This window comes from Streptococcus orisratti DSM 15617 (genome assembly GCF_000380105.1).
Taxonomy (GTDB): domain Bacteria; phylum Bacillota; class Bacilli; order Lactobacillales; family Streptococcaceae; genus Streptococcus; species Streptococcus orisratti.
The window spans coordinates 1-57671 of record NZ_KB904504.1 but is presented as its reverse complement, the minus strand read 5'-3'; the positions used below and the strand labels follow the sequence as shown (position 1 = coordinate 57671).

Here is a 57671-nt window from a genome sequence, read left to right as displayed (position 1 = left end):
ACGTCTGTTAACGTATGGGTATATGTCTCGGTTGCTCCTGAAATTTGTGTCCCTACACGACTATAATTATTAGCAGCCGCTGTCAAAAAAAGAATGATAGAGAAAAATATAGAAACTACAGCCAGTGAAAATCGACTATTTAATATCTTCTGCAATAGTGTTTTCATTTTTCTCTCCTCCCTAAAAATCTATGATACCAAGCGGTCTTGCTTACTTTTTCTGAAGCAAAATGTCTACTCAAAAATACCTTAAGATTCTCTTTAGACAAATCATGGATAAACTCACCTTTGTAAGTAATCGAAATAGCACCTGTCTCCTCAGAAACAACAATGGTCAAGGCATCTGAATTTTCCGACAGCCCTATAGCTGCACGGTGTCTCGTTCCAAATTCTTTTGAAATCGCTTTGGACTCCGACAAGGGCAAGTATGAGCAGGCTGTTGCAATTTTATTTCCCTGAATGATGACTGCTCCATCATGCAATGGGGTATTAGGAATGAAAATATTGATTAGCAATTGGCTAGATACATCTGCATCTAATTTTATTCCCGTTGAAATGTATTCCTGTAACGTTTGAGTCTGCTCAATGGCAATAAGGGCACCAATCTTTCTTGGACTCATATAAGCCACTGAATTGACCAAAGCTTGAACTAATTTTTCCTCATCACTCATGTGCTGTGTTTGGAGAAAAACTTGAGTTGTTCGTCCAAATTTTTCTAAACCAGTTCGAATTTCTGGTGCAAAAATAACGACACCAGCAATAACCCCATAGGTGATAACCTGATTCATGAGGTAAGTTATTGTAGTAAAACCAATCAACTCTGCCACAAATCGTAGAAGAATAAAAAGGATAACTCCCTGAATAAGGGACATAATCTTAGTCCCCGCGAGAGCCTTTATTAATCTATAAATCAAATAGGCAACAATCAAAATATCCAGAATGTGCACAACAATCATCCAAGGATTTTCAACCAAACTTGCCCAAAAATTAGCATCAATTGCCATTAAATTTCGCATACTGTTTCATCTCTTTCAAATACAAACTATAACTATTATATCACGTTTGAAAAATATTTTCTGTATCAAGAAAAGAAGTTTTTATGATACAATAGCATCATGAAAGTTAAGACATTTTTGGGACTCGCTGCAGGCAAGTCTGCACATTTTATTTTAAGGCGATTAGGACGTGGTTCCACCTACCCAGGTAGCCTTGCACTCAAGTTTGATAAAGATATCTTAGATACCATTGCTAAAGATTATGAAATCGTCGTAGTGACTGGAACAAACGGTAAAACCTTGACTACCGCTTTAACGGTTGGTATTCTCAAGGAAACCTTTGGCGAAGTGGTGACGAATCCAAGTGGTGCCAATATGATTACCGGAATTGTATCAACCTTTTTGACAGCTAAAAAAGCCAAATCCGGCAAGAAAATTGCCGTTTTGGAAATTGATGAAGCTTCTTTACCTAAAATCACTAAGTACATTACGCCAAGTCTCTTTGTTTTCACCAATATTTTTCGTGATCAAATGGATCGTTACGGTGAGATTTATACCACTTACCAGATGATCTTGGATGGTGCTGCTAATGCACCTCAAGCTACTATCCTCGCAAACGGTGACAGTCCGCTTTTCCACTCTAAGGAAGTTGTCAACCCCATCAAATATTACGGGTTTGATACCGAAAAACAGAAACCACACTTAGCACACTACAATACTGAAGGAATCTTGTGTCCAAACTGTCAAAACATCCTCAAGTACCAACTTAATACCTACGCCAACCTTGGTGATTATATCTGTGAAGATTGTGGCTTCCATCGTCCCGATTTGGACTACAAACTGACAGAGCTGACCAAGATTTCCAACACTTCTTCCGAGTTTATCATTGATGGTCAAGCGTATAAGATTAACGTTGGGGGCCTATACAATATCTACAATGCTCTAGCAGCCGTGTCTGTTGCTGAATTTTTCGGAGTTACTCCCGAACAAATCAAGGCTGGTTTTGATAAAAGTCGTGCTGTCTTTGGTCGTCAAGAGACCTTCCAGATTGGCAATAAATCCTGCACCCTCGTTTTGATTAAAAATCCTGTTGGTGCTAGTCAAGCCTTAGATATGATACGCCTAGCTCCATATCCTTTTACCTTGTCTGTCTTGCTTAATGCTAATTACGCTGATGGCATTGATACAAGCTGGATCTGGGACGCTAATTTTGAAAGCATTTTAGAGATGAATATCCCGCAGATTTTTGCTGGTGGTGTCCGATATTCTGAAATCGCTCGCAGACTACGCGTGACTGGTTATGAAGAAACAAAAATTACCGAGGCTCCGCTCTTGACCGATATTATGGAATTAATTGAAAAACAAGATTGTGAGCACGCCTATATTTTAGCGACCTACACCGCTATGCTCGAATTTCGTGAGATTCTAGCTAGCCGTCACGCTGTTGGAAAGGAGATGATCTAATGACTTACACTTCACTCAAATCTCCCGACACAAAAACTTACACCTACGAACTAAAAGTGGCCCATCTCTATGGTAACCTAATGAACACGTATGGTGATAATGGCAACGTACTGATGATGAAATATGTAGGTGAAAAATTGGGGGCTCGTATGATTTTTGATATTGTGTCTATTGGCGATACCTTTGACCCTAACGACTATCAGCTAGTTTTCTTCGGTGGCGGTCAAGATTATGAGCAGTCTATCGTAGCCCAAGATCTCCCTTCCAAGCGTTCTGCCATTGATCGCTATATCCAAAATGATGGAGTGCTACTTGCTATCTGTGGAGGCTTCCAATTATTGGGACAATACTATGTTCAGGCAAATGGTGAACGTATTGAAGGCATTGGTGTCATGGGACACTACACGTTAAATCAAGAAAATAATCGTTTTATCGGTGACATCAAAATTCACAACGAGGAGTTTGATGAGACCTACTATGGATTTGAAAATCATCAAGGTCGCACTTTCTTGTCTGAAGATGAAAAACCACTTGGTAAGTGTCTTTATGGCAATGGTAATAACAAAGAAGATGGCACTGAAGGCGTTCACTATAAAAATGTTTTTGGTTCCTACTTCCACGGACCTATCCTCTCTCGCAATGCTAACCTAGCCTACCGTTTGGTGACTACAGCACTGCGCAATAAGTACGGTAAAAATCTTGATTTACCTGCCTATCAAGATATTTTAGCCAAGGAAGTCCCTGAAGAATATGGAGATGTAAAAAGCAAGGCAGAATTCGAAAAATGATGTTCAGAAAAAAAGCCCAGAAACTACCTGTTTTCTGAGCTTTTTCATTTATTTTTTACACCACCAAAATCAGACTATCTTCAACAATTTGAGGAGGGGCTGGTGATAAAGTAACCGTCATTCTTATTAATACTCTTCGAAAATCAAAATTATCCGTTGTCAACTTGCCTTGATGAACTCAAGTTCTATCGTCGGCTTCGTTTCCTAGGCTACTTTTGATTTTCATTGAGTATAACCATGCACCAATTGATTTCTACTATCTTTGATTTTTAGGTAATAGGTTGTAACACCTCATTGGATCCTTAAAATCATCGCAATGCGTCAATAATTGTTTTTTGAAAACTATGACTGTCTTTAAGGCGACCATATAAGATGTAATCAACCTTTTTCAAATCTTCAATACGCCTACAATTAAGGGCACACATGATAAGGCGTAAGTCATCCTTCCAGCTATTGACAATCTCAATGGCTTTTTCGAGTGGGTAGTGTTCAACCAGTTCCAAGGCTGTGCGCGATATACCGACAGCCTTGGCTCCTAAAACTAACGCCTTAATCATATCCAGGGGATGACGGACACCTCCAGAAGCTAAAATCTCTACCTTATCCATCAGAGGTTGGGCATTGAGAAGCACTTGTACCGTGGTCTGTCCCCAGTCGTTAAGATAAGAGCGATTACAGCCACGTTGATTTTCGATATAGGCAAAACTAGTCCCTCCGCGTCCCGAGATATCAAAAGTTTTTATCCCCAAATTGGCTGCTTGCTCAATAGTTTTGACATCCATACCAAACCCAACCTCTTTTAAAATGACTGGGATAGAAATTTGATTCGCATAATCTGCAAGGTTTTTTTTCCAACTTCGGAATTCCCGTTCACCTTCAGGCATCAGGAGTTCCTGCATCAGATTGATATGAAGCTGTAAAAAGATAGGAGACATCTCCTCTACCGTTCTCAGACCAGCCTGAATTGGCTTATCAATTCCGATATTGGTCGCCAATTGCAAGTTTGGGTAATCTTTGCGATGAGGGTATGTCGTATTTTCCTGTTTTTTTAGTGCGGCACTGTAAGACCCCGTCACCATGACGAGCCCCGTTGCTTGAGCAAGCTGGGCTAGCTTTTGATTGACCGCACCGCCTTTTTCCGATCCGCCTGTCATAGCGTTAATGTAAAAAGGAAAGTCAAAATCTCGACCAGCGAAATGGGTCGTCAAATCAATCTCTGCCAAGTCGTAATCTGGTAAAGAGTGCTGGATAAGCTCTATATCATCAAAACTATTATATGGCGCTTGGTATTTGAGCGCGTACTTGATGTGGTCATCTTTTCGGTTGGTCATTTAGGTACCTCAATCCAAAAGCGTTTCGTTCGGCTGCCATCCTCAGAGTTATGATAGGTATTTTCGTAAATACCACCGTTAGCTAAAATTGTCTTTTCAGAACCGATATTTGTCTCATCGCAAGTCAGAAGAACCCTGTCAATGCCTAGTTTACCAGCTTCTATCAAAGCTAAACGCAGTTGCTCTTTAGCATACCCCTTTCGACGCTCATGAGGGTGAATAGAGTAGCCAATGTGACCCATGGTATTGAAAACATGTGGTAAAGTCAGATTGTGCCTAATATTACAGATGCCTACCATTTTATTATCCGACTCACGGATACAGAGAAAAGCACTTGAAGGCAAACGATTTTCAGGAATATCAATTCCTTTACGAAACTTCTCAACATGCCTCAACCAATCTTTTAGACTATCAAAATTGATAAGCCCTGCATTTCCATGCATATGCTCGCCCGACTTCTCAAATGCTGCTTTATAGACTGCAATTTCTGACAGATAGGCTTCCGATGGCTGAACTAAAATTAATGTACTCATAATGTCTCCTTATGTAATAGTTCAATTCCTGCATGTTCCCACGCCTCAATCAGCTTTTGACTATCCTTACCATCAAAGGATAGGGCTATACCGCAGTCTCCACCGCCAGAGCCAGAAGACTTAGCAACGATATCCAGACCTTGGCTAGCTAACTTGAGGTTTAGCAAGGTTTGATTGTAAATAGCAGGATTTAGCTTAAGCAACAAATCAGAAATTCGTTCAATATGTTTCTTAATGGATATTTTATCTCCCGCTTCTAACGCCAATTTTAAGGACAGCACACTAGCTTGTGTGTTTTTCAAAAAATCCGCAGTGATGGAGGACTTTACACGGTCAATCATGTCTTTTGAGATAGAAGGCTGCTTGGTCCATCCTACCAAAAAGTCACAGGCAATCGCTGGTTTCACTACTTCAATCTGATAACCCCAATCTTTTGCCAACACCGTCTGTATCTCTTCGTTAACAATCCAGTCACGCACCTGCTGTCTGTCAAAGGACGTAAAGGCCACAAAGTCATCATAGGCAATGCAGGCAATATCTCCCATAGAACCATTATCTCCACGCTTGATAAGGGTGTAGGAGGCTAATTTAAACAAAGTGTCAGCTGACAAATCAAGGGCATAAAAAGCTGATAAGGCTTTCAAGGTCAGCACAGTTACGCTACCGCTGGAGCCAATGCCAAACTTTTTCCCATCTCTTTCCATTTTCCCAGTGATGGTGAGGGAAAAAGGTCGCAGCTCTGCTATGGTCACTCCTAAATAAGCCGCCAAGCTAGTCACCGTCTCTTGAATGAGGGCATAATTATGGTCTGGCGTCATGTCTGCCACATAATCAAACATGTCAGAGGATAGTGAAATGGTGCCTGCCGTTACTATTTCTGCTGTCATCTGAATAGGAATATTCTTGAGCAAGGCCGTCTGCCCTGGTGTTAGCACAGCATATTCCCCAGCAATATACAGCTTCCCACTAGTCTGCACTTTAATAGTCATCGGGTAATTCCTTTGTTCGTGAGGCGATAACGCGGTAACCTTCTTGTTCAAAAAGCTGGCTCAGACGCTCCAAGTCTTCTTCTCGACAAAGAACTTTAACATTTGGACCTGCATCCATAGTGAAATAGCAAAGTTCTCCTTTTTGTCGAAGTTCTCTTACAAACGCCATCGCTTTGTAAGAGTCATCGGTCAAGTATGAGAACCCTGGCTGTGCCGCCTTAGTAGTTGCGTGCATGGCAAGAGCGTTACTCTCGGTCAATTGACCAACCTTTTCAAAATCATTTTCTTTGAGATAAGCCAACATAGCGCTATAATCTCTTTCAGATTGAGCAATCCACTCTTTAAAATTTGTCGAGGTTTCGGTACAGAGCTTCATTCCATCACGACTAGAAATTGGTTTTTTACGATCATTCAAGACCAACATGAGCATAGCAAGCTTCAACTTCGTTTCAACCTTGTACACTTCCCCGCTGTCTTTGTCCCAAGCTGCAACGGGTCCAAAAAAAGAGCGCGACGAAGAACCAGAAGCAAATTTGGCTTTTTGTGCCAGTTCCGACTGACTCAATCCTGTTTCAAAAAGTAGATTACAAGCTTTGACAAGGGCTGACAGACCACTAGAGCTAGAAGACAGCCCTGCAGCTGTTGGCATGGTATTCGTTGTTTCTATTTTGACATAGTGAAACTTGTTTGAACGATAATCATCCACAATAGCTGAGACTTTAGCATGCTCTTTGGCGTCTTGCAAGACACCATTGATGTAAAATTCATCATGCTTTGCAGTTTCAGGTAAAAAACTAACTGTGGTTGTGGTAAACATATTTTCTAAGGTCAAAGAAATGCTGCTAGTCGCAGGAATCATTTTAATAGGATCAGCCTTACCCCAATATTTGATAATTGCAATGTTTGCATAAGATTTAACGCTTACAGTTTTTGAATCCACGTGTTAACTGCTCCTTCCTTTCTTAGTCTATCAGTGATTTTGTGAGCTTGATTTTCCGTTTCTGCCAGAGCAATCATGCAGCCCCCTAGTCCACCACCACTCATCTTGGCACCTAAGGCTCCTTCTTCAAGGGCACTGGTTACTAAGTGATCAGATTTTTCAAGGCTGACACCAATTTTTTGCAAAAATGCATGCGCAGCTGTCATTGACTGTCCAAGTCCCTGACAATCTTTAGCGATAATCTGCTGTTCCGCTTGTTCGGTCAACAGCCCCAATTGGGAGAGGAATGGAAGATTGTCGATTTCTGATGCAGCTACTTTATCCACTGCCTCTCTTGTATTGCCATGAACTCCTGTATCTGCAATCACCAAATACGCATTCAAATTCAAATCAATTGCTTCAAACCCGACGTTACGAATGAACTTGATTGCTTCGTCACTCAAACACGTTTTGGCATCCAAACCACTCGGATTAGTATGGGCAATGATTTCTGCTTGGTTAACTAATACTTCTAGCAACTCATCAGAAACACTTTGCTGAAAATAATCAAATACCGCTCGAATAGCAGCAATCGAAACTGCTGCAGAAGAGCCCATGCCACGTTTTTGAGGAACTTCTGACCTGATATCATAGGAAATAGCAACTTGAGTCTTGCCCAAATAGTCCAAAGCGGCATAAATAGCAGTGGACAGGGTGTCGTCAAAATCAAAAATAATGCTATGATCTGATGGGTAAATGTAACACTCCACCTCAATTGTTTTCAAGGGAATTGCAATAGCTGGATAGCCATACACTACCGAATGTTCTCCCATCAGAATAATTTTACTGTGCGCCTTACCAACGCCGATTTTCTTTGTCATATCTTATCTCTTAATTACTTTTAGTCCTCATACTATTCTACCATCAACACGTAAAAAAAGCGACTTTCATATGAAAAATCACTTCATTGCACGAAGAAAATATCCCTCACCAAACAATATTAATAATCAAATGTTACCATCTTCCCCACACATAAGATCACTAGCAAACCATCTTGAGTCAGTGACTCAATTTTTCAAATCCAAATTTGGGGTGTCTTGGATAAAACTGGTCAACCAAAACACTTTGATAATCCTCTAGAATAGTCCTCATTTTATTAGAAACAGCTGATGTTCTAGCCAATTGACTTAAAGTCACCTCTGTAACCTCTCTAACTCTCAAACATAGAGAACAATTATAGCAAGATTAACCCCAAAAACAGCCCCAAATGGGCTGTGATGATGTGTTAAACTGAGAAATCTGCAAATTTCAATAACTAATAAATAGACAACTGTTACTTTATCGGCACCGGTGGAATGAGACATTCAAGAGTCATTATCAAATAATCGGATCCATACTTAATTCTGGTATGATTCGTGTCAAAAACTGTTTTGTTCTTTCTTCTTTTGGGCGCGTAAAAAAGGTTTTTGGCTCGCCTTCTTCAATGATATGTCCACCTTCCATAAAGATAACATGATTTGCTACATCACGCGCAAAGCTCATCTCGTGTGTGACAACCACCATGGTCACGCCCTCTCGTGCTAATTCTTTCATGACAGATAACACATCTCCAATCAATTCTGGATCAAGAGCAGAGGTCGGCTCGTCAAAAAGGATAACATCTGGCTTAACTGCGATAGCACGGGCAATTCCAATCCTTTGCTGCTGACCTCCAGAAAGTTGACTTGGATAAGCATCTCTTTTATCAGATAAACCCACTTTTTCTAAGGCTTTTTCTGCAATCACCAAGGCCTCTGCCTTTGGAATTTTTCTCGCAATAACAAGTCCTTCCAAAATATTTTCTAGGGCTGTTTTATTGGCAAAAAGATTATAATTCTGGAAAACAAAAGCTGTTTTCTGACGAATTTCCAGAACATCCTTACGGCTGATTTTAGACAAGTCATAAGACTTTTCATCCAATATCAGTTGTCCCAAATCTGCTTTTTCCAAATAATTGAGAGAACGTAAAAATGTTGTCTTACCTGAGCCAGAGGGACCAAGGATAACCACAACATCTCCCTGATTGACCTTCAAACTAACACCATCCAAAACTTTTTTATCGCCAAACGATTTTTCAATATTTTTTACTTCTAACATATTAACTCCTATGCAAATTTTACACGCTTTTCAAGACTTCTAAATATATACTGGATAATACCACAAATTAAAATATAGATGATAAAGATAACAAAGTAAGACTCAAAATACTGATAACCGTAGGCAGCCTCCACTTTAGCGATTGCCGTAATATCTTTAACTGTCATCACAAAAACCAAAGATGTTCCCTTAACCAGATTGATTACCAAGTTACAAAGATTGGGGAGAGCTGAGCGCAATGCCTGTGGAAAAATAATCCTAAGATAGGCCTGCGTATTGCTTAATCCGATAGCCTGCGCCGCTTCCAATTGTCCCTTGTCTACGGTTAAAATAGCAGAACGAATAATCTCAGAGAGACTTCCTGTTGTCATCAAACTAAAAATGATAAAGGCATAAAAGATTGGATTGATCTCGAAAACATTGATACCAGTCCCTTTTAATAAGCTATTTAAAACACTCGGAAAAAGGCTATAAAAAAATAAAATCAATAAAATAGGTGGTGTTGATCGGATAAAAGCTAAATAAATTATTGAAAATCCTGTAACCCCCTTTACCTTGTACAACCGTCCCAAAGCTAGAAAAAGTGCCGGAAAGAAACTTAGCAAAATAGCAACAATCATTATACCCAATGTTACTGGAACACCTGATAAAGCCTTAATGAGAGTAGAAATAATAAAATTAAAATTCATAAGTTCCTCCTACCGTTTTCCTGCATCTAAAGACTTTTCAAGAAGCTGACTTCCAACTGACAGTAACAAAGCAAGCCCCCAATAAATAACAGCAACAGCTGTATAAGTTTCTAAAGAATAGTTTCCAAGATTTCGTCCAATTAAAAGATTTCCAGCACCCATCACATCGGCTAACCCAATAGTATAAGCCAAGGCCGTATCTTTCAACAAATTCAAAATGGCGTTACTAATATTAGGCAAGGCTATGCGAAAAGCTTGAGGGAAAAGTATTCTCCAAAAAGTTTGTAGTTCTGTTAATCCAATACTTAATCCTGCTTCCATCTGACCTACTGGGACAGCTTCATAGGCGGATTTGAAAACCTCTGAAATGCTGGCTGCAAATAATAATGTCATAGCTGTTACTACAAAAATCGTCCGTGACCAACCATTAACATCTAAACCAAGCCACCATTCTAAAAATTCTGGCAATCCATAAAAAATCATAAAAAGAAGTACAATCGGAGGTGTACATCTCAAAACAAAGACATATCCCCTTGATAAGGATGCTAACACCTCATCACCATAAAGCTGTCCCCAAGCCAAGAGAGCTCCAAGTAGACTTCCTAGACCAGTCGTTAGCAATAGTATCCACAGCGTTAATGGTAGAGCAGATAGAATATCTGGAAGAAATTTAAAAACATAAGATAGGTCATAAGAAACCATGAACACCTCCAAAGTATTAATCAAAAAGGAAAGAACTCCTCAGGATTCAGAGTCTTCCCTTCAGCTCTTTACATTTAATCCGTTACATATGAGAAAACATCTTCTCCAAAATACTTCTTAGAAAGTTTAGAAATTGTTCCATCGTCTTGAAGTTCTTGGATTGCTTTGTCATAGGCTTTCGCAAAATCCTCGTTGGTAGCATTTTTATGAATAAGTGGATAAGTTTCGATTCCTTTATAAGGGAACCAAGTCAACTTTTCAGCGTATTGATGATAGGCGCCATCCTCCTTGGTTACTGCATTTTCAAAAGATAATTTGATATCAAAGTAGGCATCGTAACGTCCCTCCAATACCCAAGCATAAGCATCTGCCACATTGAAACTTTCCGCTTCAGTTAGAGCGATTGGGTTTGAGGCTTTCTTATTATACTCTTGAATAACATTGTATTGAGCATTTTGGGGAGAAATAGGCACTAATTTCCCGCCAGCTGCTGCAAAAGAAGCAATATCTTTAAATTTGCTTGCATCATCTTTACGAATGGTAAAGCCAATGATGCTTGCCCCAATAGCATTTTTAGGAATGATAAATTTTTCTGCACGCTCAGCAGTGTACCATGCTCCTTTTGTTCCAATGTCATACTTACCCGATTCAAGTCCAATCAACAAGTCTTCATCGCTGGTTCCAGTATATTCAAATTGGTACTTATCTAATTTTTTATCAATAGCTTTCAAAACAGCAACTTCAAAGCCATCACTTTCACCTTTTTCATTGACAAAATCATAAGGAGCATAACTTTGTGTGTGTGCAACCTTTAGCGTAATGACCTTATCGGAACTGCCTGATGCTGAATTAGTATCACTGTCTGACTTACCTGTTAGTTGTCGTCCAATGACAGTTGCTGCAACAACCGCGACGAGTACTCCACTAGCAATAATCCATTTTTTCTTACTCATAATATTTCCCCCTGCTTCCTATGCTTGAGCTACTGCTTCACGTACCCATTCAATACGCTCTGAACTGATATCGCTTGGAATAGTACAATCTGCGCCAATGATAATCCCTCGTTTGCCATTGTCGGTAATTAAACGCTTCGCTTCTGCTTGAACTTCTTCTTTACTTCCAGTATAAAGTAAACTATGTTCAGTATTTTCAAATCCACCTAAAACAGTCTTTCCACCAAATAACTTTTGACCTTCTTTTAGTGAAATCCCCTCAGGTTCGACGGCCCAATTGACAACTTGTACAGGGTAATTTTTAAAGACAGTAACATCGTTACTTGCCCCTTTGTAGCCACAAATGTGAAGAATGGTTTGCCCCTGAACTCTATTGGCTGCTTCCAAGACGATTAAATCGCTCTCTGAAACATAATCAATATAATCTTGACGTTCAATCCCTCTGGCTTGGATATTTTGGGCACTATAATAAATACCGTCTGCACCTGCTTCTGTAATGACTTTCTTTACAAGTTGCGCAATATCATAAGCAATGACATCCAAAACGTGTTTTAAAGTCTCTGGATCTTCTCGTAGAAATTCTGCAACACGTTCGTCTCCATAAGCAACTTTATTTGAGATTTGCCATTTTAAATGTGTCAATGGAGCAAAAATATTATAAACTGAAACGATATCTTCTCTAAAATTAGCACGAACTTGCTTGACCAGCTCAACTTGTTGGTCAAACCAAGGGTGATCTTCACCGATTGACTGGATGCCTGCCAAATCTTTAATAGAACTAATACCTTCTTTGATCAATGGATTTGGATAAGCAAAAAAACCATCACTCATGATTTTGACAAAATCAGGTTTAACATCATCAACAAATTTCTTATGACCTGCAACATTTTTAGCGAAAATTTCTGGATTATTAAATCCTCTCAACAATTCATCTTCTTCCGCAAAATGGTACCAAAAACCAACAGGCACTCGATCAACCTCTTCACCTCGAAAGGCTTTTAAAACTAATTCCCTTTTTGTTGTCATCGTAATACTTCCTTTCATTTTTTAACTTGCTCCCATCTTACCACCCCTTTCACTCCTTGCATAATCTTTATTTTTTATGTTTAGCCATAAGAAAAATTTATAATCAGTAAATGTTATTGCCGGCTATAAGTATTTGTTATGGTGAAACTAGACTCTCGTTCACGAAAATATTTAGGTTATCAGATAGCCTTTGAGATATTAATGGTTTCAATAAAAGTTGCATCTATTCTTGCAATTTATCAATAAAAAAACCAGCACAAGGCCGGTACAATAAGAAAAATGATATGTTGTTCTGAATTATTTTATCGGCAGTTAACATTTTTGCCCTAAAGCTTTCTTCACCTTAATAAAAAGAAACTTTTGAAACAGTTGATGCGTTCTAAATCATCTCTTGATATAGTTTTGTCATGACAATTAGGAAAAATGGCGGAAAAAATAGACTCTTGACTTATAAGGACTAAAACCATACAAATTAGAAAAAAAGCAACTAAAAAAATGATTAATTTCATCTTCATTTCATATCTCACTACTAACTTCAGTTTAAAGTAAACTGCTTTCAAGATAATTATCATTAAATAATATTTGAGTTTCTTGCTTTACTTTTTTCAGATAATCAATAACACCGTCATCATAAGGTTTAGGGATAACACACGCAGGAGCTAGAATCAGCCCTTTCCCTTGTGTCCCAAAGATAGTCCGATAAATCTGATGATGCAATTCATTGAAATTTGACGCGGTGACATCCCATCTATTAATTCCACCCATGATTACTTTTTGAGAATAAATCTGCCCTTCTCTTGGAGTTGGATAGCTTTCACCTATATGCCAATTAATTGCCTGAACAGGATAATCTTTGACAACATCAAACATAATTTTATTTCCATGTAAGTGAACAGTATTAAACCAAGCATTTTGAGCTTTTTCTAAAACCTTCAAATCATAAGGGCGACCGTATTCAAGATATTGCTGTGCAGATAGCCTCTCAAAGGTACTGACTTGACTGGCAAAATAGATACCATCTGCACCAATTGATATTGCTTCTGCTACAAATTCTGCAGTAATTTTTGAAATCTTCTCTAGTGCAGACTTGAACAATTGACCACCTTTTTCTTCCTCTGTAATGCTTTCCAAAATTTTTCCTCCACTGATTTTATCAGCAATCGTCAACGGACTAAAAACCGTTATTACGACAGGAACCTCTCCCTGCACTCTTTCTAAAAGCAGCCGTAAATAAGTTAATTCACGCTGCAAAGCTGGAGCATCTTGGAGATTTAGCGTCTTTAATTTTTTCCAATCAGTGTAACTTTCAATTGGGGTGGAGATGATTTCAGCAACTCCTCCACTTTCAATTTTAGAATAATCAATCTTACAACCATAGTCCTCAGTTGCATACATACCATTGTTCATAGTCTTAATAAAATCTAGGTCAAATCTTTTATAGAACTGATAGGTTTCTTCAGCTATTAATTCTGGAATTCGATCAATATCTGGAAAATGTGTCCAAAAAGAAAATGGAATATCCTCTGTTAATTCACCATTTAAAACTTTTTTAATTTTTTCGATTTTACTCATATCTTCACCTATACTCGCTTAATTTTAATCCTATTGAAAATAACCTTAGTAAACCTTCAATACTCAAACAAATAAACCAATAGATCAATCCAGCCACAACAAATGATAATACATAATTTGATGTTAAAGCCGCCACATAGCGAGCACTCGCCATAATATCAACGACTCCAACTAAAAAAGCAACCGACAATGTCCTAACAATCTTTAGAAATGAATTTAACAAAATCGGTATTGCTGTTGGAATCAATTGCGGTATCACAATCCTCCTGAAAACTTGCCCCAGTGTTAAACCAATTGATAATCCGGCTTCTAACTGTGCTTTATCAAAAGATTGATAAATCCCCCTCAAGTTTTCTGATTCAATTGCAATCTGATATGAACTATAACAGACCAATACAATTACGAATGCGGGAATATCTGGATTTAAAACTTCTTTTCCAGACAGTTTATAGAACCCCTCAACAATTTGGGGTAGCATAGCCTGTGCAATCAATAAATGTACAACAATAGGAACGCCTCGGATATACGAAATGTAAAGATCAATTATCGTATTAAGAAATACAAATTTTTTATTCTTTACAACTGCTAAAACACTTCCCCCTAAAACACCAATAATAAGTATAAGTATTGCTAGAAAAAGTGTGTAGGGAACAACAACAATTATCTTTCTAAATATGTCAATATACCCTGCCATAATCAACCTCAACTCGCTAAGAAACGTCTCGAAGATTGTTCAAGAGATTTAAACAACTGCCCAACCCCCCAAGAAAAAAACCAGTAAATGAGAGCAACAATAAAATAAACTTCCAGCTGGTAAATACCATAAGAATTAGCCACAAATATTTCAGCTTGCCCCATAATATCTGCAAGCCCAATTAAAAATAATAAAGAGGTGTATTTAAATAGATCAATTGAAGCATTTCCTAAACTTGGCAACATGATTGGATACATCTGTGGCACAATAATCCTTTTAATAATCTGCCCTGTTGTCATTCCAATGCTCTTACCTGCTTCAAATTGTTCTATAGGAATCGCTTCATAAGCCGGCCTTATAATTTCAGAAACCGTCACACCTTGATAAATGCTCAAAGCGATGACTGAGAATGCAAATTTACTCCAATGATTGATGTCAATTCCAAAACGTAATAACAGCAAAGGTAAGCCATAATATACAATGAAAATATGAATGAGACCTGGAACACTTTTGGCAAAGGAAATAAAAACAAAAATAAGTTGCGATAAAAGAGGTATCCTACACTCACGTATCACGACAAGTATGACCGCAAGAACTTGAGAGACCAATGCTGATAAAAGAAAAACAGAGATAACTAAGGGAATTTTTGATAAAAGACTCGGTAAGATTTCTAACATATAATCAATACTCATATTCCCTCCATTAACGATTATTCTTCTGTTATTTTATATTTGAACATATCTTCTCCAAACCACTTTTTAGACAATTTGGACAAGGTTCCTTGAGCCTTTAATTTGTTGACAGCTTTATCAAAAGCCTCTTTAAACTTTTGCTCTTTCTTTGAAATAATAAAATAAGTTGCGTTTACTTGAACAGGTTCATCAGCAGTAACGACATCTAAATTTAATTGCTTAATAATTTTGTCCGCTCCAAAATTTGAAGGCATTACAACTGCATCATATTTGCCATCTGCAAGATTTTGATAACGTTGTGCAAGTTCCCCACTCTCTCCAAGTGGAATAGTAATCTGATTATCTTGATGCTTGTTATTGTAAGTTGTTAGTAGGTTATAAATTCCTCCGTTAGCTGTCACTGGACTTAATTTTTTACCAACAAGATCATCTAAGGTTTGAATATCTTTGTCATCACTGCGTTTGTAAATTTCAATCGTACTAACTCCTGTATTCTCACTTGGAAAAAGATATTTCTTTTCGCGCTCTGCCGTTTTAAAAAGACCGCCACCAACTAAATCATATTTTCCACTTTCAATACCAACCTCAGCCGCCTCAGCAGATACTGCCTCAATTTCGATATGATAACCTTTGATTACTGAGTTGATTTTTTTAATGACATCTACCTCGTAACCCACTAATTTCCCATTTTTGTTATTATAACTCAGCGGTTGAGTATTTTGTTCCAAAGCTACCGTCAAGGTTTTGCTGTCCGCATCAACCTTGGTTGTCAACAACAATCCGAGTGCTGTAAGAATTAGTAAGTTAAAATATTTTTTCATCTTCAATCCCCCTTCATTTTTTAACTTGCTCCTATCTTACCATCCCTTTCACTCCTTGCATAATCTCTATTTTTTATGTCTAGTGATAAGAAAAATTTATAATTAACAAAACTTATCATCCGTTATAAATAAAAGTTATCACCTCTTAGTTTTTTTGTATCAGGATTTTGCTGATTTTTCAGAAACGTTTCTGTTATAATGGCTACAAGTATCTTTGGGGAGGGTCTCTTATGAATTTACAACAGTGTCGTTATGTTGAGGTGGTTGCTAGAGCAGGGTCTTTTAGTCAGGCTGCTAAAGAGCTCTACGTCACCCAACCTAATTTATCCAGTTCTATCAAAGATTTGGAAAATGAACTCGGAGTTCAACTTTTTACACGTTCCAATATGGGAACTAGATTAACTGAAGATGGGCATGATTTTCTCAAATATGCAAAACGAATTATCGGTGAGTTGAATTTACTTGAACAGCGCTATCACAGCACTTTTAAGAAAAGTTTTACAGTAGCCTCCCATCACTACGATTTTCTTTCGATTCCTTTGGCAAAAATGGCTGAGCAATTTGGAGAAGACTATCAGGAATTTCAATTAATTGAGACAACGACTAAACGCATTCTTGAAAACGTGGCAAATTTTGAGGCGGACTTAGGCATTATTTACTTGAATGATGATAATAAACATATTTTAGAACGCTCTCTTACTAACCACGACTTGGAATTCACATCTCTTGGTGATTTTCCAACTCGCATTTTTCTGCGTCGCCAGCATCCTCTGGCTAAAAATAGTGAAATCTCCGAAGCTGACTTAGAAGGTTACCAGCAGGTTCGGTTTCGTCAAGAAAAATCTGGTCTCAACTTTGATGAAGATCCTTTGGAAGTTCACCAAGGTCAGCGTATCCTTTATAGTAATGACCGTGGTACTGTCATGAATTTACTTTGCGCTAGCGACGCCTACGCTTCTGGTTTAGGCATCGTTGATAGTTTCATCAAAGAACAGATAGTTCTCATTCCGCTAAAAGACAGTCCTAGCCACACACTTGGCTACGTGACCAATAAAAAGAAAAAAATATCAGATATCAGCTCAGCTTTTATCCAAGAAATCAAAAAAAGCCTTGGTTCACACACTAGGACTTAACTCTTTTATGGTAAAATGAGGTATGGAGGTATTCCTATGGAATTCAAAACGTTAAATAATGGGGTTCAAATTCCCCGACTTGGCTTTGGTGTCTGGCAAATGTTCAATTTGGTTGAGTGTCAGAAAGCCGTTGAACAGGCTTTGCAAGTTGGCTACCGCCTTATTGATACCGCAGCACTTTACCAAAATGAAGAGGCCGTTGGTCAAGCTGTCAAGACCTCTGGTCTGGCGCGTGAGGACGTTTTCCTGACTAGCAAAGCATGGATCAGTCAGTTGGGTTATGAAGAAACTAAAAAGGCCTTCCATGAAAGCCTAAATAAGTTGAAAACTGATTATTTGGATCTTTACCTCATTCATCAGCCCTTTGGTGATCTATACGGGGCTTGGCGAGCAATGACTGAACTTTACAAAGAAGGTTATGTTCGAGCGATTGGAGTATCAAACTTCTCTACAGGACATTTGACAGATTTTGCCCTTCAAACTGAGGTTGTCCCCGCCCTGAATCAGATTGAACTTCATCCTTACAAGCAGCATCCTCTCATTCAAGCAGCCAATGCTCAATTTGGTGTGGCAACTCAAGCATGGAGCCCTTTCAACAGGGGCAACGATGGCATTTTCAAAGATGCCACACTTGAACATATCGCCGAAAAACATGGCAAGTCCATCGCTCAAGTCATTTTACGTTGGCAAATTCAAAGCGACATCTTGACTATCCCAAAATCCATACATCTAGATCGAATGATTGAAAATTTTGACATTTTTGACTTTCAACTAACTGATCACGACATAGCTCAGATACAAGCACTAGACCGTTTCCCAAAAAATTACGGTCCAGACGAAAGCCCAGACCGCATAAAGCACCTTTTGGAGTACCGCTTATAAACGTAAAAGCTGATTACAGTAACAAATAAAATTCAAAAAAACACGTCTGAGATAAACAATAATACTTCCGACAACACAAATCAGCCATATAAGGGATAGCAATCCACTAACGAAGTTCAAGAAAAAAAGGAATGACTAAAAAGGATTTCATGCTGTTCTAAAGCATTTTTCACGTATCTTTTTAACTACGCGGTCAGCGTCTATACAGACGTTGGCTGCTATTTCATTATGTGACTTTTATACTCATTTAAAATCAAAAATAACGGCTGCCCATTCTCGGTGTACAATTGATTTTAGTTGAGAAGTAGACAAGCTTTGAATAACTTCCTGAAGTTTATCAATGACCTCATTTAATGTTCTAAATATCTTATTCTTAAACCCGCGTTTACGAATCTCAGCCCAGACTTGCTCAATGGGGTTCATTTCAGGTGTATAAGGTGGAATGAAGGTAAACTCTATATTCTCAGGAATAGTCAATGTCTGAGATTTATGCCAGACGGCATTATCCATGACTAAAATGATGTCGTCATCTGGGTAAGTGGCTGATAGCTGGCCTAGAAACTCATTCATCCAGTCGCTATTACACCCGCCTGCTATGATGAAAATGAGTCGCCTGTATGAGCATCTACAGCTCCATAACAATAGCGATATTCTCGAATATGATGCCGAGCATTGCTTTTTTCTTTAAGGGCCTGTTTTAATTCCTCGATTTGGGAGGACGTAAGTTCTTTTGTCATAAAACTATTATATCGCTATTTATGATTTTTGTTAAGTATAATATATTATTTTCAGCCTTCAAAAGTTTTTCAAACTATTGGAGGTTTCTTTCTTAGTTTGTGAAAAGAATTATTTTTATAATCAATGAATACTAAACTAAACAACACCCGTGCAGTAGAATTAAAAGTTAGCAAAATATGAGTTTGATTTTTGAAAAATATCAATTTTCAACCACCACAGTGGAATATAGGGGCATAAAAAGTAATGAAGAAATTTCCTGTCGGAGATTTCTTCATTACTAATCTTAGAACCTGTATTCACAGTTCAGCACTTCCATCTAAGTTAGTTTTTCAGCTAATCATTATTAGTTTTTTTTCAAAATACAGTCAGTATTCTCTCTAAAAACTGCCTTGATTACCGAAAACTATCTCTTATCTAAAAGCACTTTACTTGTGAAAACAGGTTCTTAGTACGTTTGTCAACTATTGCAGTTGATGAATAATTAAAGTGAACTAAGCAACTAAAACTGATATACACTCTAAATAATCAAGAAATTACTTATCTTCTAATTGAGCTAACTAGCATCTTCATATCTTAATCATTCTATTTTAGAAAATGTATATGCTTAAAGAAAATCTTTAGCAAATAATGGCATGATAACCCTAATCAGGGTAAATATACACCACTACTCCTCCCCAATTATAAGAAGTAGGATTAAACCATCCACGATAATTATCTATTCGCCTATTACCAGAGTAGTTAGCTTCCTTGACTTGAATACGAGTTTTTGATTCAACTTTAATAACATAGGCAACATGTCCATAACCCTTACCATCATTGGGCCAGACAGCTATAGAACCTACTATAGGGGAAGCTCCTATGCGAAATCCACGTGATCTCGCATTTACGGCCCAGAGACGGGCATTTCCTAACTGATTTGGTATCCATGGCGCCAAAGTTTTCACACCCCAAGTACATTCTCCAATAGGATAATTATTCACTTCATTTATATAATCTGTAATTCTAGGAGTAGCTCCCTCATATTCACTTTTCTTTATAAATGATTTATCCATAGAACCCGGTGCTGAAGAATTTTTAGGTAAAATTTTAACTTCATAACCTTCTACTGCCTTAAAATACCCTTCAGTTCCAGAAGGCTGCCCATTCTTCGCCCAACCTAACCAACCTATATCAGATACATGAACCCTATAGTAAACGTCATATTTCTCTAAGAGTTTTCCAGTAAGTTGAACTTTTATTGCTTCAAGTTGTTTCACTTGTCCAGTTGTTCCACTAGTTTCTCCGTTACTCCTAAAATCTTGCCAACCATAATCTTGAACATGAGCTGAATACTGAATAGAACCAAAATCGTAGGTTGATAATTTCATTTGGATAGCCTCTATAGGTTTTGCCTGACCTACAGTGCCACTAGTTATTCCCTCGGTTACAAAATCTTTCCAACCTACATCCCTAACATGTGCATTATAATACAAATTTGGTAACACAAATCTAATGAATGATCTTGTCATTGTGCCAGGAGATGCCTCTCCCTTTGGAATAAGTCTCACTTCATATGCTTCAAGACCCTTTGCTAGCCCCTCAGTGCCAGCAGGTTCCCCATTATTTGTCCAATCCAACCAGCCTATATCAGATACATGAACTCTGTAATAAACATCGTATTTCTTTTCTAACTCTCCAGTTAAACGAATACGCATTGCTTCAATTGATTTCGCTTGTCCAGTTGTTCCGCTGACTTCTCCACCACTAACAAAATTCTGCCAACCATAGTCCGATACGTGTGTTGAGTACTCAATGTTCCCATAAACATCCATCTTATCAGACAAATTAATCATTACAGCTTCAATTGATCTCGCTTGTCCAGTTGTTCCACTGATTTCTCCACCACTAACAAAGTTCTGCCAGCCATAGTCTGATATGTGAGAAGAATAACTTAATCCCTTATTTTCTTCACTTGAAGTTATACCATACGAATCAGCACTAACATTAGTTACACTTACTATTAATGAAAGTAGCATAAGTAACAACATAATTAAATGTTTCTTCATTATTATCACCTCTTACAATAATTATCAATATCATTGAAACAATTACAAAAACACAAATGAAGAAATTAGTCTAGTTAAGCTCTAGTACAACAAAAAAATGTATTTACCTCCTTTCATCTTGTCAGTTAAAAGGTGCTTAATTCCGTATTTATCCGCCTTAATTATATCAAATTTGTATTACAAAACACAACAAACGTATGAGAGTTAATTTCTATTGTATTCCTTCTTCACGCAATTTTGACTAAAGTAAGTTATTCAATACTGTTCAAAAGTCAGACTAATACTCACTTAAAATCAAAAATAGCACTCCAAATTACTATCGGATTGCTATTTTTGATTTTAAGTGACTTTAATATTAACTTTCGAAGTCATCTAATTATAATACCGAAAAATTGTACTCAAGAGCATGCAAATATCAAAAAGCAAGGCTACGTTCAAGAGAGTCTTTGTTGATAAAAAGTCTGATATTTTTTCTAATTGCTGATTTTTACTGGTAAAGAGCAAGAAGAGAAGCGGTAAAATACCAATCAGGTAACGACTTTGAACCCCCAAAACAACCATAGAGCCCACTGGTGTCCATGTCAAGAACATAGCCAAAACTGTTGCCCCAGTAATACCTGCAATCACCAGAAAAACACCTAAATGCGTCCACCAATGAAGCTTAACTTTTGTAGCATTGTTGAGGTAAACAAAGACCGTAAAAATGGCATACAGGGTAAAAAGATTGGTTGTCCCGTAAGTCAGGCCGCCAAAGCGTAGAATGTTGTCAAGGTTAAATACATTAACTAGCATTTCTCTAAGCACCACTCGACCATATACCAGTGGAGAATGGATGAGATTATGAATCTGCTCACCAACATTAACTTGCTTAAGGAAATCTGCTAAAATTGGAATTTTCACTTGGCCATATAGTTTAAACCAAATGGCTGCAAAGCCTGTAACAATCAGAATCCCCAAAATCTTATTGACAAAAACCAGCTTTTTGTTGTTGTCAAATTTCGTGCTTGGAATAAAGAACGGTAGTATTACCAAAAGGAAATAGGTAAACTTACTAAGAACGAGCAAACCACACAACAAGTAATAACTCAATAATTTCAGTCCTGAAATCTCGTTATCCTCTGCTTGAAGCATATTCATGAAAACAGCGAGTGCTAAAATCACAAGACCAAGCGCAAAACCATCTTGGTTGTAGGAAGCAGCCAGATAAATATTCATCGGAATCAGAGAAGTCACGGCAACAACCTGCTTCAAACGCCCTGCCAGCTTAATCGCAAAGAAAATCAGTAAAGCATAAACTAGCAGGTTACAGATTCGACCAAGATAGTAGGTCGCCACAAGTGGTAAATGAAGAAGATTACCTAGACTAATACCAATAACTTGTGGCAAGTAAGATAGGCTGTAATAAGCATTTGTCATTTTAACTTCTGGATAGATAAATTCTTTTGTACTATGCTTAGTCCCCTTTAAAGTCTCGCTAATAATAGTCTGCCCTGCATGTTCATCAATGCGCTTAACATCTTCAGAAATCTTCAAATTAGCTTTCTTATTACTTAAATTGATATCCCCTTCAGAAATGTAAACTGCTCGAGCATAGTGGACACGTTCATCTGGAATATCATTAATCGGGGAAATCAGCGCTGAAATACATCCCATCAGCAAAATAATAGCAACAGTTGCATATTCTATTTTCCTTGGTAAACAAATAATCAGCAGAACTGACACAAGGAACAGGAGTCCTAAAAATTTCATAGGCAAATCCATGGCATCAGTGTAAAGAACAACAGCCATGATGATAGTTGCCAAAATAGACAAAACATATTTATAATTTGATTTCACTATTCCAAATAATGAAAAACCTGTAGTCTTAGTCATAAATCACCTTTTTCAACTTTCTTTTTTGTAAATAGATAAACAGCTATTGACAGGATTAACCAGATAAGCATGGTCAATACAAAGCTTAAGGAAGCTCCTAAAATCTGATAACTAGCTACTAAATGATTGGTCATCAAGAGCGAGGCGCAAAAGCTGCCAACGTATGGAATCAGCAGATAATTTTGACACCGCATAGCTGTCAAAATGTTATCAATAGCCGTTGAAAAGCTACCTACTGCTCCTCCTACCATGATGAGCATGAAAGCCACCCAGTAGTCACTAAGCTTGATACCGTACAAGAAACTTAAGAAAGGAATTCCAAGTAAAGCACTTCCCAGCAAAACAAGCAAGCCGGCTCCAAAAAGATAAAAGAAAAGTCTAATTTGCAGTTTTCTAAAATCAGCTAGCTGCTTTTTAGAAATATAGATGGCCATTTGTGTGATGAGCGGTCTGAAGAAAAGCATCATGAGGTTCATGACAAAGGCAGGCATAAACAAAATATTGAAAATTGTCTGCGATCCCAGCTCAACCTTTCCCAAACCAGTCAAAGCATCCAAAGCATACTTTGGTTCATTATAAATATAGATAAGCAAAAATCCATTTAAAAAGAGTGGGAGACTTTCCTTCATCAACTTGATGCCATCCTTTAGTAGACTAAGCTGACTTAGCTGTCTAAAAGCTATCTTGTCAAAATATAGAGATTTTCTAACATCATAGAAGAGAATAAAAACAAATGATACAAGGCAGACCAATTGAATCGCTAACAAAAGCCTGTGCGTGAGCACGACAACAATCGTAAATAGAATGGACAGGATTGCATTCCGAAAACTTAAAGATTTCCCAGCTATGTCCAGACGTTCATGTTGCTGAAAAAGTCCTTGATATAGATCAGAAAAGGCATCTGAAGCTCTGTAAAGTGTGATATAAAAAATCACTTGACTCTTATAAGCATCATAGTCAGTCAAAGCTAGGTAAGCTACTGCTATCGCCATCATCGCAAAACAGGTGATTAAACGTACCAAAAAGTATTCTGAAAAAGAATACTTTTGAGTGATGTCTGTAGCCTGAAAATTTCTAACCTGAAAAAGTCCAACAACAACAAGCATATTTCCTAAAGAATAGGCAAAAGCATAAATATCAGAGTCTAAGGTTGACAAAACACGTGAAACAACCATTAACAAAAAGACTGATATCAAAGCTGATGATAGACTCCCCATCATATTCCAAAAGAATATTTTTTGAGGACTGGTTTGTGTCTTAATCATGCTTGTCCTCTTTTTTCATCAAAGCAATTTCTTGCGTCAAATGTTTTAACTTATGATTTTGAATTGAAATGTTATTTGTCAAGGAGAAAATAATGCTCAAACTCAAACAAAAGCCAAGGAAGAAGAGCATATTGGTTGGTGAATAGATCCCCAACAGAGATGAGACAAATTTCAATAGTCCTGGAAACCAAACAAAAATCAAGACCATTAAGGCTAAGATAAACCAAGAAATTGAAAACTTGATAGCTAACTTGCCTTTTCTAATCAAATTGATTACCAAAACAATAAAGCCAAGTATGATAAGGCTGATAAAAATTGTTGCTGTTGCAGTCATATTATTGTTTTCCTCTCAGTTTTACAAATAAAATCGCCATGGTTACTTTAATCATATAGTAAACTGACTTGCTCATTGAAATGGATGAAACGCCACCTTGACGCTCATTCATGATAACTGGAATTTCTTTCACCTTATAATCATTCAATAAAGCTTCTACTACAGTTTCAGGCTCTGGATAGTCATCTGGATAATTGTCTGCAAAACGTTCAATTAGACCTCGATTAATCATACGAAGACCAGAAGTAGCATCCGTGATTCTTGTACCAGTCATCAGTTTAATCAACCAAGTAAAATACCTTATGCCAATACGACGAGCAAATGATGATTGGAAACCTTCATTCTTGATAAAGCGCGAACCAATCACCATATCTACCTGATTATTTTTCAACTCTTCGACCATCTGATTCAGGAAGGACGGGTTATGCTGACCATCTCCATCAACTTGAACAGCTATGTCGTAGCCATTTTTTTTGGCATAAAGGTAACCTGTTTGCACAGCACCACCAATCCCCAAATTAATTGGTAAGGATACAACATTAAAACCATTCTTCTGACAAATCTCAAGAGTATTGTCTTTTGAACAATCATTGATAATGACATAGTCAAAATCAGGAGCATCCTTAATAATGGCCTCTACGGTACGCTCAATATTACTACTCTCGTTATAAGCAGGGATAATGATTAATTTTTTCACTATGATATTCTCCTAACTAGTTGACTGTTTTTACTTAACGAAAGTATTAAATAACAGTCTTGACTGACCAATGGCAGTCATATTCTTTGTTTAAATTCTAACAGAGAATGCTGTAAAGCGCAACTCTGCACCATCTAGACATATGACAGGGTATTTCAAAATTCTAAATGATTCTCACTGGTTATTTTTGATTTTAAAGAAAGTTTTATCCTCCTTGATATAGCCTTTTCCAACAGTAATATCGTACTGTAAGAGTTTCAAATCTTTTTTAATATCTTCCTGCTCTTTGCTTGAAGCGTTGTTAGAGTTCGTTACTTTATTGAGAACCTCTGTTAACAAAGCATAGTAGGGAGAAACTTTTGAATCTGTATGTGCAAATAATTCAGCTGTAAAATCACTCGAATTTACTAATGGATAATCTAGTTTCTTATTTTGCCAATTGCTCCAAATAAAATAATCTGTTTGATATTTGACATTACTATCCTCAGTGAAAGCACTGTCTGGGTACAAGCCTGGTAAATGATCTCCATAAAAAACAACCGTGATTTTTTTATCAATTTTAGATAGACTATCTAAAAAATCTTGAGTTGCTTGATCCGTATGGGTCAGCAACCTAGAATACTCTGTTAATTTCCAATTTTCATCTTCACTAAATCCTTGCCCGTTAGCAGTCATTTCGGTGGGAACTGCAACCGACCATGGTGCATGATTTTGCATTGTTATAATTGAAAAGAACTGACTTTGTTTGCTATCAATCTTATCCAAAACGTTATTATAGAGCGAGTCATCTCCCATGCTGACACCTGTTTTAGTAATATTCTTAAACTTCTCTTTGGAGTCCGATAAAAAAATTAAATGTTCAAAACCAAGTTTTTTATAAATATTGTAACGATTATAGTTGCTAGCACCAGATGGGTGCATCACGTAACGATTCTGATTTTGAAAAACGTCACTGATTGATGGAAAGACTGACATTTTAGGAGCAACTTCAGAGTAGAGTGTTGATACAGACGCTGAAAAATTTGAAAATGGTAAACCAGTTAAGGTCTGGAATTCCATATTAGCTGTCCCACCGCCATAGCCATCCGAATGCATCAATCCACTGGTGGTAATGGACTTGATTTGATCAATGTTGGGAATAGCCTCCATCGATAAACTGACACCTGAAATACGATTGGGATTTGCCAGACTCTCACTTAGCACATAGATGATGGTTTGATCTGAGATCTCTTGGCTCCTACTTTTGTTAATTTCTTCTGCCTTAGCCCCATATTTCTTGGCTAATCTTTCAATAGCTTTCTTGCTGTAACCATCTGGTTTCTCCATAATTGTCTTAGTCATTTGCTTGGTCCAGACATACATTAAAGAACGATAGCGCGCGTTAGTTGAGAATCCCATCCAAGTAATATCCATCCAGTTGTTAATTTTGGAGATAACTGGAATTCCCGAAGCAACTTTTCCATCCTTTTCATTTTTGAAAACAGCAAATCCTGAAATAAAAATAGTGGTAAGAAGGACTAAAAGTGACCAACGCACACGTTTTTTCAAGACTAGCTTGCCAGCCAAGAAACGATTTCTAAAAATAAGGTAAACCGCAATTGGCAGAAGGAAGACCAAAACAATATAGAAAATCATTTTGGCATCCAAAAAGCTAAGCAATAAATTCACTTCATGAAGCCAGACGAAATCTGTTATCAACAAGGGCTCGCTTCGCATACTATTTTTCAAAACGTTAGCTACTGAAACCAGCGTTCCAACAATAATAATCATCAATGTTGTTGAGATATAGCGGTCAACGATAAGATAGATAAAAATGAAAATTAGGGCTAGGACAGTAAACTGATACAGAGTTGCCCCTGGAAAGATATAACGTCCCAATAAGTCTGAATCGCCTCGAACACCATACTGCAAGGTATAGTTAAAAATTAAGGCTAAGATAAGACTAGTTAACACTGCAAGGGATAGGCTCGGCTGATTCTTCCGCATTTTTTCTGAACCATCAATTGCTGTATAGGCAATCAGTGAAAAAGCCAATAAACAGATAAGTAAAATTTTGAACAATTCCTCTAAAAAGGCAGTTGTTCCGCTTGTAGTCAATGTTGAAATGAGCTCTCCTCGTAAATAGCTTAGCCATTTAGAATCAAGAAGTGCAACATTTGCAAGCAAAAGTGACTGTGGAAGATGGTATCCTTTGCTGTCTTCCAAGAAAACTGAAAGCTTTTTCAAATACTTAGTTCTTGATGCCACCTGCTGAATAAGTAATGCTACAATTAAAATAGCAGCAAGTGTTGGCAAAGCGTTACCTTCCCAAAAGTGATTTTTTCCAAAATTCCATATTTTAAACGACTTATCATTTAAATTTCTTGTCGCAAGGACAACATAGGAAACCACCTGACTAAGAAAATATCCGATAGCCAGTTGAATAACAAATCGTTTCGATAGGATTTTAGAAACATATACTACTAAAACCACTATAGAAAGCAGATAGGCAAAGAAAAGAAATTGATGTAAATTTTGGAATGACGCTTTAATTTCCTTTGTAGTCAGAAGATGCGTCATCAAAAGATAAAAACTGGAATACACTGAGAAGATAATGATAAGACATCGATGTAAAACAGATATCCAGTTGATCTCTTCAAGATATTTTTTCATTTAGACACCTTTTGAGACAAACGTTTAATAATATATTTTACTGCTCTGGCAGGGCCGATAAAGATATATTTAAGAGCTCCTCTGATACCACCCATATAAGTGAAATCGACATAAGTGTTTGGCGCACTGTTGCCTCGTTCATTAAGCAATTTATTATCCACGAAGGCCGTGATTTGAGCAGGATTTTTAGAAATTCTAAAATCATAATGCTCATTCCAAGCAATATAAATCAATAAACGCTCAATAGCATGTAAGATTGAATTTTGTGGCAAGGGTTCTGCTGGTACATCGTCATCTGTTAAACCAAGCTCAAAAAGAGGTTTAAGGGCATCATACTTAAACCAGACAAAAGTACCATAACTCATGACAAAACTGTGAAAGGCATTGAAATCAATCGCCTTGGTCATTCCCATACGCTCCCAAAGATCATTCATTTCAGGAGCAATCAAATGTTCATTCCAAGCATCCACAATCTTATTGTAACGGAAGAAAGTTGGAATATCTGCAATAACAATTCCCAGTTTTTCATTGTCAAAGTTGGACAAAATATTATTGGCTGGATAAACCAACATCTGAATAAGCTCCCTACGCCAAGATTCTCCAGCCCAGAAATCCGCTTCTTTTGATTTTTTGGTATGAAAATGTCCAATATAATCATATTTTGATAACTCTTCCTTGAGTTTGAGCATTGGCAACACATCACGTCCAATATTTCCAGTCACCCGGATATCAGCCTGACGCTTGTGTTGGGTTAAAATTTCTTGAATTTTTACTCGCTTATCCTCAACATCTGTTGTAATAAACAGGTCATAATCAAAATTAAAGGATTTTTCAAAAGCTTCTAAAAAGTCTTCTAACAGATCAACATAGAAAGTATGCAAATGAACAGCGATTTTCTTGCTAGATAAATCAGCAGGCACCACTTGCTTAACCAATTTATGTCCCAAAAGATACATAAAATCGGGAAAATTTACTTCCGACATATGGGAGATAATCAGGTCAATCGGATAATTGGTCTTGTCGGCAATCTCATCCAAAATATAGGGCGTAATACCTTGATGGGCATCAATTGCCTTGACCTTGATGAAGGGAACTTTGTGCTTCAAAATGGCTGTCGGATTATAATATGAAAAGTCCGGGTGAAGCATTCCCGTTGTATCTTCATGAACCGTATCGAATATCGTCTGGTAATGGAAACCAGCATCCAAAAAAGTTGTTGTTACTTGAGTTTCATAGTCATTGATAACATTTTGAACATCCGTATGATTTCGCACCTTCTCCCAAAATTGCCTAAAAACAGGTGACTCAATGACTGGCTTTTTAAAAGTAATAAAATAACTCTGGATATGTTCAGGAAAACCTTGCGTCTGACGAGATTTCTTAGTTTTCCGATTGTTAGTCAAGCCCCAAAAATCAACTTGGTCGTTAGCTTCATAATTGAGATAGTAGTCCTTAATATCCCAAAGCGGACCAAAACAGGTATCATTCATAATAGTAATGACATCATAAGTTAGAAGTTCTTCAAATCCAATATGAGTCATTCCATCACGCCAGGCAGCAAAATCAAAACCAATATTCTCACGCTGAATAAAATTGTCCATCAATCGCAAATCAACTAATTTACGGTAATCGTGCTCGCTGACCTGACTGTTTGAAATAAAGGCCACTTTTGAAAACAAAGGACGCATCTGTGTCAGCTGATAATAAACATGTGAACTAACGCGATTATACTTATTAAAATGTACGTATAAGAGCAAACGTTTCATTTTTTTCTCCTAAAAAAGTTGATAATTTTTGTTGGAATAGTCCAACGGCGCGAATGAGTGACCGAATTATAACGGACAACCATCTCTTCTAGAGCCGTCTTGTAGTATAAACGCTCCTGATCTGCTATTTCAAACTGAACTTTGTAAGAATTAAGATTATTTATTTCCTGAGATGCTTCCAAAAGATTCTGAGTTAAAATTTTAGCTACAAAATCGTCAGAATTGATATTATCTACATTAAACATCGAATAGCTTAATGTAAAGTTTTTCTTTTCAATTTTTGAAATGTCATAAATTAGCTGTGGATCACTTTCAGTAAACATGACATAATTACCAATTAGTGTCCCATTTGTAAAACTTGGTAAAATTTCTGTCTGGTAATCTTTAGCAATTAAAGCAACTCGCTTATAAAAACTTGGTATTTCAGAAAGATCAATCCGTAATCGTGCTGTATCTTCTGGTAAATCAAACGAGAAGCTGTCTTGATACTTCATAGTTATTTCCAATACTTTATCTTGATTAAAATCCTCATTTTCACCAGCAAAGTAGATGGTCACATACTGCTTATCAATCTGTGATACCTGCTCACTTTTCCGTGATAGAGCAATTTCAAAATGATTATCCTGTCTAAGTAGCAGTTCAAGAGCGCGATGATAATTTAACGGATATTTTTCTAAATAATTAAGCTGTGTTTGTAATAACCTTTCAAAACGTTTCTGCAGTTTAACATTATCTTGGGTACGCGAATCAGACTCAGGATCCATTCGATAAACCGTCGTAGAATCTGGTAAAAAACTTAGCTTTGTTTTTCTAAACAATTCTACCTGAATATCAAAAGTATCATCAGCAGTATTGACATCAATAAGATTATTTACTTCACGCATTAAATCGGCATCGACCAACCAAGTTGATGCCATAGTCATGCCCTTCAGAACAAGCATTTCTTCATAAGAAGTCAACAAGGGGATGACTTGATTTTTAAAAACCTCTACCTGAGTAGTTCTACCAATGGAATCAACCATATTAAATTCCGTGTTAGACCACCGAGAATTTGGCGAGGATTCTAATAAATCAACCTGTTTTTGCAGTTTCTCATCATCAATCCAATAATCATCCCCATCACAGCGAGCGATATACTGCCCTCGTGCTTCCTTACAAATTGCAATCCAAGTTTTAGCAATTCCTTGATTCTCAGCATTGAAAAAAGTTCTAATCTGTTCTGGATAGCGTCGCTCATAATCACGGATAATATCAACAGACTCATCTGTTGAACAATCATCAACAAGGATAATCTCAAACTCAAAAGTTGTTTTTTGGCGCAAAAAGCTATCAATAGCATCTGCTATCCACTTTCCTTTATTGTAATTTGTACAAATAACAGATACTTTTGGCATTATTACATCCTCAATTCTCAATCATTAAAAGTCCAACTTCCATTGCGCTGAATTAACCCACTGGCTGAATCCAGTGCTGACTCATCATCTGAAGCAATGTCGTCACGATTAATCCAGATAATGGGTGTTTGAGTAGCATTGGCAAAACCAAGCATTTGTCCCTCCTTATCACGAATAGTGACTTCCAGTTTCATCTTCAAATCATTCACCTGTGACAACGAGCATTCATAAGTTATCTCTTTATGACCAGCCCCAGATGTGGGGATATCCATAGAATTGTCATTATAAATCCAAATATTGCGGTCAATATCTGTTAAAGACAAAGCAATATAGGTAGGGATATCTTCAAGAACATCATAAGAAACAGTAAAAGAGACTATCTCTTTTGGTGTCATACGAGTTGGTGAATGAAGTTCAACGCTAACATTTTCAACTTGAACTACTTCTTCCTTAGTTTCAACTTCTTCTTCAGTTTCATCCAGAACTTGCTCAGTATTATCATAGCTGTATTGGTTAGCAACATCAAACGGATCCCCGTAAGCCTTAACCAGACCATTTTCGATTAGCACAGCACGGTTACAATATTTCTTAACAGCTCCCATGTCGTGGGTAACCAAGATAGTGGTCTTGCCTGATTTTTTGCGTTCCATGAAGTAGTCGTTACACTTACGTTGGAAGGCTTCATCTCCAACCGCCAAAACTTCATCCAGAATCAAAATATCTCCTTGTGCTTTAATGGCAACCGAGAAAGCTAGACGTACTTGCATCCCTGACGAATAATTTTTGAGTTTTTGGTTCATGAATTCCTTCAACTCGGCAAATTCAACGATATCATCGTACATAGCGTCAATTTCTTCAGTGGTAAAACCGAGCATAGCACCATTCATATAGACATTTTCACGACCAGTTAATTCAGGATTGAAACCAACTCCTAATTCGATAAAGGAAACGACTTTACCATCAATGGTCACCTGACCTTTTTCAGGCACATAAATTTGAGAAATGATTTTCAACAATGTTGACTTTCCTGAGCCATTACGCCCAACAATCCCAAAGAAATCACCCTTATTAACTTCAAAATTAATGTCTCTAAGAACATGTTGTTCCTTATAACCTTTTATCCCTTTAAATCGGTTGACAAGAGCGGTACGCAAGCTATGTGTACTTTCTGTAGGAAGTTTGAAGAATTTGGAAACGTGTTCCACTTTTACTGCAACTTGATTTTCTGACATTATAAGATCTCCGCAAATTTCTTAGCATTCTTACTAAACAAGACGTAACCCAAAATAAAAATGAGTATTGGCAAGCAATATGGAACTAGCCCCCAGATATGATGATTATACAAATCCCAACCGCGAGTTGTACCGCTGTAAACAATAAAATGACGTAAATCTTGAATAATCTGCGCAAGTGGATTAAGCATCATCAGTTTAGCAATGGTAAAGTGATTATTTTGAAGAATATAAGTCAGCGAATAAATAACTGGCGTAGCATACATTCCTGCCTGCATGACAACTTCCCAAACAGGACCTAAATCACGATATTTAACAAAGAGAGTAGCAAGAATAAAAGCAACCCCTGTCGCCATCAAAGCTAACTCAATAAAAAGAGGAAAAATCCACAAATATCCCCAACTAATACTAACACCATTAATCAGAGCAAAAACAAGAACAACCAGTAAGTTAATGCCATAGTTAATGGCTGCTCCGACTACTGACGAGATAACAATAATTTCCTTTGAAAAATTTAACTTACGCAAAAGATCACCACGTGTCACAATAGAAACCATCCCCATATTGGTTGCTTCTTGGAAAAACGACCAAGTCACCATCCCAAGCAAAACCGCAATAGCATAGTGAGGAGTATGGTCATCCAAACGCAAGAAACGAATGAAAACCAAATACATAATGGCAAAAAGCATCATGGGCTTAAGGATAGACCAAAGATGCCCAATCAAGCTACCTTGGTAGCGAAGTTTAAAATCTGTTTTAACCATTTCTCTTAATAAGATACGATTTTCCTTATTAAAAAAATTCATTATTTTCTCCCATAACCAAATTTAGTGATAATCAATGTGCGAAAAACCAAGGTGTGAAAACTGCGGTTTTTTCGCAATTTGTAGTGTCTTAGGCGTCTAATACGTTCTAACAAAGGTTGTTCTAAAATAGTAACAAAGGCTTCAACCAAGTCTCGTTTATCCTTGGTTAAATCTAAATCTAACAAAAATCTAGCCTGTGTCTGACTCGATTCAATTAACCACCAGTATTTTTCGACTAATTTATGCGGTTTCAACCAATTTTTCATCCTTTTTGACCAAGTACGAGCTCCCAAAACATTAGCCTCATGCTGACGATAAAGCTCTGTCGGCTGATCAATATAGACCAGATTACCCATACTACTTGCAACCAATGCTAGATACCAGTCATGCATGAGCAACCGATCATACGTTGTCCATAGGTCAGCCAAAACATGGTTAATCATCGTTGTTCCACCAGTCACCGTATTTTCAGTTAATTCCTGAACGAGCTGCGTGTTGGCATGGTCTGACTGAGTCTTAATCATACTTTCGTGTAAAACATTGAGTTTTTGGTCAACAATTTTTAAGTCTGTATAAATCAGAAGAGGCTTGGTTTCATCATATTTTTCAGCTTCAGCCAAGGTCACTTCTAACTTATTAGGTAGCCAGATGTCATCTTGGTCGCTAAAAAAATAATAATCCGCTCTGCTATGTTTCAAAAGTGTGTAAAAATTCTTGATAACCCCAAAATTCTCACGGTCATCAACATTGATAAAGCAAATTCGGCCATCTTGGGCGACAAAATCCTTAATAATCTCTGGAGTCTTGTCACTAGAACCATCATCGCGGATATAAAGTGTCCAATCTGTCACCGTCTGCTGGCGAATGCTCTCAATTTGCTCCGTCAAAAACTTCTCACCATTGTAGGTGGACATGAGTATATTAACTTTCATGTAAAAACAACTCCTCGTACTCCCCTACAATTTTCTCCCAAGTGTAGCTTTCTTTGATAATCGCTCGTGCTTGCTCACCAAGGGCTTTAAAATCAGATTGCTTGTCAACATCGTTGATGAGGCTGGCTAGATTACCCGCCTCTTTTGTCCAATAATAAGCACTACTCTGAGCAACTGATTTGTTAAAATCAACACCAAAAACCAGATTTAAATCAGTATGACCAAGCGCCTCAAGTAAACCAGGATTGGTCCCTCCCACCTCATGACCATGAATGTAGGCGAAAGTATTCTCACGAACATAATTCAAAAGATCTCGATCATAAACTGTCCCAACAAACTTCACGCGCTCGTCCATATCGAATTGTGTCTTCGCTCTCAAAGTGTCAAAATAAGCATTGCCTTCATGATTGCAAATAACCACCAAATCGCGTTTAGTCTCAGACAGCATAAATTCTCTGATGGCAGTTTCATAATTATTTTCAGGCACAAAACGACCAACGATAAGATAGTAGCCTTTTTCAGTCAAATCCCATTTTTCAAAGTAAGTTCTGATTTTTTGGTCTTTGGCAGTTAATGAAGATACCTGAGTATCCGTCCCATAGGCAATAAAACGCGTCTTGGCCGTTGGGTAGGAATTCTTAATGTAGGTTTCAATACCAATATTATCGGAAATGACCAAATCTGCCTGATTTGCCATACATTTCTCGGCATACTTAAGATAAGCTTGAACAGGTTTAGACCATTTGCTACGTTTCCACTCTAGTCCATCAGGATTGACGAAAAGGTGACCACCGACAGCATGAATCTTTTTAACAAATCTGCCAATAAAAGCACCAATGGTGTTTCCCAAAAGATAAAAAATGGGGTTTGAAATTCTTTGCTCTTTCACCATCTTCAGACAATAGTTAATAGCCATCATGTCATAAGCGATAACACGCGCTGGTCCAAGTTTAGGAGCTTTAATGGTAAAACAGTCCGCTCCCAGGTGTTCAAAATGGGTCTCATGCTCTGTGTTACTCAAACAAGCAACATGATATTTAAGATTTGAAGACTGTTGATGTTTTACCAATTCTTCTACAAAAGTCTCAAAACCACCATACTGAGCTGGCAAGCCACGACTTCCGATAATAAAAACATGTTGCACCGCACACTACTCCATTCTAAATACAATCATTGTTTATTATATCATATTATTAAAGGCATTGCGAAAGAAAAAGGAAACCATGCTTAGCTCCCTTTTCATATTTCTTAGCCTTTTTCTTAGAGTCTGCATTCACAAGTAAAGTGCTTTTATCTAAGAGATAGTTTTTCACTAATCAAGGAGTTTTTTGAGGAAATACCGGCTGTATTTTGAAAAAAACTAACGACGAGTAGCTCAAAAACTAGCCTTAGATAGGAGTGCTGAACTGTGAATACAGGTTCTTAAACCTAGGTAAGTTGGTCATACTATCCAAGGCTATATGAACAAGTTTGAGTGGAAAATAATCGTCATAGATTCCACCAATAATCTTATCGTGATAATAAAGAAGATATTCGTCATCATGCTACGATAGGTTACTTCGTCTAAAACTGATAACTGTTCCAAAACAAACTTTCAATACAATTTACTAGATGGTATTTAGTTACCCCAAAAAATTCTTTTCCATTATAACAACAGTATAAGACTCCTGCTCTATTTCGCTTCCAGTCGGTTTGAAGCCTTGTTTTTCCCAAAAGTGTTGAGATTGAGGATTCCCCTTAACATAAGCCAAGCGAACTTTTTGGAAATTTTTTGCAAAATAAGCTAACGCTTCGGTCACAATCTGACTACCAATTTCATTACCTTGATAAGCTTGATTGACCATAAAAAGGCCTATAAAAATCGTCTTTTCATCAGGATAGGCACAAACAAAGTCTATAACAGCAACTAGACTATAACCGTCCCAAAAACCAACGTAGTACTTGTCATCTTGAGTTTTCCCTTGAGGCAAGCGAGCAATATCCTCCATCACACTATCTAAACTTGGCTGAGGAGGACAGTATTGAAAATACAAAGGATTGCTTTCATATAGAGCCAAAACACTTGGAATATCTGATTGAGTCACTTTTCGGCAACTATAAGACTTCGCTAATATTTCGATTTTCATCACTTTCTGTCTCCCATCAATTCAGTTTTTTCTTCTTCTGGAAGATGGCTGCGCCCCGTTTGATTACCATTTTCATAAGCATTGATGATTTCAGCGACCACAGGATGACGGACAACATCTTTGGCTGATAGGTAAACAAAATCAATCTGCTTAATCTTTCTTAATTTTTCGGTCGCATCAATCAAACCCGATTTGACATTGCGAGGTAAGTCAATCTGACTAATATCCCCATTAACAATCATCTTAGAATTGAATCCTAAGCGAGTCAAAAACATCTTCATCTGCATGATGGTCGTATTTTGCGCTTCATCTAAAATAACAAAAGCATCATCCAAAGTCCGACCACGCATGTAAGCCAATGGTGCAATTTCAATGATTTCACGTTCCATGAGCCGCGTAGTCTGCTCTTTACCAAGGATTTGATAAAGAGCATCATAAACAGGTCTTAGATAGGGATCGACTTTTTCTTTGAGATCTCCTGGTAAGAAACCTAGACTTTCCCCTGCTTCTACCGCAGGTCGAGTCAAAATAATACGCTTAACTTGCCCACGCTTGAGAGCCGTCACCGCCAATGTTACAGCTAGAAATGTCTTACCGGTCCCTGCGGGTCCAATCCCAAAGACCACATCATGTTTTTTCACACTATCCACATAAACCTTTTGCCCTAAGGTCTTGACACGAATCGGCTTTCCATAACTATCCTTGATAATTTCCTCCTCATAGAGAGCTACAAACTTATCAATGGAACCATTTTGTGTCATAGACAAGGCTGTCACAACATCGGAAGTATTGACAATCATGCCACGGCCAACCAAAACCAAAAGTGCCTGAATGGTCAAACGTGCTTCTTCAACGGCTTCCTCGTCATCTCCCAAAATTTGCACACGCTCTGTTCGTGCATGGATAACAACATTTAAATGATCTTCAATCAATTTCAAGTGACGTTCATTTGTTCCAAAAAGAGCTAAAACATCATCTGGGTGGGTTAATGTAATATCAACAGAATACTCTTGCAAATAGAGTTCCTCATTTCTTTTATCTGTAATATATTTTATTATATCAAAAAACCACGCAATTGCGTGATTTCTTATGTCATCTGTCATTTGAAAAATAGCTGTGCCCACATATTAGTATCATTCCCAAAACCACAAGAACACTCCCCAGTCCTAAAAAGGTTTGCGAGAACCCAAAGTAATCAATAAAAAGCCCAGTCATTGGAAAAACAAGAATCATGGATAAGCTAAAAAACATAGAGCATACACTGAGCATGGTTGCTCTGACATCACTTGGGATTTGATTCTGCAAATCATTATTAAAAATCGGCAGAAAGAAAGCGTATATCCCGTCAGTCAGCAAATAAATGAGAACATATACCATTGGTATTTTTGTAAAGCTAAAAATGTATAGAAGTCCAGTCAAAGCAACCAGTATTGGTAATATGCGGCTTGCTTTTTGATTTTCACCAAGATGACTAGCCAACCAAACTGCTCCAATATTCACTCCGCTAGAAATCAACATCACTAAGCTAATTTGCCACGAATCAAGGGATTCCAGTTCATTTTGATAATAAAAATAGAACATACACATGAACACACAAATCAATTGACTCACCATGAGCCAGTAAAGCAATCGCGGAGTTCGCCTAAAGACTTTGATTACAGTCTTTATAATATTTTTTAAACTTGCTGGCTGATCTCTCTCTTCCTTAACGCTCGGCTCTTTCATCATAAAGATAAAGAATAGAACTAACAGTGAAAATGCAATCTGAATCACGTAAGTTACATCAAGTAAGCCATGGACAAAAACGCCTGCTATAACTGTTCCCATAGTCCTAGTCGCCTCTGCAGTTCCTGATAAAAAACTTGAAATTTTGAGGAATCTATTTTCAAGCCCCGCTTCTTTAGCAGATTCAAAAAGCATAGCAGAGCTAGTCCCAGAATCAAAATTATAGGACCAGGCGTTAAAAACCATTCCTAGAGCGTATATCCAAAAGTTTCCTTGTCCAAAGAGCATCATTAGACAAGAGATAATCGACATGATCCTACCCAGGTACAAATTCGTCCTGTAATGAAAACGATCAGCCAACATACCCGAAGGGACTTCAGACAAAAGACTAGTAGTGTGGAAAATACTTTCCAATATCCCTACTTGCCAAAGCGTCATGCCATGTTGAGTAAGAAAAAGAATCCAGAAACTGGTAATGCCAAAGAAACTAAAGAACTCCGTTGCTCCTAGCCAGACAATATTATGATGATACGATTTTTTTAACATAGATAATTTCCTTAATAATTGATACAAGCCCTATCGGGCGATTGAAGTCAACAACCTTTCAAAGCAGGTCACTAGAAAATCAAAAGTCAAGCCGATTCATCACCATTATGAACCTTAATTGACTTTAATTTTCACAAAGTATCCATCAGATTTCTCTACGTACGTGCATATAGCCCACTCTCCTTTAAAATTATCTATGTTTCGTATCAAAAATCTGTTTTATTATAGCATAAAACAGCTACTTAAAAAAGTAGCTGTTGAAAAGTAAGAATAATATTTATTCAGTAAAAGAAACGTGAACATGGTCCATATGATTTGCAGTGTCACTACCTCGATCAGGCATTTGATTCCAAGTATTGGCTGGTCCGTAAATGTTATCCCAAGGTGAGTAGAACTTTTGTTGCCAAATAATATATGAGATACCATTATCAGCAATGTTATCAACAGAATATTGTGCAACTTGATCACCTAAGCTTGAATTATCATACACCATGAAATCAATCGCTAACCCTTTGCCGTGATCTTCTGGATCTCCTGGGCGATAACCACTGAAATCAGTAATGCCGTATACACCCGCAACTTCTTCCTTAAAGGCCGCTGTTTGTGGTTGCAACCCTGTGTTATCATAAGTTGTCGCTTGCGTTGACACTGGAGTGACTGTTGTAGTTTCTGACTCTTCAGGTGTCTGAGCAATCGTTTCGACTATTGATTCAGCAGATTCTTGCGCTACAGCTGTTGCCTGTACCCCCTGTTCTTGAGTTGTTACTGGAGTCTCAGTCACTTGGTTTGTGTCAACAACAGTTTCTGCTACCGGCTGCTCAGACTGAGCGGCTGTATCTTCAATAATATTTTGAGTAACTTCTTGAACAGCCGTAGGTGCTGTTTCAGAAGCTGAGACTTGCTCTGTTGTATTTGTTTCTTCTGTGCTAGACTGAGTGGCTTCAACAGTTTGTGAAGTAGCTTCTTCTATTTTTACTTCTTCTGTGGTCAAAACCTCAGAATTTTCAGCTGGATCTGTTATTTGACTAGTCTCTTCACTTGATTCTTCTGTAGATATTGAAGGTTGTGTTTCAGTGATTTGTGCAATAGCATCTTTCACAGGCTCCGTAGTTTGGGCATAAATTTTTAGATTTGACTCTTGAGTATTAATGATGTTTTGTGTCAAATCTGCCACATCCACTACTTGATCACCTACTACAACCTGATTATTTTCCAAATCAGCTGTTGCTTTTACTGACTCTGAAGATTGTTTAGATACAGGTGTCTCAACTGCAACGGTCGCCACTTGATTAGCGTCATTATAAGTTGTTGTCAAGACTGTATTTGGAAAAATCAAATCTAAGTTAGTAATTTGATTGATGTTTGCCAAAACATTAACATCAATTCCCATAGCTTCTGCTACCGTGCTCAAAGTATCGCCATATTGAACTTTATAAGTTGTTTTATTGCCTTCATTAACAAGACTTGCCTTGATTTCATCTACTGAACGAGCTGTCCAATTATTAACTTCATCACCATGAACATGGCTTGCTGCAAACATTGATAGGGCTACTGTTGAAAATAAAAGAGATTTTTTTGTAATTTGTTTAGACATGCGATTTCCTTTTCTATTTTTCGTATACATACCTATATCATATCACAAAGAATAGTGAAATGCTTCCATTTAACTTCTTTTTAAAAGAATTTCCATCTTTGAGAAAAAATCGAAGAATTTGTCATCAAAAAACAACAATTCTTGCGATTTGACCATCAAATACTTATTACCATTAGCTGATATTAATTAGTCCGAAGTGTCAAATGCTCTGGAAGGTTGGCGATTTCCTTTTTGAGAAATTCTGGGTAAAAAGTACTGCGTTCCAACTCCTCAAAAGTCAGCCATTCATAATCAGGCCATTTATGTGATTCCCATTTTCTAAATTTAGCCTCCAAGCTTAACAAATCACTTTGCGATATATCAATCAGGAAATAGAGACAGAGGTCATGAAAACACTCTTGGCTAGTTTCTTCATTAAAGAATGACTGACTAAGCCAAAGAGGCCTAATAACACTTGCTTCTATCTCCAATTCTTCGTGAAGTTCTCTAAGCACTGCATCCTCTGCTACTTCCCCCATTTTCACACGACCGCCAGGCAAGTAAAAATAAGGTGACTTGGCATCTGTTGTCACAAGTAATTGCTCCTCATGAACAATGACCGAAGCTACCCGATAATTAAACCTTTCAGTTTGTACTTGGTACGAAATATCCATTCTCTATTCCTCGACTATTTGATAGCGATTCCCTTCAACGACTACAGCTTGTGCATTATTCAGTGGTAAGATAGCCAAGTTTTCTTGATATTGATCTAAAATGGCTTGCGCCGACTCTTCAAATGGAAATTCTCCGACATGAGGAACAATGTAAAAATCAACCAACTTCAAACCAAAGTCATTTGCTAGATGTGGCGCTTTTTCACGTTCATCCATAAGTTGGCTGTAGGCAATATTAGGACTGGCAATAATCGCTCCCGCAGACTCAGCTAGGTAAGGTAGACCATTTTCAACTCGTTCCTTCAAAGATTTCAACAATACTTTTTTCTGAAGTTCCTGTAAGAGGTAAAAAGAATTCCCGCCTGAAAAATAAACAGCCTGAGCTTGATCAAGTCTGCTTCTAATAGCTACTGCTCCTAGTTTAGCAATATCACAGTCCTCTACAACAACGCCTAAAGACTGAAATAGCTCGCGCCCCTCATCAATATAATCGGTGTACTCTTCCACATTTCCAGCTGTTGCAATGAATAAAACCTGACTAATCTGATGTTTTTGGATAAAATTAGCTAATTGGTGCTTGACACCTGCCAAATAAGACGTTAAAAATAAGTTTTTCATCATTCTCCCCTTAATGCGCTAAATAATCCTCCCAAATCTGATCAAACTGTCCTAGATTAAAGGAAAAGCTGGCGCTATCTTCTAAATAACGACTGATCTCATCAAAGCTATCTGTATGCTTGGGAAAAGTCGTATCGTCAAAAGCCAAGTCAGCTAAAATAGCCACCGGTTCCTGACTCTTGGGATTGCGCTGAGTCATCAGCCACGTGTAAAATGATTTTCGCATATTTTCTCCTTAATAAACAAATTTTTCCTCATTGACACAAACTTCTCGCGTCAACATTTCACTCTCAAAAGTTTTACGCACTTCAATTAAATTTAAAAAAGTGTAGCCTTGTTTTCTCAAGAAGACCAACATGACATGATTCTTGGAATGGATATAGTTGAACAAGGTCTCACCACCCAAAGGAAGAGATAATTTTTCTATCTTTTGAAATAATTGAACTGCCTAGCCCTGATGACGATAGTTTTCAGAAACAAAAAGTTGTTCTACCCAGACGACCGTTCTCTGCCTCACAAACCAAGTACCCTATTAAGTCCACCTCCGACAAAGATACCGTAAACGGGAAAATCTTTCTCTAAAAAATCTCAAAACTCCTCACGTCCCTCATAAAAATCAGGAGCAAGCAATCAATTTTTCAAAGCTCGCAAATGAACCCGAAAGTTGACTATCAGAGACGCCGTCAATTCCTTGTGACTTTCATTTTAGTAGATAATTTTAATTGGCATAGCATCTTTCTAAAAAGCTTAGTGCCAATTCTCGTCCAAAAATTGGTGGCGAATAGCTGAGCTCTGAGCATAACGTTCGGGATTTGTCCTATAGAAACCTTGATGATAGGACTCTGCTTCATAGAAAGGTTGGGAAGGCTCAATGTTTGTTACGATAGGTTGATCAAAACGGCCTGAAGCCTGTAGATTAGCCTTGGAATGCTCTGCTATTTCCCGCTGCTGCTCATTAAAGTAAAAGATTACAGGGCGATAATTATCTCCCCTGTCTTCAAACTGGCCAAAAGCATCTGTCGGATCTGTTTGTGCCCAATAAATTTCAACCAAATCTGCAAAAGAAATCTTTGACTCATCAAAAATAATCTCAACAGCTTCAGTGTGTCCTGTTGTTTTTGAGCACACCTCTTCATACGTCGGATTTGGGACATGCCCACCCGTATAGCCTGAACGAACAGATAAAATTCCTTCTTGCTCTTCAAAAGGCTGCACCATACACCAAAAACAACCTCCAGCAAAAATAGCACGTTCCATGATTTCCCCTTTTTATCCAAATTGTTTTTTATATTGTAGCAAAAAAATCCCAGTTTGTCTGAGATTTTAATATCAATTGATTTTTCAAAAAGCTATAACAGATTTATCACTTGATAAAGCAAACCCGCTATTGGACAAACCAGCAAAGGCCATAAGAAGAGGTGTTCTGGGAGTCCGAAATGCAACATCCAGTTTCTGGTATGCCAGTCTGTACAGTCCTCTGTTCCCGGAATCATCAGGCGAACCATCATTTTTTGACGAAAAAACCAGTCCAGGCCTATCAGATCCCCCACATTAACCAAAAACAGCTGCCAATAACCGGTCATAAATAACGGCCAAAAGCCCCTAACAGGTAGATAAACCGTCGTCCCCAAGCCTAAACCAAAAGTTAATAGATAAATCCAAAACAGCCACTTTCTCATCTTTTTGCGCTGAAGCAAGTCAGGTTTGGGAGTAACCTGCTGTACTTGCTTAGGCAACATGGAAACCACAGCCCGTGGATAAGCCAACCAAAGTCTAGCGATTGCCACATTGAACAGTAAACTCATCAGAAGCCCAACCAAGGTCACATGCAAGCATAAAATCATTACTGACTAGCCTCCATCCCAAAACTTAATCAATTAATTCTGTTCCCAGTTCGTCCTGCTTGATTTTCTTAGCCTTCATGAGTCCACCTAGAGCCTTTTTGAATTGACCCTTAGAAATGCCGAAGGTTTCCTTGATATCCTCTGGGGAGGACTTGTCATTAAGGGTCATGAAACCTCCATTAGCCTCAAGGTAGGTCAAAATCATTTGAGCATCATTTTCCAACATTTCAAAAGAACGTGGTCTGAGGGAGAGATTTAGGGTGCGGTCAACCTCACGGAAACCAATGACACGCGCCTTAACAACCTCACCCAAACGTGGCTCTGCAAAACGTTCACTTGGATGAATAAAACCGAGCATATTATTTTCAGGAAGATACACGAAAGTTCCAGATAATTTTAATCGGTAAACAATAGCTGGCCAGGTTTGATTTTGCATATTATTGTAAGCTGGCCCCGCCATTTTTTGAAAGACTTCCTGATCAGCAGGTAGAGCCCAAATACGGTCTTTTTTATCCACTTCTAGGCGAACATAAAGTTTGTCACCTTTTTTAGGCCATAATTCCTTTAATTCTGGAAGAACATCAAGGGATATAACAAACTGCTTATCTTCAAGTCCAATATCCAAAAAGATACCCAAATCTCGTCGAACCTCTGTCACAACTCCCCAACCATAAGTCGTTCTGGTTGCCGCGATTTCTTTTGTCGTCAGACGAGCTTTTTGAAGCGTATCGGTATAGGCAAATCCTGAGACCATGTCACCAATATGATGTAAGCCTTCCGATTTATCAAGAGCGAAGGTAGTCCCATCTTTTTGGACAAAATAGTTTTTTTCGTTTTCATCGGTCACCATGCCTGTTATGACCCTTGCAAGTAAATGATTCATAATTTTTCTTTCCATTCTTGTATTCAATCAAAATGATGTTAGATACAGACTTTCTACAGAAAATCTGTCTTTTTGAAATTGAATATTTTATCGCTATCAAATAAATAAAACTAGATTTTTGTAGACTAGGATTAGCGATCATATTGAGTACATAGCCATTAAAAAAGGAAGCAGGAGAAAACTCAATAAATGAAAAGAGTTCCCCTCACTCCCATATTTACAGGTTGGAACCAAAATAGTCCACTGAATCACCTTACTCTCATCCCCACATCGCTCAAAATGACTTGGAGATAGGTTGAGAGTGAAAATATGTAACCAACTCTGTTCGCAACAGTGTCTCCCAAATTCAGAGGGTGAAACCTGAATAAATCCCCCAATTGACCACTGTATAGAAATGGTAGCACGAACCTTGGAAAAGCAATATTGGACTATTTTCCAATACCTCATTGTCTCACTCAGACAGTGAGCAATTCCTTTTCTTTTTCAGCCGTCATACTATCAATCTTCTTAACAGCATCATCTGTAGCTTTTTGAATCTCTTTTTCAAGAGTTTTCAATTCATCTTCAGTGATTTCTTTGTCCTTTTCTTGTTTTTTCGCTTCATTCATAGCGTCTTTGCGAATATTGCGGATAGCAATCTTTGCATTTTCACCCACTTTTTTCACTTCTTTAGCCAAGTCTTTACGAGTTTCCTCTGTGAGAGCCGGGATAACCAAGCGAATCACTGAGCCGTCATTTGCAGGGTTGATACCTAAGTCTGACTCATTGATTGCACGTTCAATATCCTTGATTGAAGACTTATCAAATGGTGAAATCAGAAGCACACGTGCTTCAGGAACAGTAATTGAAGCCAATTGATTAAGTGGAGTTGGCGCACCGTAATAGTCAACTTGGATACGATCTAAAAGTGAAGCATTAGCACGTCCTGCACGAATTGAAGCAAATTCACGAGCCAATGATTGATGGGAATGTGCAAAACGTTCGTTTGCTTTTTCGATAATAGCGTTAGCCATGAGTAAAGAATTCTCCTTAATGTTTCTTGATTTAGTTAATAGTGAAGGTTTTCTTAAAGGTGTTCTACTTTGTTTGAAACCGTTGTTCCAATATTTTCACCAAAGACAACACGCTTGATATTACCTGCTTCATTCATATTGAAGACAACGAGATCAATATCATTATCCATTGATAGTGTTGAAGCTGTTGCATCCATAATTTTGAGACCACGTTTAATAACTTCTACATGGGTCAATTCGTCAAATTTGACTGCATTAGCATCTTTTTTAGGGTCGGCATTGTAAACACCATCAACACCATTTTTCGCCATAAGGATAGCATCTGCTTCAATTTCAGCAGCACGAAGAGCGGCAGTGGTATCAGTCGAAAAGTATGGTGATCCAATACCAGCACCAAAAATTACAATACGATGTTTTTCAAGATGACGAAGGGCGCGCCCTCGAATATACGGCTCAGCTACATTTTGCATTGGAATAGCCGTCTGAACACGAGTATCAACACCATATTGCTGAAGACTGTCAGCCATAACAAGAGCATTCATGACAGTTCCCAGCATGCCTGTGTAATCTGCCTGAACACGATCCATACCTGCCGAAGCTGCAGGTTCGCCGCGCCAAAGATTACCACCACCAATAACAAGGGCAATCTGCACACCTGAATCATGGACTTCAGCAATTTCTTTAGCAATAGTTTGAACCGTAGGAAGGTCGATACCTACACCCTTGACACCTGCTAAAGCTTCACCAGACAATTTGATTAAAATACGTTGATATTTAGGTTTCACGATGAATTACTCCTTTTTTAGTCCTTACTATTTTATCATAAAATAAGGCTTTTACCTAGTAAAATATCTAAAAAATCCATCTCCTGAGGAAATGGATTTTATTTATTGATTAAAGTGAATTTGGATCTACTTTGATACCAACGCCTTGTGTTGTTGTAATAGATACGTTAGTCATGTAAGTACCTTTTGAAGTAGCTGGTTTAGATTTCACCATAACATCATTGAAAGCCTTGAAGTTTTCAACAAGTTTATCTGCATCAAATGATACCTTACCAATAAGTGCTTGAACGTTACCTGCTTTATCAGCACGGTAAGTGATTTTGCCACCTTTAGACTCTTCAACTGCTTTAGCTACATCCATAGTTACAGTACCAGTTTTAGGGTTTGGCATAAGGTTACGTGGCCCAAGGACACGTCCAAGACGTCCAACGATAGCCATCATATCAGGTGTCGCAATAACAACATCAAAGTCAAGCCATCCACCGTTGATTTTAGCGACAAGGTCATCTTCACCAACAAAGTCTGCACCAGCTGCTTTAGCTTCTTCAGCTTTAGCACCACGGGCAAATACAAGAACACGTTGAGTTTTACCAGTTCCGTTTGGCAATACCATCGCTCCACGGATTTGTTGGTCAGCTTTACGAACGTCAATGTTAAGGTTGTATGCAACTTCTACAGATGCATCAAATTTTGCGAAGTTAGTTTCTTTTGCAAGCGCTACAGCTTCTTCAACGCTGTATGCTTTTGTGCGATCGATTTTTTCAAGCGCAGCACGCATTTGTTTGCTTTTTTTAGCCATTTTAATTTTCTCCTTGTAGTGTGGTCATATCGATTTGATTTAAAATCTCCCACGTCACTCATCAAAGATGAGGTCATGCGGGTCTTGGGGTGTTATTGATTAGTCAACAACAGTGAATCCCATAGAACGAGCAGTACCTTCAATCATACGCATTGCAGACTCAACGTTTGCAGCGTTTAAATCTGGCATTTTAGTTTCAGCAATTTGTTGTACTTGCGCACGAGTAACTGTTGCAACTTTAGTTTTGTTAGGTGTGCCTGATCCTTTTTCAACACCTGCAGCTTTTTTCAAAAGAACAGCAGCTGGTGGTGTTTTTGTTACAAAATCAAATGATTTGTCTTCATACACAGAGATAACAACTGGGATAATCATACCAGCTTGATCAGCTGTACGAGCATTAAACTCTTTTGTGAATCCCATGATGTTAATTCCTGCTTGACCAAGAGCTGGTCCGACTGGTGGAGCTGGAGTAGCTTTACCGGCAGGAATTTGAAGTTTTACGACTTTTTCGACTTTTTTAGCCATGATATAAAATCCTCCTGTTGTGGTTTTTACGGTAATTAAAGATTTTTACCTCCCACAGATATGCTCTTTAGCATACTTGTCTATTATACCTCAATCCTGCAAGAAAGCAAGTCTTTTGTATCTTTTTTTATGAAAAAGTTGCTAACTGGAGCATTTCAGTATAAAATAGAATCATGATGATGTATAAGTTGATTGCACTGGCTTTTGTCCTGTTAACTCCTATTTTTGCTAATATTGTTACTCAAATTTTTAGGTTAGAGCGTTTTGGTCTAAAATTTCCAGATCTCTCTTTACCGCTTTTTCTCTGGGAAATTGTCATTGTTTCTGACAAATTTTTCACGCACAGCTGGCTTCCTTACTATTTGATTGTGATGTCACTACTTGCCATGATACTAGCTGTTTTTTTGCTAAAAAGAAGCAAACATTTTTCCTATAAACGCTTTGGAAAACTTTTTTGGCGAATAGGTTTTATTCTCACATTCATTTTCTATTTAGTCTTGCTAGCATTTATTATGACTACTTAAACATCAGTAATAATGTATCTGTGCTAATTACTCTGAAATTTATCCTTTTCAAAAATCAGAACAATATTTTTCACATTACCTTGATATCATCTCGAACTCAGTTCCTTCCCATTTTTTGATTTTCGGTGGGAGGGGCTGAGCTTTTTTTATCTTGGACAGGATTGTTCTGGATTTTTTCTTTCAACTTTTGCTATCATCTACTTTTGAAACACAGTGATGATAAACATTTTTTAGGGGACTTTGCGAATAAATCGAATTTGCTGACAGGCTTCGTTAATTAGCTCTAAATCATGGGTAATAACAATTATAACGCGTTCTGGACTTTTTAGTTCTTGTAGCAATTTACTAAAAGATAACATTTGCTCATAGTCTAAACCACTGGTTGGTTCATCGAAAATAATTATCTTTTTGTTTGAAAGCAAGGCATTGGCAATAATGACGCGTTGCTGTTCTCCTCCAGAAAGAGAGATTGGGTGACGGTCGAGAAGCTGACTTAATCCCAGTTGTTCTACCACTTGCTTAAAATCTGCAGTCTTGCTGTTACCAAGCAGTATTTCTTTACGAACACTGTCCGAAAATAGCTGCAAGCGAACATTTTGCATAACATAAGCCGACTGTTTCAAGCGCTCCGATGGCGACAATATTTTTTTACCAAAGTTGACATCCCCGTCACTGGTCTCTATTCCAGATAATATTTTTGCCAAGGTTGATTTTCCGATTCCATTTGGCCCAACTAACGCTGTAATACAATTTTTAGGAAAATGTAAATCTGCTATCTGACCTAAGTTAACTTTATTATTTCTTAGCTGCAATCTTTTGGTGCTTAACCCTAACAAACAGCTGTCTTCTTCATAAAATTGTTTCAATTCCAGATGTAAGCCCCGCAGACCAAATTTCTTTCTATCTTCATTTGTCAAGTCCAACCATTCCTCTTGACTCCAACAATGAGCTATTTCCCCTTTTTCAAAATAAAGGTAACGATCACCTAGATTTTCCAGATAATCTAAACGATGCTCTGCAATAACAATAGTAACCCCCTGTGCTTTTAGCTTGGATAGATAGTTTCTAACCATTTTCACCCCTTCAGCATCTAAATTGGCAGTGGGTTCATCCAGTATCAACAATTTCGGACTCTGCATCTGGCTGCTAGCCAAGGCAATTCGCTGCTGTTCTCCCCCAGAGGCTGATAATAAATCTTGATCCATCAGACTTTGAAGGTGGAAAAATGCAGCCGTTTCGTTCAGACGTTCGCAAATGCTTTGGGAAGGTAGTCCTTGATTTTCACAAGGAAAGGCTAATTCCTGCTCTGTTTTTCGATAAAAAAATTGACTGGCTGGATTTTGAAAGACAGTGGAGGTTAGTTTTGAAAATGTTTCTATTGAGTCTCTCCCTGGCACCAGACCAAATATGTTAATGTCTCCACTGTATTCACCCTCGAAATATTCTGGAATAAGGCCATTTAATAAACGTGTAAAGCTTGTTTTTCCACTACCACTTTTACCGCAAAGTACCAGACATTCTCCTTCTGGAATGGATAAATCTGAAATACGCAAACTCGGTTCTGGCAAGGAAGTGTATCTAAAAATAAGATTGCTAACCCTAATCATCTGACACCTCCAAGAAAATAACTCAAGGATAGGCCTAATAAGAATATCAAGATGAAATAATCAAACCTTCCAAAACGATAAGTAATGTAAGAAGTTTTTGCACCAGAATTTCCAGCTGATTTCGTCAAACTGGCAATTGTCAATTCCTGCGCAGTTCGAGTCATCGACATTAACAACGGAATAACTAAATGCTCAAAATAAGCTAAGGGACGCTTAAGCAAATCAAGGGGTGTCAAATAGAGCCCCCTTAATTTCAAAGCAGTTCTAATAGATCTATAATCTTGTTTTATCAGTGGTAAAAACCTCATCAGAACTGCAACAGCCAACAAAAGACTTTCCGGAATATGCCAAGTTCGCATACATGTGATAAACTCATGAACAGAACTTCTCAATATACTGCTTCCCACGATAAAACAAGGCAGCAAGGAACGACTGCCAACAGCCAATAAATTGATATAAGAAACGTCTTGATTAAGCACAACGAGAAATTCTTCAACAAAAACAAGAAAACTAAATAGCATCAGATAAGTCACTGCCCTTTTTCGATCTCCCTCAAGAAATAAGCAGAAACAAAGGAAAACTACCAAAATACTCTCATAGTGAATTGGAATATGAGCCAATAGTAACATGTTAACGCAAAGCAGAGTTAAAATCTTTGTTCGCATATCACTATGATAATATCTCATTTTACCAAACCGGCCTTTGAAAAATGTTTTTTTAACATATATTGTCCAAAAAGACCCCCAATTAAAGCACCAAGAACTATACAAAGGCTCAACCAAGCAACATTCCCCAAATTAAAATCAATCATTACTTCACTAATATAGGTTTCACTTTTACCACGAGCTACTAAACGATTGATATAGGCTTCCCTAACAACCCACATCATCATTATCGGGGCTAAATTTCCGAATGAAAAAACGACATATGACAGCAAATTTAGCAGCTTCTTTTCATAGTTACCAATTTTAGCAATCAAATCTGCTGCCACACCACAAATGAGGCTTGGTAGAAACGATAATACAAAATGACCTGATAAGAAAAAGAATAGTGACATCACTGCTGCTAGCAGAGATATATTGCCAAATTTTTTTGTTTTTGCAATCAATAACATGTAAACAGTACCCGCAAAAAGTGCTGTAAAAGCTGGTGCATACTTCATATTAGCATTATGCTCTACCAGGACACTTACCAAAGTTCCCAGACAAACAAAAATAAAATACATTGCGGCATAAACACCTGTAATAATAATATCTTTCGTTTTCACTAACATATCTCCTAATCTATAAAATTTCCTTTAAAAGTAAGAGAAAATACTCCGATTAAATCATGATAACATAACTTAACCTATCCGAAATATCACTTCAGTGCAACTAGCATCTCAGATAAGCTTCAATGTTTTATCATCTACCTTATAAATCAAATCGCTGCAGGCAAGAGTGCTTTCACGGTGTGAAAGTAAAAATACATACCCATTGCACTGTTCTCTAATAACCTGTAGCAAAGAAGCCTCATTTAAAGAATCAAGATTGCTGGTTGGCTCATCAAAAATATAACAATCTGCTTTTTTCAAAAGTGCCCTTGTTAATTCAAGGCGTTGCAGCTCCCCTGCTGAAAAAATCTTCTGCTCATTATTAAGTACTGTATCTAGCCCTTGCTCTGTTGATAAAATAATGTCTTTAATGCGACATTTCTCAGCAGCCTCCAAAATCATTTCATCTGTAATATCTGGATTACTTAGAGTTAAATTATCACGAATACTTTGATTGAAAATTTGTGGAATTTGTGGAATATAGGCTATTCTTTTTTGAATATCACGTGCTGATAGATCCGAAATCTTTTTCTCATTGATCCAAATCGTTCCCATTGTATTGTCATACCAACGCATAATCAATTTCATTAAAGTTGATTTCCCAACACCAGATTCCCCCATAATACCAATGATTTTATGATTTTCAAAGGTAGCAGACAGATTTTCTAAAATCATCTGTTCTCGGTTGCTGTAGGAAAAACCAACCTTATCAAGAGTAATTGAAGAAATATTCTCATCAAATGCCTGCCCAGTTCTAGCAACTTCTTTTTCATCTAGTAATGTTAAAACTTCCCTTGAAGCCCCCATTGCTCGCTTAAATCCTAGTGGTAATCTGCTCAATTCTAGATATGGAGCAAAAGATGTTGAAAAAATAATGATAACTTTTGTTGCTGCTGAGAGGCTAAATGTCCCTTGCTGTGCTCCATGAAGTGCAATTGCTGCAACAACAATAATTGATAAACCAATCATTAAAAAGGACAAAGCTGATTGAAAATACTGTAAACTAGCCACTTCCTTTTCACACGCATTAACGGTTTTACTTTGCTTTTCTAACTGAGATAAGCGTGATTTAGTCTGACCAAACTGTAACAACTCTTTCATACCCTTTAAACTGTCTAAAAATAATGAGATATAGGCCTTCCGTACTTTAGTCTGTTTAGCTAATAAAGGTTGCAAACGCTGACTAGAAAATCTTGGGAGTATAATTGCTAGAATAAAATAGGATAAGAGCGCAGTTAATGCAATATAGGGCGATACTATCACATAATATCCTGATAAAAGAAGTGTTACAATAGTAGCTGTCAAAACAGGAGGAACAGTATGTGCAAAAAAAACTTCCATAGCTTCAATATCCTCACCAATCATCTTTAAAAGACGTCCGCTGTCTTGTTGGTCTAACTTTGTTGGTGCCAGACGACGTAGCTTTGAAAACACCATGCAACGTAATTCATAAAGTGTTTTAAATGCGACATAGTGACCAAAATAATGTTCTAGATAACGAAAAAGTCCTCTTGAAATCCCCAAAATCAACAAGAGAAGAAGAGTTCGGAGAGAAGGCCTGTGTCCGTCTAGCCCTTGCCAAGCCAAGTCAATCAAAGTAGCTGGAATGAGTAAAGTCGTGATAAAGCCAAGAACAGCACCACCAATCGCTCCAATATAGTACATCCACAAGTGCTTAACAAGCTTCACCAAACGCTTGATAACACTCACTGTTTTTATTTTATTATCCATGCAAAATACTCTCCAATTCTTTCTGAGTTTCCACCAAGGACTTAAACTCACTATTTTTTTGGAGTAGTTCCTTTGGAGATGCAAGTGTAATATTATGCTGACGATCAATAAAGAGAACCTGATCTGCTTTTACCACTTGCTTTGTTTTATGCGAAATAAAAATAACAATAGCACGATCTGCCATTAGTGTGATGTAGTTAAAAATAACTGATTCACTCTCGCCATCTACACTAGAGGTCATTTCATCAAAAATATAGATCGAGCGATTGGCAAGCAAGGCTCTTGCACAAATGATCTGTTGGCGTTGACCAGGTGACAGTAAATTACCATTTTCACCAACAATAGTATGAATCCCTTCCGGCAACTGATCAATAAAGGTCAAAAAGTGATGTTGTTTAAGCCAAGTCAAAACTTCTTTCTCAGACAAATCTGCTCCTAAAAGAAGATTTTCATAAATGCTCTGATTAAAAAGATAGGAATCTGGTGAAACATACATAACATTTTGACGGACACTGTCAGATGAGAAAGCTGACAATGGAGTTTGATTAAAGTATATTTCACCCTCATTAATCCTTAGCTGCTTTTGAATTAACTTAGCAAGGGTAGATTTTCCTAGACCACTTTCTCCTGCAATCGCAAAAATACTTCCTTTTGAAATAGTAAAATTCAATTTTGAAAAAATCTGACTTTTCCCATATGAAAATGACACATCTTCAAAAGTGAGGGTTGAAATTTGGCTAGTGATTGGGGAGAGTATTTCCTTGTCACTTTCTATTTCTACACTATCCAAAAATGTATAAATACGATCTGCCATTTTAGTATTCATCATAACAAGATGCATTCCATACCCCATTTCACGAATAGGAGTGAAAAATTCTGCAGCTATTAAAACAAAAAAGATCATATTGAGGATATCAAGATTCCCTGAGGCTAGGGATACTGCAGCTGCAAATCCAGAAAGCCCTACACCAAGATACATTACTCCGTTCATATAACCAACTGACTGTAACTGAAAATAGAGTAATTGCATCGTTGATTGACGAAATTCCTCTGCACGCTGAACGAAGCTTTTCTCATAGCGTTCGTCAGCATCATAAGTATATAAGGTGTTCATCCCCTTAAGATCGTCCATAAATAGATTTCCGACATCCATATAAGTTCCCCAATAGTGATTCATAATCCGCTTAGAACGCTTTTGCATCGAAATAATAGAGATGGGAATCAGAGGCAAACAAGCAAGAAAAATTACTCCTCCTATCGGATAAATCCAAACGACTAGCAAAAGGATAGTAGCGCAGTTAAGGTAGGTACGAAGTGAGGTCATCAAATAATGATGAAAATAAGTGTCCAGACTATCAATCCCCTGAGAAGCAACGGTCATCACATCAGCCACCGAAGTTTCCTTTCCAAAATCTCCACCTTGACCTTGAAAAGCTGCAAAAAATCTCCTTTTCAGATTATTTCTGGCAAATTGAGAAGCGGATCCTTGGTAGTTTTTAGCCACTAGGGCAGCGAGGAAACCAACAAGCGCCAATAGCAACAATTGCCCGACCAAATACCAAACAGATATAGCCTTTCCAAGGTAAATTGCCTCAATATTTTTGGCAATGAGAAAAAAAGATAAGATTCGCATAGAAAATTGAATCCATGCAAAAAATGCAGCAATATATAAATCTCGTTTATGTGGACCGATTTCAGATTTCAAACGTGCTAACAAACCCCTACGGCGTTCACGAGATATCCGATTAGTTGAAGTTTCTTCAGCCATGATGTCTCCCTCTTGATAATAATTACCTTGCCAATACCCAATAAAAATCAAAAATAGATGAAATTGAAATTCATCAATCTGAGTTAATAAGTACCTATTTAATGTTCATAGAGTATAAATTCCTTGTATTCGGAATTAGTTTTACTTTGCAATTAAGAACCTGTATTCACAAGTGAGGTGCTTTTATATAAGAAATAGTTTTTCGCTAATTAAGGCAGTTTTTTGAGAGAATACTGACTGTATTTTGAAAAAAACTGACAATGAGTAGCTGAAAAATTATCCTTAGATGGAAGTGCTGAACTGTGAATGCAGGTTCTAAGTCTAATAGATAAAAATAACTCCTTACTCCCTCATTTTTATGATAATTCGGTTACTTCATTGCTATCTATCATCATTGAATCTTACAAGATTAAACATTATTATAGCACAAGTTTTATTGTTTTTGTAATTTTCTGACTATTTGTAATAATTCTAATTTATATTGATAATGATTTTTGTTAAGACAGCTATGGACTCCACTCAATAGCAAATCTTTCTCTTTGTATCTATCAGGAAAGAGACGGTTTTTCCTTGAAATACTACCTCTTTTAGATTCGTATGGTAAGTCTAACTTCAACAAGAACTCGAAAAGAAGATGCAAACAACAGATTATCTTTATTTTTTTAATAATGTTAAATAAAAAAGCCTAAGAAGAAAGCTACAAGCTTTACCTCTTAGACATTTTACTGATTTTACTGATTAAAGATTATTGATTTGTTTGCAAAACTTTACGCGGTTTCGTTCCTTCGGCAGGACCAATTACTCCTGCTTCTTCTAATTCTTCCATAAGACGTGTGGCTCTGTTGAAACCAACAGACAAACGGCGTTGTAGCATTGAAGCGCTAGCTTTCTGAGTTTCCAAGACCAGAGCCCTAGCTTCCTCAAAAAGTGGATCTCCTTCAGCTGCTCCACTTTCACTACCAGCTGCTGAATCATTATCAGACACTTCACCAGGATCAAAGCTATGATCATAGTCCGCATCAGCTTGTTCTTTTATAAAAGTCACAATCCGCTCAACATCATCATCAGAAATGAAGGAACCTTGAAGACGAACAGGGTGATTCTCATCTATAGGCTTAAAGAGCATATCACCTCTACCAAGTAACTTCTCTGCACCATTTTCATCAAGGATGGTACGGCTATCTGTCCCTGAAGAAACAGCAAAGGCTACACGAGAAGGCACATTTGCCTTAATAAGACCACTGATAACATCAACGGATGGCCGTTGGGTAGCAAGAATCATATGGATACCTGCCGCACGTGCCTTTTGTCCCAAACGGATAATGGCATCTTCTACTTCTTTGCTGGCAACCATCATCAAATCAGCCAACTCATCAACAATCACAACAATCAAAGGAAGCGGAATCTGTTTTTCCTGAGAGGAGGCGTTCCATTCTTCCACTTTAGCATTGTAACCTGCAATATTGCGAACACCAACCTTGCTGAAAAGTTCATAACGATTTTCCATCTCATCAACAACTTTTTGCAGTGCTTTGGCTGCTTTTCGAGGATTAGTTACCACGGGTATCAACAAATGTGGAATATCGTTATAGACGGACAATTCAACCATTTTAGGATCAATCATCATAAATTTGACTTGATCGGGTTTAGCCTTCATCAAAATACTGGCAATAATGCCATTAACAGCCACAGATTTCCCAGAGCCCGTTGAACCTGCGACCAGTAAATGTGGCATACGCGCCAAATCAAAACTACGAGCACTTCCATTTACAGCCTTACCAAGTGGAACTTCCAAAAGCTTATCAGAACTTGTATTAGATTGCTCCCAAAGTTCTCGGAAAGAAACGGTGGCTATCTCTGAGTTTGGAACTTCAATACCAACTAGAGATTTCCCAGGAATTGGAGCCTCAATACGAACATCTTTTGCAGCCAAGGCTAAGGCTAAGTCGTCAGCTAGATTAGAAATACGATTGACCCGAACACCAACAGCTGGCTTAACTTCATACTTAGTTACCGAAGGACCAATCTCTGCGCGTTCGACCTTGACATCTATGCCAAAACTCTTGAAAGTATCTTCCAAAACCTTGATATTTCGACGAACCAGATTCTTTTCCTTAGATTGATTCTTAGGCTTATCTGGAGCAAACAAATCAATAGAAGGTAACTTATAAAGGAGAGGAGCCTTAGGCGTGAAATCAACAGTTAGATTATCTTCAAAGTCCTCTTGATCAACTTGTTCTGTCTGCAAAGGTTCTTCTTTATCAAATAAACTCGCTTCGTCCAAATAGTTGAGAAAATCGTCATCTGAGTGATTAGCATTATAGGAGATGATTTCAGGTTCGACCTCTGTTTCTTGTGGAAAGTAATCATAGTCAGACTCTTTTATGGGAATATCTTCATAGATCTCTCCTGTTTCTGGATCAATTGACATATCTGCCAAACTTTCCTCTACTTCCTGAGCTTCTTTTTCCAATCGCGCCTGTTCTTCAAGCGCTTTTTTCTCTTCACGTTTGACAAAGCGTTCTTGTTTCTTCAATTCATGCCGCGCAGCTATTTTTCCTCCTAAGATCTTTAAGAAGCCAGTCACATCATAAACATCCCAAGAACTCATGAGAAAAAGACCCAAAATCAAGAAGAGACCGCCAATCATAAAAGAACCGACATTTGAAAAAAGAAAAGCTACTGGTTTATATAAAACCGCTCCAAGCATACCACCGCCAACAAAATGATTGACTTTAAAAGTGATCAAATCATCAAAAATAAGTTTGCTTGTTGTTGTGAAAACTTCCTTGTCCCGATAATCCATCATGGAGAAAAGATAGGCATGCCACTCAATCAAAAGACCTATCATGGTAATAACAAATCCACCAACTAGCCCTTCTTGTTTATGAAGCCATTTAAAACCTATAATGTAAATCAAAACAGCAAACATAAGAAGGTACGCCAGACTCCCCACAAAAAATCGCATGACATTATAGGCTGTTACCCCAAAAATTCCTAGCCGAGTAATGGCGAAGAAAAAGACGACTATTGTGATAACAGCCAAAATAAGACGTCTTAGTGCTTTTTGTTTTTCTATTTCTGCTTTAGTTGGACGACGAGTCGTTCGTCCTTTTTTTGTTTTTTTAGATTTTGCCATGCGTCTATTATAACATTTTTTCTAGTCAAGGAAAATCAGCACTTGTTCGACAATTAATATTTAATCCCGCGTTGTAAAATGAAGTGCAACAAAAAAGACATGTTCGTCTGATATACTAGAATTCCCCAACTCAGTATAGAAAGCAGATGAACATGTCCACTAATCATTCTACCAAAAAATCTTCGTATTCACACCTTTCAGCCTCTGAACGNGGAGAAATCAGCGCCTATCTCAAGATGGGCAAGAACCCCTCTGAGATTGCTCGTCTGCTTGGGCGTCATCGCTCAACCATCAGTCGTGAAATCAAACGAGGAAGTGTTTCTCAGGTTCAAGATAAGAACGGGAAACGAATCTACTCAACGGTTTACTTTCCAGATAGTGGTCAACGTGTTTATGAAACCAATCGTCGAAAAAGTGCCTATCATAAA

55 protein-coding genes (1 of these 55 running past the window's edge) are annotated in these 57671 nt (G+C 37.7%); 6 read left to right on the top strand and 49 right to left on the bottom strand.

The window, feature by feature from the left end; all coding sequences use genetic code 11:
- Together A3I7_RS0110270 and cdaA are read right to left on the bottom strand one after the other, a co-directional pair.
- Positions 1–155, bottom strand: the 5' portion of a protein-coding gene (locus A3I7_RS0110270) for a CdaR family protein (protein WP_026217226.1). The gene continues 808 nt to the left of window position 1, outside the view; only the first 155 of its 963 coding nucleotides appear in the window; its start codon is at positions 153–155; the stop codon falls past the left edge of the window.
- Between the two features lie 8 nt (positions 156–163).
- Positions 164–1015 carry a diadenylate cyclase CdaA gene (gene cdaA, locus A3I7_RS0110265; protein ID WP_018376680.1) on the bottom strand — a complete coding sequence of 284 codons (852 nt, stop codon included), beginning with the start codon at positions 1013–1015 and terminating at the stop codon, positions 164–166.
- A gap of 99 nt (positions 1016–1114) precedes the next feature.
- Between cdaA and murT the strand changes: the two genes are divergently transcribed.
- Positions 1115–2458 (top strand): lipid II isoglutaminyl synthase subunit MurT, encoded by a 1344-nt coding sequence (gene murT, locus A3I7_RS0110260; protein WP_018376679.1) that lies wholly within the window; start codon positions 1115–1117, stop codon positions 2456–2458.
- Entirely contained in the window at positions 2458–3246 is a 789-nt protein-coding gene (gatD, locus tag A3I7_RS0110255; protein ID WP_018376678.1) for a lipid II isoglutaminyl synthase subunit GatD, read from the top strand. The genes murT and gatD overlap by 1 nt, the downstream gene beginning before the upstream one ends.
- A gap of 308 nt (positions 3247–3554) precedes the next feature.
- On the opposite strand, the gene fni is transcribed toward gatD, so the two are convergent.
- The 14 genes from fni to A3I7_RS0110185 all read right to left on the bottom strand — a co-directional run bounded on the left by fni (position 3555) and on the right by A3I7_RS0110185 (position 16303).
- A complete protein-coding gene (fni, locus tag A3I7_RS0110250; protein WP_018376677.1) occupies positions 3555–4577 on the bottom strand; it encodes a type 2 isopentenyl-diphosphate Delta-isomerase in 1023 nt (340 codons plus the stop codon).
- Positions 4574–5110, bottom strand: coding sequence for a GNAT family N-acetyltransferase (locus A3I7_RS0110245; protein WP_018376676.1), 537 nt, complete (start codon positions 5108–5110; stop codon positions 4574–4576). The genes fni and A3I7_RS0110245 overlap by 4 nt, the downstream gene beginning before the upstream one ends.
- Positions 5107–6099 carry a phosphomevalonate kinase gene (locus tag A3I7_RS0110240; protein WP_018376675.1) on the bottom strand — a complete coding sequence of 331 codons (993 nt, stop codon included), beginning with the start codon at positions 6097–6099 and terminating at the stop codon, positions 5107–5109. The genes A3I7_RS0110245 and A3I7_RS0110240 overlap by 4 nt, the downstream gene beginning before the upstream one ends.
- A complete protein-coding gene (gene mvaD / locus A3I7_RS0110235) occupies positions 6089–7039 on the bottom strand; it encodes a diphosphomevalonate decarboxylase (RefSeq protein ID WP_018376674.1) in 951 nt (316 codons plus the stop codon). Before mvaD ends, A3I7_RS0110240 begins: the two co-directional genes overlap by 11 nt.
- Positions 7021–7899, bottom strand: a complete 879-nt coding sequence (mvk, locus tag A3I7_RS0110230; RefSeq protein ID WP_018376673.1) for a mevalonate kinase — start codon at positions 7897–7899, stop codon at positions 7021–7023. The genes mvaD and mvk overlap by 19 nt, the downstream gene beginning before the upstream one ends.
- 496 nt (positions 7900–8395) lie before the next feature.
- Complete coding sequence (locus A3I7_RS0110225; RefSeq protein WP_018376672.1) at positions 8396–9154, bottom strand: amino acid ABC transporter ATP-binding protein; 759 nt, start codon at positions 9152–9154, stop codon at positions 8396–8398.
- 8 nt (positions 9155–9162) lie between these two features.
- Entirely contained in the window at positions 9163–9843 is a 681-nt protein-coding gene (locus tag A3I7_RS0110220) for an amino acid ABC transporter permease (RefSeq protein WP_018376671.1), read from the bottom strand.
- A gap of 9 nt (positions 9844–9852) precedes the next feature.
- A complete protein-coding gene (locus A3I7_RS0110215; protein ID WP_018376670.1) occupies positions 9853–10545 on the bottom strand; it encodes an amino acid ABC transporter permease in 693 nt (230 codons plus the stop codon).
- A gap of 74 nt (positions 10546–10619) precedes the next feature.
- Positions 10620–11498 (bottom strand): transporter substrate-binding domain-containing protein, encoded by an 879-nt coding sequence (locus A3I7_RS0110210; RefSeq protein ID WP_018376669.1) that lies wholly within the window; start codon positions 11496–11498, stop codon positions 10620–10622.
- Between the two features lie 18 nt (positions 11499–11516).
- A complete protein-coding gene (locus A3I7_RS0110205; protein WP_018376668.1) occupies positions 11517–12524 on the bottom strand; it encodes a uroporphyrinogen decarboxylase family protein in 1008 nt (335 codons plus the stop codon).
- Between the two features lie 540 nt (positions 12525–13064).
- Positions 13065–14096: a uroporphyrinogen decarboxylase family protein gene (locus A3I7_RS0110200; protein WP_018376667.1), complete on the bottom strand. Its 1032-nt coding sequence runs from the start codon at positions 14094–14096 to the stop codon at positions 13065–13067.
- Positions 14097–14100: 4 nt separating this feature from the next.
- Positions 14101–14790: an ABC transporter permease subunit gene (locus A3I7_RS0110195; protein WP_018376666.1), complete on the bottom strand. Its 690-nt coding sequence runs from the start codon at positions 14788–14790 to the stop codon at positions 14101–14103.
- Between the two features lie 8 nt (positions 14791–14798).
- Positions 14799–15482, bottom strand: a complete 684-nt coding sequence (locus tag A3I7_RS12835; protein WP_018376665.1) for an amino acid ABC transporter permease — start codon at positions 15480–15482, stop codon at positions 14799–14801.
- 17 nt (positions 15483–15499) lie between these two features.
- A complete protein-coding gene (locus tag A3I7_RS0110185; RefSeq protein WP_018376664.1) occupies positions 15500–16303 on the bottom strand; it encodes a transporter substrate-binding domain-containing protein in 804 nt (267 codons plus the stop codon).
- 230 nt (positions 16304–16533) lie between these two features.
- On the opposite strand from A3I7_RS0110185, the gene A3I7_RS0110180 reads away from it, so the two are divergent.
- Positions 16534–17436 carry a LysR family transcriptional regulator gene (locus tag A3I7_RS0110180; RefSeq protein WP_018376663.1) on the top strand — a complete coding sequence of 301 codons (903 nt, stop codon included), beginning with the start codon at positions 16534–16536 and terminating at the stop codon, positions 17434–17436.
- A gap of 36 nt (positions 17437–17472) precedes the next feature.
- The gene (locus A3I7_RS0110175) at positions 17473–18318 is read left to right on the top strand and encodes an aldo/keto reductase (protein ID WP_018376662.1); all 846 of its coding nucleotides are present in this window, start codon (positions 17473–17475) and stop codon (positions 18316–18318) included.
- Between the two features lie 243 nt (positions 18319–18561).
- Here the strand turns inward: A3I7_RS0110175 and A3I7_RS12830 are convergent, their stop codons facing one another.
- From A3I7_RS12830 to rplK, 27 genes are all read right to left on the bottom strand, one after another.
- Positions 18562–18960 (bottom strand): IS630 family transposase, encoded by a 399-nt coding sequence (locus tag A3I7_RS12830; protein WP_342663992.1) that lies wholly within the window; start codon positions 18958–18960, stop codon positions 18562–18564.
- Positions 18961–19697: 737 nt separating this feature from the next.
- A complete protein-coding gene (locus A3I7_RS13420) occupies positions 19698–21101 on the bottom strand; it encodes a CHAP domain-containing protein (RefSeq protein ID WP_018376660.1) in 1404 nt (467 codons plus the stop codon).
- A 372-nt stretch (positions 21102–21473) separates the two neighbouring features.
- Positions 21474–22973 (bottom strand): DUF2142 domain-containing protein, encoded by a 1500-nt coding sequence (locus A3I7_RS0110160; protein ID WP_018376659.1) that lies wholly within the window; start codon positions 22971–22973, stop codon positions 21474–21476.
- Complete coding sequence (locus tag A3I7_RS0110155) at positions 22970–24238, bottom strand: lipopolysaccharide biosynthesis protein (protein ID WP_018376658.1); 1269 nt, start codon at positions 24236–24238, stop codon at positions 22970–22972. The genes A3I7_RS0110160 and A3I7_RS0110155 overlap by 4 nt, the downstream gene beginning before the upstream one ends.
- Positions 24231–24572, bottom strand: coding sequence for a DUF2304 domain-containing protein (locus A3I7_RS0110150; protein ID WP_018376657.1), 342 nt, complete (start codon positions 24570–24572; stop codon positions 24231–24233). The genes A3I7_RS0110155 and A3I7_RS0110150 overlap by 8 nt, the downstream gene beginning before the upstream one ends.
- 1 nt (position 24573) lies before the next feature.
- Positions 24574–25269, bottom strand: coding sequence for a glycosyltransferase family 2 protein (locus A3I7_RS0110145; protein WP_018376656.1), 696 nt, complete (start codon positions 25267–25269; stop codon positions 24574–24576).
- 174 nt (positions 25270–25443) lie between these two features.
- Positions 25444–27921: an LTA synthase family protein gene (locus A3I7_RS0110140; protein WP_018376655.1), complete on the bottom strand. Its 2478-nt coding sequence runs from the start codon at positions 27919–27921 to the stop codon at positions 25444–25446.
- Positions 27918–29687 (bottom strand): rhamnan synthesis F family protein, encoded by a 1770-nt coding sequence (locus tag A3I7_RS0110135; protein WP_018376654.1) that lies wholly within the window; start codon positions 29685–29687, stop codon positions 27918–27920. The genes A3I7_RS0110140 and A3I7_RS0110135 overlap by 4 nt, the downstream gene beginning before the upstream one ends.
- Positions 29684–31081, bottom strand: a complete 1398-nt coding sequence (locus A3I7_RS0110130; protein WP_018376653.1) for a glycosyltransferase family 2 protein — start codon at positions 31079–31081, stop codon at positions 29684–29686. Before A3I7_RS0110130 ends, A3I7_RS0110135 begins: the two co-directional genes overlap by 4 nt.
- A gap of 17 nt (positions 31082–31098) precedes the next feature.
- Positions 31099–32313, bottom strand: a complete 1215-nt coding sequence (locus A3I7_RS0110125; RefSeq protein ID WP_018376652.1) for an ABC transporter ATP-binding protein — start codon at positions 32311–32313, stop codon at positions 31099–31101.
- The gene (locus A3I7_RS0110120; RefSeq protein WP_018376651.1) at positions 32313–33119 is read right to left on the bottom strand and encodes an ABC transporter permease; all 807 of its coding nucleotides are present in this window, start codon (positions 33117–33119) and stop codon (positions 32313–32315) included. Before A3I7_RS0110120 ends, A3I7_RS0110125 begins: the two co-directional genes overlap by 1 nt.
- Positions 33119–34051 (bottom strand): glycosyltransferase family 2 protein, encoded by a 933-nt coding sequence (locus A3I7_RS0110115; RefSeq protein WP_018376650.1) that lies wholly within the window; start codon positions 34049–34051, stop codon positions 33119–33121. The genes A3I7_RS0110120 and A3I7_RS0110115 overlap by 1 nt, the downstream gene beginning before the upstream one ends.
- Positions 34041–35195, bottom strand: a complete 1155-nt coding sequence (cps2T, locus tag A3I7_RS0110110) for a beta 1-4 rhamnosyltransferase Cps2T (protein WP_018376649.1) — start codon at positions 35193–35195, stop codon at positions 34041–34043. Before cps2T ends, A3I7_RS0110115 begins: the two co-directional genes overlap by 11 nt.
- Positions 35196–35673: 478 nt before the next feature.
- A complete protein-coding gene (locus A3I7_RS0110105; RefSeq protein ID WP_018376648.1) occupies positions 35674–36177 on the bottom strand; it encodes a GNAT family N-acetyltransferase in 504 nt (167 codons plus the stop codon).
- A complete protein-coding gene (locus A3I7_RS0110100) occupies positions 36177–37193 on the bottom strand; it encodes a PhoH family protein (protein WP_033418747.1) in 1017 nt (338 codons plus the stop codon). The genes A3I7_RS0110105 and A3I7_RS0110100 overlap by 1 nt, the downstream gene beginning before the upstream one ends.
- 76 nt (positions 37194–37269) lie before the next feature.
- Positions 37270–38448 carry an MFS transporter gene (locus tag A3I7_RS0110095; RefSeq protein WP_018376646.1) on the bottom strand — a complete coding sequence of 393 codons (1179 nt, stop codon included), beginning with the start codon at positions 38446–38448 and terminating at the stop codon, positions 37270–37272.
- Between the two features lie 277 nt (positions 38449–38725).
- Complete coding sequence (locus tag A3I7_RS0110090; protein WP_018376645.1) at positions 38726–40042, bottom strand: LysM peptidoglycan-binding domain-containing protein; 1317 nt, start codon at positions 40040–40042, stop codon at positions 38726–38728.
- Positions 40043–40224: 182 nt separating this feature from the next.
- Positions 40225–40695 (bottom strand): NUDIX hydrolase, encoded by a 471-nt coding sequence (locus tag A3I7_RS0110085; protein ID WP_018376644.1) that lies wholly within the window; start codon positions 40693–40695, stop codon positions 40225–40227.
- Positions 40696–40698: 3 nt separating this feature from the next.
- A complete protein-coding gene (locus A3I7_RS0110080) occupies positions 40699–41313 on the bottom strand; it encodes a Type 1 glutamine amidotransferase-like domain-containing protein (RefSeq protein WP_018376643.1) in 615 nt (204 codons plus the stop codon).
- 10 nt (positions 41314–41323) lie between these two features.
- Positions 41324–41539, bottom strand: a complete 216-nt coding sequence (locus A3I7_RS0110075; protein ID WP_018376642.1) for a YozE family protein — start codon at positions 41537–41539, stop codon at positions 41324–41326.
- A gap of 521 nt (positions 41540–42060) precedes the next feature.
- A complete protein-coding gene (gene msrA, locus A3I7_RS0110065; RefSeq protein WP_018376640.1) occupies positions 42061–42570 on the bottom strand; it encodes a peptide-methionine (S)-S-oxide reductase MsrA in 510 nt (169 codons plus the stop codon).
- Between the two features lie 92 nt (positions 42571–42662).
- Positions 42663–43157 (bottom strand): hypothetical protein, encoded by a 495-nt coding sequence (locus tag A3I7_RS0110060; RefSeq protein ID WP_018376639.1) that lies wholly within the window; start codon positions 43155–43157, stop codon positions 42663–42665.
- A gap of 25 nt (positions 43158–43182) precedes the next feature.
- A complete protein-coding gene (locus A3I7_RS0110055) occupies positions 43183–44040 on the bottom strand; it encodes a CvfB family protein (RefSeq protein ID WP_018376638.1) in 858 nt (285 codons plus the stop codon).
- A gap of 455 nt (positions 44041–44495) precedes the next feature.
- Complete coding sequence (frr, locus tag A3I7_RS0110050) at positions 44496–45053, bottom strand: ribosome recycling factor (protein ID WP_018376637.1); 558 nt, start codon at positions 45051–45053, stop codon at positions 44496–44498.
- 53 nt (positions 45054–45106) lie between these two features.
- Positions 45107–45838, bottom strand: a complete 732-nt coding sequence (pyrH, locus tag A3I7_RS0110045; RefSeq protein WP_018376636.1) for a UMP kinase — start codon at positions 45836–45838, stop codon at positions 45107–45109.
- Between the two features lie 109 nt (positions 45839–45947).
- Positions 45948–46637 carry a 50S ribosomal protein L1 gene (rplA, locus tag A3I7_RS0110040; protein WP_018376635.1) on the bottom strand — a complete coding sequence of 230 codons (690 nt, stop codon included), beginning with the start codon at positions 46635–46637 and terminating at the stop codon, positions 45948–45950.
- 99 nt (positions 46638–46736) lie between these two features.
- Positions 46737–47162 carry a 50S ribosomal protein L11 gene (gene rplK, locus A3I7_RS0110035; RefSeq protein ID WP_018376634.1) on the bottom strand — a complete coding sequence of 142 codons (426 nt, stop codon included), beginning with the start codon at positions 47160–47162 and terminating at the stop codon, positions 46737–46739.
- A gap of 173 nt (positions 47163–47335) precedes the next feature.
- Here rplK and A3I7_RS0110030 point away from each other — a divergent pair, with 173 nt between their 5' ends.
- Positions 47336–47686, top strand: coding sequence for a DUF3397 domain-containing protein (locus A3I7_RS0110030; RefSeq protein ID WP_026217224.1), 351 nt, complete (start codon positions 47336–47338; stop codon positions 47684–47686).
- Positions 47687–47916: 230 nt separating this feature from the next.
- Here A3I7_RS0110030 and A3I7_RS0110025 read toward each other — a convergent pair whose 3' ends face one another.
- The 6 genes from A3I7_RS0110025 to A3I7_RS0110000 form a co-directional block, all read right to left on the bottom strand.
- Positions 47917–49293 (bottom strand): ABC transporter ATP-binding protein, encoded by a 1377-nt coding sequence (locus A3I7_RS0110025; RefSeq protein WP_018376632.1) that lies wholly within the window; start codon positions 49291–49293, stop codon positions 47917–47919.
- Positions 49290–49958, bottom strand: a complete 669-nt coding sequence (locus A3I7_RS0110020; protein WP_245538858.1) for an energy-coupling factor transporter transmembrane component T — start codon at positions 49956–49958, stop codon at positions 49290–49292. Before A3I7_RS0110020 ends, A3I7_RS0110025 begins: the two co-directional genes overlap by 4 nt.
- Positions 49959–49975: 17 nt before the next feature.
- Complete coding sequence (locus A3I7_RS0110015; RefSeq protein WP_033418743.1) at positions 49976–50566, bottom strand: MptD family putative ECF transporter S component; 591 nt, start codon at positions 50564–50566, stop codon at positions 49976–49978.
- 108 nt (positions 50567–50674) lie between these two features.
- Entirely contained in the window at positions 50675–52336 is a 1662-nt protein-coding gene (locus A3I7_RS0110010) for an amino acid ABC transporter ATP-binding/permease protein (RefSeq protein WP_018376629.1), read from the bottom strand.
- Positions 52329–54104 (bottom strand): ABC transporter ATP-binding protein/permease, encoded by a 1776-nt coding sequence (locus A3I7_RS0110005; protein WP_018376628.1) that lies wholly within the window; start codon positions 54102–54104, stop codon positions 52329–52331. The genes A3I7_RS0110010 and A3I7_RS0110005 overlap by 8 nt, the downstream gene beginning before the upstream one ends.
- A 745-nt stretch (positions 54105–54849) precedes the next feature.
- Complete coding sequence (locus A3I7_RS0110000; protein WP_018376627.1) at positions 54850–57243, bottom strand: DNA translocase FtsK; 2394 nt, start codon at positions 57241–57243, stop codon at positions 54850–54852.
- A 152-nt stretch (positions 57244–57395) separates the two neighbouring features.
- On the opposite strand from A3I7_RS0110000, the gene A3I7_RS0109995 reads away from it, so the two are divergent.
- On the top strand, positions 57396–57671 hold a 276-nt coding region (locus A3I7_RS0109995; RefSeq protein WP_018376626.1), incomplete at its 3' end, for a helix-turn-helix domain-containing protein.

Coding starts and splice junctions, on each gene's coding strand:
- A3I7_RS12835 (WP_018376665.1), bottom strand. CDS start 15,482: ATGAGTATTGATTATATGTTAGAAATCTTACCGAGTCTTTTATCAAAA.
- A3I7_RS0110160 (WP_018376659.1), bottom strand. CDS start 22,973: ATGACTAAGACTACAGGTTTTTCATTATTTGGAATAGTGAAATCAAAT.
- A3I7_RS0110175 (WP_018376662.1), top strand. CDS start 17,473: ATGGAATTCAAAACGTTAAATAATGGGGTTCAAATTCCCCGACTTGGC.
- A3I7_RS0110245 (WP_018376676.1), bottom strand. CDS start 5,110: ATGAGTACATTAATTTTAGTTCAGCCATCGGAAGCCTATCTGTCAGAA.
- cdaA (WP_018376680.1), bottom strand. CDS start 1,015: ATGCGAAATTTAATGGCAATTGATGCTAATTTTTGGGCAAGTTTGGTT.
- A3I7_RS0110060 (WP_018376639.1), bottom strand. CDS start 43,157: ATGATTTTATGCTTGCATGTGACCTTGGTTGGGCTTCTGATGAGTTTA.
- A3I7_RS0110120 (WP_018376651.1), bottom strand. CDS start 33,119: ATGAATTTTTTTAATAAGGAAAATCGTATCTTATTAAGAGAAATGGTT.
- A3I7_RS0110130 (WP_018376653.1), bottom strand. CDS start 31,081: ATGCCAAAAGTATCTGTTATTTGTACAAATTACAATAAAGGAAAGTGG.
- A3I7_RS0110105 (WP_018376648.1), bottom strand. CDS start 36,177: ATGAAAATCGAAATATTAGCGAAGTCTTATAGTTGCCGAAAAGTGACT.
- A3I7_RS0110015 (WP_033418743.1), bottom strand. CDS start 50,566: ATGTTAGTGAAAACGAAAGATATTATTATTACAGGTGTTTATGCCGCA.
- A3I7_RS0110225 (WP_018376672.1), bottom strand. CDS start 9,154: ATGTTAGAAGTAAAAAATATTGAAAAATCGTTTGGCGATAAAAAAGTT.
- A3I7_RS0110215 (WP_018376670.1), bottom strand. CDS start 10,545: ATGGTTTCTTATGACCTATCTTATGTTTTTAAATTTCTTCCAGATATT.
- A3I7_RS0110185 (WP_018376664.1), bottom strand. CDS start 16,303: ATGAAAAAATATTTTAACTTACTAATTCTTACAGCACTCGGATTGTTG.
- fni (WP_018376677.1), bottom strand. CDS start 4,577: ATGACCAACCGAAAAGATGACCACATCAAGTACGCGCTCAAATACCAA.
- A3I7_RS0110010 (WP_018376629.1), bottom strand. CDS start 52,336: ATGGATAATAAAATAAAAACAGTGAGTGTTATCAAGCGTTTGGTGAAG.
- frr (WP_018376637.1), bottom strand. CDS start 45,053: ATGGCTAACGCTATTATCGAAAAAGCAAACGAACGTTTTGCACATTCC.
- A3I7_RS13420 (WP_018376660.1), bottom strand. CDS start 21,101: ATGAAGAAACATTTAATTATGTTGTTACTTATGCTACTTTCATTAATA.
- A3I7_RS0110090 (WP_018376645.1), bottom strand. CDS start 40,042: ATGTCTAAACAAATTACAAAAAAATCTCTTTTATTTTCAACAGTAGCC.
- A3I7_RS0110195 (WP_018376666.1), bottom strand. CDS start 14,790: ATGGCAGGGTATATTGACATATTTAGAAAGATAATTGTTGTTGTTCCC.
- A3I7_RS0110005 (WP_018376628.1), bottom strand. CDS start 54,104: ATGGCTGAAGAAACTTCAACTAATCGGATATCTCGTGAACGCCGTAGG.
- A3I7_RS0110180 (WP_018376663.1), top strand. CDS start 16,534: ATGAATTTACAACAGTGTCGTTATGTTGAGGTGGTTGCTAGAGCAGGG.
- A3I7_RS0110115 (WP_018376650.1), bottom strand. CDS start 34,051: ATGAAAGTTAATATACTCATGTCCACCTACAATGGTGAGAAGTTTTTG.
- A3I7_RS0110200 (WP_018376667.1), bottom strand. CDS start 14,096: ATGAGTAAAATCGAAAAAATTAAAAAAGTTTTAAATGGTGAATTAACA.
- A3I7_RS0110155 (WP_018376658.1), bottom strand. CDS start 24,238: ATGATTAAGACACAAACCAGTCCTCAAAAAATATTCTTTTGGAATATG.
- A3I7_RS0110000 (WP_018376627.1), bottom strand. CDS start 57,243: ATGGCAAAATCTAAAAAAACAAAAAAAGGACGAACGACTCGTCGTCCA.
- msrA (WP_018376640.1), bottom strand. CDS start 42,570: ATGGAACGTGCTATTTTTGCTGGAGGTTGTTTTTGGTGTATGGTGCAG.
- murT (WP_018376679.1), top strand. CDS start 1,115: ATGAAAGTTAAGACATTTTTGGGACTCGCTGCAGGCAAGTCTGCACAT.
- A3I7_RS0110085 (WP_018376644.1), bottom strand. CDS start 40,695: ATGGATATTTCGTACCAAGTACAAACTGAAAGGTTTAATTATCGGGTA.
- A3I7_RS0110095 (WP_018376646.1), bottom strand. CDS start 38,448: ATGTTAAAAAAATCGTATCATCATAATATTGTCTGGCTAGGAGCAACG.
- A3I7_RS0110125 (WP_018376652.1), bottom strand. CDS start 32,313: ATGTCAGAAAATCAAGTTGCAGTAAAAGTGGAACACGTTTCCAAATTC.
- A3I7_RS0110205 (WP_018376668.1), bottom strand. CDS start 12,524: ATGACAACAAAAAGGGAATTAGTTTTAAAAGCCTTTCGAGGTGAAGAG.
- A3I7_RS0110150 (WP_018376657.1), bottom strand. CDS start 24,572: ATGACTGCAACAGCAACAATTTTTATCAGCCTTATCATACTTGGCTTT.
- rplK (WP_018376634.1), bottom strand. CDS start 47,162: ATGGCTAAAAAAGTCGAAAAAGTCGTAAAACTTCAAATTCCTGCCGGT.
- A3I7_RS0110240 (WP_018376675.1), bottom strand. CDS start 6,099: ATGACTATTAAAGTGCAGACTAGTGGGAAGCTGTATATTGCTGGGGAA.
- rplA (WP_018376635.1), bottom strand. CDS start 46,637: ATGGCTAAAAAAAGCAAACAAATGCGTGCTGCGCTTGAAAAAATCGAT.
- A3I7_RS0110020 (WP_245538858.1), bottom strand. CDS start 49,958: ATGCGAACAAAGATTTTAACTCTGCTTTGCGTTAACATGTTACTATTG.
- A3I7_RS0110025 (WP_018376632.1), bottom strand. CDS start 49,293: ATGATTAGGGTTAGCAATCTTATTTTTAGATACACTTCCTTGCCAGAA.
- gatD (WP_018376678.1), top strand. CDS start 2,458: ATGACTTACACTTCACTCAAATCTCCCGACACAAAAACTTACACCTAC.
- A3I7_RS0110075 (WP_018376642.1), bottom strand. CDS start 41,539: ATGCGAAAATCATTTTACACGTGGCTGATGACTCAGCGCAATCCCAAG.
- A3I7_RS0110080 (WP_018376643.1), bottom strand. CDS start 41,313: ATGAAAAACTTATTTTTAACGTCTTATTTGGCAGGTGTCAAGCACCAA.
- mvk (WP_018376673.1), bottom strand. CDS start 7,899: ATGACAAAGAAAATCGGCGTTGGTAAGGCGCACAGTAAAATTATTCTG.
- A3I7_RS0110135 (WP_018376654.1), bottom strand. CDS start 29,687: ATGAAACGTTTGCTCTTATACGTACATTTTAATAAGTATAATCGCGTT.
- A3I7_RS0110140 (WP_018376655.1), bottom strand. CDS start 27,921: ATGAAAAAATATCTTGAAGAGATCAACTGGATATCTGTTTTACATCGA.
- A3I7_RS0110220 (WP_018376671.1), bottom strand. CDS start 9,843: ATGAATTTTAATTTTATTATTTCTACTCTCATTAAGGCTTTATCAGGT.
- A3I7_RS0110055 (WP_018376638.1), bottom strand. CDS start 44,040: ATGAATCATTTACTTGCAAGGGTCATAACAGGCATGGTGACCGATGAA.
- A3I7_RS0110210 (WP_018376669.1), bottom strand. CDS start 11,498: ATGAGTAAGAAAAAATGGATTATTGCTAGTGGAGTACTCGTCGCGGTT.
- A3I7_RS0110030 (WP_026217224.1), top strand. CDS start 47,336: ATGATGATGTATAAGTTGATTGCACTGGCTTTTGTCCTGTTAACTCCT.